Annotated in this window: 60 protein-coding genes, 3 tRNA genes and 1 pseudogene (2 of these 64 cut by a window edge); 18 read left to right on the top strand and 46 right to left on the bottom strand. The window is 52.4% G+C overall.

Features of this window, described 5'->3' with window-relative positions; translation table 11 throughout:
* The 6 genes from tar to L466_RS12240 all read right to left on the bottom strand — a co-directional run.
* Positions 1–277 carry the 5' end (the start) of a methyl-accepting chemotaxis protein II gene (gene tar / locus L466_RS12215; protein ID WP_020883382.1) on the bottom strand. 1,388 nt of this gene lie to the left of the window's left edge, so only the first 277 of its 1,665 coding nucleotides appear in the window; the start codon lies at positions 275–277; its stop codon lies off the left edge, out of view.
* An 84-nt stretch (positions 278–361) separates the two neighbouring features.
* Positions 362–1,324, bottom strand: coding sequence for a Csu type fimbrial protein (locus L466_RS12220; RefSeq protein ID WP_032680768.1), 963 nt, complete (start codon positions 1,322–1,324; stop codon positions 362–364).
* Positions 1,321–3,705 carry a fimbria/pilus outer membrane usher protein gene (locus tag L466_RS12225; RefSeq protein ID WP_032680767.1) on the bottom strand — a complete coding sequence of 795 codons (2,385 nt, stop codon included), beginning with the start codon at positions 3,703–3,705 and terminating at the stop codon, positions 1,321–1,323. The genes L466_RS12220 and L466_RS12225 overlap by 4 nt, the downstream gene beginning before the upstream one ends.
* Positions 3,681–4,442, bottom strand: a complete 762-nt coding sequence (locus L466_RS12230; protein ID WP_032680765.1) for a fimbrial biogenesis chaperone — start codon at positions 4,440–4,442, stop codon at positions 3,681–3,683. Before L466_RS12230 ends, L466_RS12225 begins: the two co-directional genes overlap by 25 nt.
* A gap of 16 nt (positions 4,443–4,458) precedes the next feature.
* Positions 4,459–5,007, bottom strand: a complete 549-nt coding sequence (locus L466_RS12235) for a Csu type fimbrial protein (RefSeq protein ID WP_032680764.1) — start codon at positions 5,005–5,007, stop codon at positions 4,459–4,461.
* A gap of 12 nt (positions 5,008–5,019) precedes the next feature.
* Positions 5,020–5,592: a Csu type fimbrial protein gene (locus L466_RS12240; protein ID WP_020883378.1), complete on the bottom strand. Its 573-nt coding sequence runs from the start codon at positions 5,590–5,592 to the stop codon at positions 5,020–5,022.
* Positions 5,593–6,022: 430 nt separating this feature from the next.
* On the opposite strand from L466_RS12240, the gene L466_RS12245 reads away from it, so the two are divergent.
* Positions 6,023–7,282: a dicarboxylate/amino acid:cation symporter gene (locus tag L466_RS12245; protein ID WP_025203835.1), complete on the top strand. Its 1,260-nt coding sequence runs from the start codon at positions 6,023–6,025 to the stop codon at positions 7,280–7,282.
* Between the two features lie 189 nt (positions 7,283–7,471).
* On the opposite strand, the gene cheW is transcribed toward L466_RS12245, so the two are convergent.
* From cheW to flhD, 6 genes are all read right to left on the bottom strand, one after another.
* Positions 7,472–7,975, bottom strand: a complete 504-nt coding sequence (gene cheW, locus L466_RS12250; protein ID WP_014170674.1) for a chemotaxis protein CheW — start codon at positions 7,973–7,975, stop codon at positions 7,472–7,474.
* Between the two features lie 19 nt (positions 7,976–7,994).
* Entirely contained in the window at positions 7,995–10,028 is a 2,034-nt protein-coding gene (gene cheA, locus L466_RS12255) for a chemotaxis protein CheA (protein WP_032680762.1), read from the bottom strand.
* A gap of 4 nt (positions 10,029–10,032) precedes the next feature.
* Entirely contained in the window at positions 10,033–10,962 is a 930-nt protein-coding gene (gene motB / locus L466_RS12260) for a flagellar motor protein MotB (RefSeq protein ID WP_014170676.1), read from the bottom strand.
* The gene (gene motA / locus L466_RS12265; protein ID WP_008500417.1) at positions 10,959–11,846 is read right to left on the bottom strand and encodes a flagellar motor stator protein MotA; all 888 of its coding nucleotides are present in this window, start codon (positions 11,844–11,846) and stop codon (positions 10,959–10,961) included. The genes motB and motA overlap by 4 nt, the downstream gene beginning before the upstream one ends.
* 123 nt (positions 11,847–11,969) lie before the next feature.
* Entirely contained in the window at positions 11,970–12,548 is a 579-nt protein-coding gene (gene flhC / locus L466_RS12270; protein ID WP_014170677.1) for a flagellar transcriptional regulator FlhC, read from the bottom strand.
* Positions 12,549–12,550: 2 nt separating this feature from the next.
* Positions 12,551–12,901 carry a flagellar transcriptional regulator FlhD gene (gene flhD / locus L466_RS12275; protein WP_020883374.1) on the bottom strand — a complete coding sequence of 117 codons (351 nt, stop codon included), beginning with the start codon at positions 12,899–12,901 and terminating at the stop codon, positions 12,551–12,553.
* Between the two features lie 796 nt (positions 12,902–13,697).
* Between flhD and uspC the strand changes: the two genes are divergently transcribed.
* Positions 13,698–14,126 (top strand): universal stress protein UspC, encoded by a 429-nt coding sequence (gene uspC, locus L466_RS12280; RefSeq protein WP_032680761.1) that lies wholly within the window; start codon positions 13,698–13,700, stop codon positions 14,124–14,126.
* Positions 14,127–14,141: 15 nt separating this feature from the next.
* On the opposite strand, the gene otsA is transcribed toward uspC, so the two are convergent.
* From otsA to L466_RS12310, 6 genes are all read right to left on the bottom strand, one after another.
* The gene (gene otsA, locus L466_RS12285; protein ID WP_014170680.1) at positions 14,142–15,566 is read right to left on the bottom strand and encodes an alpha,alpha-trehalose-phosphate synthase; all 1,425 of its coding nucleotides are present in this window, start codon (positions 15,564–15,566) and stop codon (positions 14,142–14,144) included.
* Entirely contained in the window at positions 15,541–16,344 is an 804-nt protein-coding gene (gene otsB, locus L466_RS12290) for a trehalose-phosphatase (RefSeq protein WP_014170681.1), read from the bottom strand. The genes otsA and otsB overlap by 26 nt, the downstream gene beginning before the upstream one ends.
* A 176-nt stretch (positions 16,345–16,520) precedes the next feature.
* On the bottom strand, positions 16,521–17,501 hold the full coding sequence (gene araH / locus L466_RS12295; protein WP_014884358.1) for an arabinose ABC transporter permease AraH: 981 nt from the start codon (positions 17,499–17,501) through the stop codon (positions 16,521–16,523).
* A gap of 14 nt (positions 17,502–17,515) precedes the next feature.
* Complete coding sequence (araG, locus tag L466_RS12300; protein ID WP_020883372.1) at positions 17,516–19,030, bottom strand: L-arabinose ABC transporter ATP-binding protein AraG; 1,515 nt, start codon at positions 19,028–19,030, stop codon at positions 17,516–17,518.
* Between the two features lie 71 nt (positions 19,031–19,101).
* Positions 19,102–20,091 carry an arabinose ABC transporter substrate-binding protein AraF gene (gene araF / locus L466_RS12305; RefSeq protein ID WP_020883371.1) on the bottom strand — a complete coding sequence of 330 codons (990 nt, stop codon included), beginning with the start codon at positions 20,089–20,091 and terminating at the stop codon, positions 19,102–19,104.
* A gap of 316 nt (positions 20,092–20,407) precedes the next feature.
* Positions 20,408–20,965 (bottom strand): DJ-1 family glyoxalase III, encoded by a 558-nt coding sequence (locus L466_RS12310; protein WP_020883370.1) that lies wholly within the window; start codon positions 20,963–20,965, stop codon positions 20,408–20,410.
* Positions 20,966–21,471: 506 nt separating this feature from the next.
* Between L466_RS12310 and L466_RS12315 the strand changes: the two genes are divergently transcribed.
* Complete coding sequence (locus tag L466_RS12315) at positions 21,472–21,975, top strand: non-heme ferritin-like protein (protein ID WP_020883369.1); 504 nt, start codon at positions 21,472–21,474, stop codon at positions 21,973–21,975.
* Positions 21,976–22,150: 175 nt separating this feature from the next.
* The gene (locus L466_RS12320; protein WP_020883368.1) at positions 22,151–23,494 is read left to right on the top strand and encodes an anaerobic C4-dicarboxylate transporter; all 1,344 of its coding nucleotides are present in this window, start codon (positions 22,151–22,153) and stop codon (positions 23,492–23,494) included.
* 49 nt (positions 23,495–23,543) lie between these two features.
* Here L466_RS12320 and L466_RS12325 read toward each other — a convergent pair whose 3' ends face one another.
* From L466_RS12325 to L466_RS12330, 3 genes are all read right to left on the bottom strand, one after another.
* Entirely contained in the window at positions 23,544–23,795 is a 252-nt protein-coding gene (locus tag L466_RS12325) for a DUF2766 family protein (RefSeq protein WP_014170688.1), read from the bottom strand.
* A gap of 109 nt (positions 23,796–23,904) precedes the next feature.
* The gene (gene azuC, locus L466_RS23645; protein ID WP_014832437.1) at positions 23,905–23,988 is read right to left on the bottom strand and encodes a stress response protein AzuC; all 84 of its coding nucleotides are present in this window, start codon (positions 23,986–23,988) and stop codon (positions 23,905–23,907) included.
* Between the two features lie 150 nt (positions 23,989–24,138).
* On the bottom strand, positions 24,139–24,777 hold the full coding sequence (locus L466_RS12330; protein ID WP_020883367.1) for an RpiB/LacA/LacB family sugar-phosphate isomerase: 639 nt from the start codon (positions 24,775–24,777) through the stop codon (positions 24,139–24,141).
* A gap of 247 nt (positions 24,778–25,024) precedes the next feature.
* On the opposite strand from L466_RS12330, the gene L466_RS12335 reads away from it, so the two are divergent.
* The 3 genes from L466_RS12335 (at position 25,025) to ftnA (ending at position 28,320) form a co-directional block, all read left to right on the top strand.
* Positions 25,025–27,178 carry an HD domain-containing phosphohydrolase gene (locus L466_RS12335; RefSeq protein WP_255344412.1) on the top strand — a complete coding sequence of 718 codons (2,154 nt, stop codon included), beginning with the start codon at positions 25,025–25,027 and terminating at the stop codon, positions 27,176–27,178.
* A 103-nt stretch (positions 27,179–27,281) separates the two neighbouring features.
* A complete protein-coding gene (yecR, locus tag L466_RS12340; protein WP_020883365.1) occupies positions 27,282–27,620 on the top strand; it encodes a YecR family lipoprotein in 339 nt (112 codons plus the stop codon).
* Between the two features lie 202 nt (positions 27,621–27,822).
* Positions 27,823–28,320, top strand: coding sequence for a non-heme ferritin (gene ftnA, locus L466_RS12345; RefSeq protein ID WP_014170693.1), 498 nt, complete (start codon positions 27,823–27,825; stop codon positions 28,318–28,320).
* A 53-nt stretch (positions 28,321–28,373) separates the two neighbouring features.
* Here ftnA and L466_RS12350 read toward each other — a convergent pair whose 3' ends face one another.
* The gene (locus L466_RS12350) at positions 28,374–28,715 is read right to left on the bottom strand and encodes a hypothetical protein (RefSeq protein ID WP_025203830.1); all 342 of its coding nucleotides are present in this window, start codon (positions 28,713–28,715) and stop codon (positions 28,374–28,376) included.
* 247 nt (positions 28,716–28,962) lie between these two features.
* On the opposite strand from L466_RS12350, the gene tyrP reads away from it, so the two are divergent.
* Positions 28,963–30,174, top strand: coding sequence for a tyrosine transporter TyrP (gene tyrP, locus L466_RS12355; RefSeq protein ID WP_032680759.1), 1,212 nt, complete (start codon positions 28,963–28,965; stop codon positions 30,172–30,174).
* Between the two features lie 31 nt (positions 30,175–30,205).
* Here the strand turns inward: tyrP and L466_RS12360 are convergent, their stop codons facing one another.
* Entirely contained in the window at positions 30,206–30,874 is a 669-nt protein-coding gene (locus L466_RS12360; protein WP_020883362.1) for a YecA/YgfB family protein, read from the bottom strand.
* Between the two features lie 425 nt (positions 30,875–31,299).
* Here L466_RS12360 and L466_RS12365 point away from each other — a divergent pair, with 425 nt between their 5' ends.
* From L466_RS12365 to L466_RS12385, 5 genes are all read left to right on the top strand, one after another.
* Complete coding sequence (locus L466_RS12365) at positions 31,300–32,421, top strand: branched-chain amino acid ABC transporter substrate-binding protein (RefSeq protein ID WP_020883361.1); 1,122 nt, start codon at positions 31,300–31,302, stop codon at positions 32,419–32,421.
* Between the two features lie 100 nt (positions 32,422–32,521).
* Positions 32,522–33,436 carry an ABC transporter permease subunit gene (locus L466_RS12370; RefSeq protein ID WP_025203827.1) on the top strand — a complete coding sequence of 305 codons (915 nt, stop codon included), beginning with the start codon at positions 32,522–32,524 and terminating at the stop codon, positions 33,434–33,436.
* Between the two features lie 11 nt (positions 33,437–33,447).
* Positions 33,448–34,722: a high-affinity branched-chain amino acid ABC transporter permease LivM gene (gene livM / locus L466_RS12375; protein WP_032680758.1), complete on the top strand. Its 1,275-nt coding sequence runs from the start codon at positions 33,448–33,450 to the stop codon at positions 34,720–34,722.
* The gene (locus tag L466_RS12380; RefSeq protein WP_014170700.1) at positions 34,719–35,594 is read left to right on the top strand and encodes an ABC transporter ATP-binding protein; all 876 of its coding nucleotides are present in this window, start codon (positions 34,719–34,721) and stop codon (positions 35,592–35,594) included. The genes livM and L466_RS12380 overlap by 4 nt, the downstream gene beginning before the upstream one ends.
* Complete coding sequence (locus tag L466_RS12385; protein ID WP_014170701.1) at positions 35,591–36,307, top strand: ABC transporter ATP-binding protein; 717 nt, start codon at positions 35,591–35,593, stop codon at positions 36,305–36,307. Before L466_RS12380 ends, L466_RS12385 begins: the two co-directional genes overlap by 4 nt.
* 103 nt (positions 36,308–36,410) lie before the next feature.
* On the opposite strand, the gene cspF is transcribed toward L466_RS12385, so the two are convergent.
* The gene (gene cspF / locus L466_RS0122420) at positions 36,411–36,623 is read right to left on the bottom strand and encodes a cold shock-like protein CspF (RefSeq protein ID WP_025203826.1); all 213 of its coding nucleotides are present in this window, start codon (positions 36,621–36,623) and stop codon (positions 36,411–36,413) included.
* Positions 36,624–36,908: 285 nt separating this feature from the next.
* On the opposite strand from cspF, the gene L466_RS12390 reads away from it, so the two are divergent.
* The gene (locus L466_RS12390) at positions 36,909–37,127 is read left to right on the top strand and encodes a cold shock domain-containing protein (protein ID WP_014170702.1); all 219 of its coding nucleotides are present in this window, start codon (positions 36,909–36,911) and stop codon (positions 37,125–37,127) included.
* A 297-nt stretch (positions 37,128–37,424) separates the two neighbouring features.
* Here the strand turns inward: L466_RS12390 and L466_RS23865 are convergent, their stop codons facing one another.
* Positions 37,425–37,589, bottom strand: coding sequence for a YnfU family zinc-binding protein (locus L466_RS23865; RefSeq protein ID WP_214579409.1), 165 nt, complete (start codon positions 37,587–37,589; stop codon positions 37,425–37,427).
* A 131-nt stretch (positions 37,590–37,720) separates the two neighbouring features.
* On the opposite strand from L466_RS23865, the gene L466_RS23955 reads away from it, so the two are divergent.
* Both L466_RS23955 and L466_RS12395 read left to right on the top strand, forming a co-directional pair.
* The gene (locus L466_RS23955) at positions 37,721–37,915 is read left to right on the top strand and encodes a cold shock small protein YmcF (protein ID WP_032669962.1); all 195 of its coding nucleotides are present in this window, start codon (positions 37,721–37,723) and stop codon (positions 37,913–37,915) included.
* A gap of 57 nt (positions 37,916–37,972) precedes the next feature.
* The gene (locus tag L466_RS12395) at positions 37,973–38,200 is read left to right on the top strand and encodes a hypothetical protein (protein WP_014170703.1); all 228 of its coding nucleotides are present in this window, start codon (positions 37,973–37,975) and stop codon (positions 38,198–38,200) included.
* Between the two features lie 191 nt (positions 38,201–38,391).
* Here L466_RS12395 and fucR read toward each other — a convergent pair whose 3' ends face one another.
* Positions 38,392–39,117, bottom strand: coding sequence for an L-fucose operon activator (fucR, locus tag L466_RS12400; protein ID WP_032680757.1), 726 nt, complete (start codon positions 39,115–39,117; stop codon positions 38,392–38,394).
* Between fucR and L466_RS12405 the strand changes: the two are divergent.
* Positions 39,075–39,317, top strand: a pseudogene (locus tag L466_RS12405) (iron-containing alcohol dehydrogenase); the annotation flags it as partial. The gene fucR and the pseudogene L466_RS12405 overlap by 43 nt on opposite strands.
* Positions 39,318–39,586: 269 nt before the next feature.
* On the opposite strand, the gene L466_RS12410 reads toward L466_RS12405, so the two are convergent.
* The 6 genes from L466_RS12410 to uvrY all read right to left on the bottom strand — a co-directional run bounded on the left by L466_RS12410 (position 39,587) and on the right by uvrY (position 43,123).
* Positions 39,587–39,673 (bottom strand) — tRNA-Leu (locus L466_RS12410).
* A gap of 11 nt (positions 39,674–39,684) precedes the next feature.
* Positions 39,685–39,758, bottom strand: a tRNA-Cys gene (locus tag L466_RS12415).
* 46 nt (positions 39,759–39,804) lie between these two features.
* A tRNA-Gly gene (locus tag L466_RS12420) sits at positions 39,805–39,880 on the bottom strand.
* A 152-nt stretch (positions 39,881–40,032) separates the two neighbouring features.
* Positions 40,033–40,581 carry a CDP-diacylglycerol--glycerol-3-phosphate 3-phosphatidyltransferase gene (pgsA, locus tag L466_RS12425; RefSeq protein ID WP_014170706.1) on the bottom strand — a complete coding sequence of 183 codons (549 nt, stop codon included), beginning with the start codon at positions 40,579–40,581 and terminating at the stop codon, positions 40,033–40,035.
* A gap of 56 nt (positions 40,582–40,637) precedes the next feature.
* Positions 40,638–42,470: an excinuclease ABC subunit UvrC gene (gene uvrC, locus L466_RS12430; protein WP_032680754.1), complete on the bottom strand. Its 1,833-nt coding sequence runs from the start codon at positions 42,468–42,470 to the stop codon at positions 40,638–40,640.
* A complete protein-coding gene (uvrY, locus tag L466_RS12435) occupies positions 42,467–43,123 on the bottom strand; it encodes a UvrY/SirA/GacA family response regulator transcription factor (protein ID WP_013096026.1) in 657 nt (218 codons plus the stop codon). Before uvrY ends, uvrC begins: the two co-directional genes overlap by 4 nt.
* A 466-nt stretch (positions 43,124–43,589) precedes the next feature.
* Between uvrY and L466_RS12440 the strand changes: the two genes are divergently transcribed.
* Positions 43,590–43,814 (top strand): DUF2594 family protein, encoded by a 225-nt coding sequence (locus L466_RS12440; protein ID WP_003859644.1) that lies wholly within the window; start codon positions 43,590–43,592, stop codon positions 43,812–43,814.
* A gap of 66 nt (positions 43,815–43,880) precedes the next feature.
* On the opposite strand, the gene sdiA is transcribed toward L466_RS12440, so the two are convergent.
* The 14 genes from sdiA to L466_RS12510 all read right to left on the bottom strand — a co-directional run.
* The gene (gene sdiA / locus L466_RS12445) at positions 43,881–44,603 is read right to left on the bottom strand and encodes a transcriptional regulator SdiA (RefSeq protein WP_014170708.1); all 723 of its coding nucleotides are present in this window, start codon (positions 44,601–44,603) and stop codon (positions 43,881–43,883) included.
* A gap of 221 nt (positions 44,604–44,824) precedes the next feature.
* On the bottom strand, positions 44,825–45,577 hold the full coding sequence (gene tcyN, locus L466_RS12450) for an L-cystine ABC transporter ATP-binding protein TcyN (protein ID WP_014170709.1): 753 nt from the start codon (positions 45,575–45,577) through the stop codon (positions 44,825–44,827).
* A complete protein-coding gene (tcyL, locus tag L466_RS12455) occupies positions 45,574–46,242 on the bottom strand; it encodes a cystine ABC transporter permease (protein ID WP_014170710.1) in 669 nt (222 codons plus the stop codon). The genes tcyN and tcyL overlap by 4 nt, the downstream gene beginning before the upstream one ends.
* A 20-nt stretch (positions 46,243–46,262) precedes the next feature.
* On the bottom strand, positions 46,263–47,249 hold the full coding sequence (gene dcyD / locus L466_RS12460; RefSeq protein ID WP_014170711.1) for a D-cysteine desulfhydrase: 987 nt from the start codon (positions 47,247–47,249) through the stop codon (positions 46,263–46,265).
* A gap of 107 nt (positions 47,250–47,356) precedes the next feature.
* Complete coding sequence (tcyJ, locus tag L466_RS12465) at positions 47,357–48,157, bottom strand: cystine ABC transporter substrate-binding protein (protein ID WP_020883350.1); 801 nt, start codon at positions 48,155–48,157, stop codon at positions 47,357–47,359.
* A gap of 86 nt (positions 48,158–48,243) precedes the next feature.
* Positions 48,244–48,795 carry a flagella biosynthesis regulatory protein FliZ gene (fliZ, locus tag L466_RS12470; RefSeq protein WP_014170713.1) on the bottom strand — a complete coding sequence of 184 codons (552 nt, stop codon included), beginning with the start codon at positions 48,793–48,795 and terminating at the stop codon, positions 48,244–48,246.
* A gap of 54 nt (positions 48,796–48,849) precedes the next feature.
* Positions 48,850–49,569 carry an RNA polymerase sigma factor FliA gene (locus L466_RS12475; RefSeq protein WP_014170714.1) on the bottom strand — a complete coding sequence of 240 codons (720 nt, stop codon included), beginning with the start codon at positions 49,567–49,569 and terminating at the stop codon, positions 48,850–48,852.
* 148 nt (positions 49,570–49,717) lie between these two features.
* Positions 49,718–50,455 carry a class I SAM-dependent methyltransferase gene (locus L466_RS12480; protein ID WP_032680753.1) on the bottom strand — a complete coding sequence of 246 codons (738 nt, stop codon included), beginning with the start codon at positions 50,453–50,455 and terminating at the stop codon, positions 49,718–49,720.
* Positions 50,452–50,904: a GNAT family N-acetyltransferase gene (locus tag L466_RS12485; protein ID WP_032680752.1), complete on the bottom strand. Its 453-nt coding sequence runs from the start codon at positions 50,902–50,904 to the stop codon at positions 50,452–50,454. Before L466_RS12485 ends, L466_RS12480 begins: the two co-directional genes overlap by 4 nt.
* The gene (locus L466_RS12490; protein ID WP_032680751.1) at positions 50,901–51,866 is read right to left on the bottom strand and encodes a glycoside hydrolase family protein; all 966 of its coding nucleotides are present in this window, start codon (positions 51,864–51,866) and stop codon (positions 50,901–50,903) included. Before L466_RS12490 ends, L466_RS12485 begins: the two co-directional genes overlap by 4 nt.
* A complete protein-coding gene (locus L466_RS12495; protein WP_032680750.1) occupies positions 51,860–52,822 on the bottom strand; it encodes a glycoside hydrolase family protein in 963 nt (320 codons plus the stop codon). The genes L466_RS12490 and L466_RS12495 overlap by 7 nt, the downstream gene beginning before the upstream one ends.
* Before the next feature lies 1 nt (position 52,823).
* Positions 52,824–53,522 (bottom strand): WbqC family protein, encoded by a 699-nt coding sequence (locus L466_RS12500; RefSeq protein ID WP_032680749.1) that lies wholly within the window; start codon positions 53,520–53,522, stop codon positions 52,824–52,826.
* A 12-nt stretch (positions 53,523–53,534) separates the two neighbouring features.
* On the bottom strand, positions 53,535–54,689 hold the full coding sequence (locus L466_RS12505; RefSeq protein WP_032680748.1) for a DegT/DnrJ/EryC1/StrS family aminotransferase: 1,155 nt from the start codon (positions 54,687–54,689) through the stop codon (positions 53,535–53,537).
* 3 nt (positions 54,690–54,692) lie between these two features.
* On the bottom strand, positions 54,693–56,497 hold the 3' portion of the coding sequence (locus L466_RS12510; protein ID WP_032680747.1) for a bifunctional class I SAM-dependent methyltransferase/glycosyltransferase. The gene runs 1,531 nt beyond the window's last position; 1,805 of the gene's 3,336 nt are visible here — the last part of the coding sequence; its start codon lies beyond the right edge, outside the window; its stop codon occupies positions 54,693–54,695.

The following is a 56,497-nucleotide window of genomic DNA, read 5'->3' as shown; positions in this document are numbered from 1 at the left end:
CATTTTTCAGCAGTTCCGTTTTCGCACTGCTCTGCTGATTATTTGGATCCATCATCATGCGGGCGGAAGAGCGGCTCAGGTTGATACGCGTTTGCAGCATCAGATCCCACGTCGACGTCAGTTCACTCTGCTGTACGCGGAGATCGTTCGAGGCGGCGAAACTGTCCTGGTTTTGTTTAAGTGACGAGAAAAAAAGCCCGCCGGAGGTAAGCTGAAGAAGTGCGAAAATGACCAGCACCATCATAAGCATTGTGACAACGCGGATACGGTTCAACATACAACACCTTCTCATAGATTTATTAACGGTGTTATCGGCACTGACTACAGGAACTTTACATTTGAGAAAGGGAAAAGCGCGGGGTTAAAACGCAACGTCAACGATCAGCGTATCGGTGTAGGTGCCGGCAGGCGGCGTAGACTGGCTGGTAAGGACTTTGGCAGTGTAGTTGTAGGTTCGCAATAAACCGTCGGTACTGACCTGCGAGGAGGTTGCGCTGGTCCAGCGCTCGGTACCGCTGCCACCCCAGCGGTTGGTCGTGGCTTCTTTATAAATGTCGTAACTCATGTAGTTACTGCCGCTCACCATGCGGCGAACGTTATTCAGCGCGTTGGCTCCATTATTAATTCCGATAGTGTAAGTGCTTCCTTTAGTACAGGTGACGGCAATCGCCTGCGAGACAGTGGGGAAACTTTGCACCAGCGGCGCACTGTTGAAGTTGACGTCCGGCGTGGTCATGGCGCTGCAGTCGTTGGTAACGGTCATGTTGAGAAGAATACTGGTGGTCGCCGTGCCTGTCTGGGGAACGGTGCAAAGGCCCAGCACGCCCACGGAACAGACGCTGTAGTTGATGCTGAAGGTGAGCAGCACCTGATAAGGCCCGGCCGTGACGTTTTGTCCGGCAACGGTGCGGAAATAAAGCGGAATGCTGTACTGTTTTGACCCCAGTAATCCCAGCAGGGTGTTGCCGCTCCAGGTATAAGCTTTGCTGATTTGCACTTCGCTGTTCCCCGAACACCCCGTTAACCCGCACAACCGGGTGGGGATCACATCCGTGATGGCCGCATTATCGGTGCGTTTCATCGTGGCACGGCTGTTGCCTGAAACCGACGCAGCGGTGTAGTTCAGCGTCACCGAGTCGTTGGTCAGAAGATTGAGCACGGCGTCGCATGCCACGATCAGCCTGCCGGTGGTTTCGACCTCCCCGGTTCCGCTGAGCGCGAACGAGGTGACGCTACCAAATGACGCATTTACCGTACTGACGGTACACGCCGCCCAGCCGCCGCCGGAAAACAGCAGCAGCATCAACAGCAGTAAGCGCTTCACCGTTCCTCCCGGCAAATCAGCGGTCCGTATGTCTGCAGTTTATGTTCCGGATTGGCCCCCACGGTCAGCGTGGCCGAGCAGTGTTTTCCGTCTGGCGTAATCACCTCAAGCGGGTTCACATCGTTGAGATTTTCCAGCCAGGCGATGCCGTCATACCCCACCACCGCATTGTTGCGCGAGGCGCGTCGAACCTGGCTTCCCACCGGGATAGCCTGCCCCTGCTTGTCATGCAGAATGACGCTTGCCACCCGCTCCTGCTCCATCGGGAAATCGACCAGATAACCGCTGTGGCGGCGAATAGCGAGCCGCCGCTCTGTCTCTTTCAGCCGGGTATCCGCGGGCAGATTCAGGGTGTCAATGCGATAACTGGCCGGGTAATAAGCCGATACACCGCTGACCAGCAGGTAGCCGTTATTGTTCGTTTTGCCGACCGGCTGGTTCTCATAGCTGACGGGAACGTCCGGGTGACCGTCGGTGCTGATCACCACAAACGCATCGTTGATTTTGTTTGCCGCAAACAGCTCGCCGTCCATCAGCACAATCGCGCCCATCGCCTCTCCCCACCAGGTCATCATGCCCCTTTCGCCATAACCACCGCCCTGAAGTTCGATGTTGTTATTGCGCCAGCCCAGCGTTCCCTGCTGATAATCATTGGCTTTCGACTGGTTGGCCCATGCCATGTTCCAGCTAAAGCCACCGTCGGAAGGCATGGAGTGGTTGTAGTTGATACGCTGCGTGCTGCCGGCATCTGGCGTGTTTTCATAGGTTACGGCGGCACTGTCACGCTCTCCCAGCGGCACCTGAAGCGACATGGCCACCGTCCAGTCTCCCCGCTGCTGATCGCGGCTTGCAGCCAGATAAATACTGCTCGCCCCCCACAAATTGCGGCTCCAGGAGAGATTCAGCAGTTCGGTTTTTTGGTTGTCAAAGCTCTCCACGCCGATCCACGCAGCACCGAGACTGCCATACTCGCCCAGGTTAAAGGTGAGAGAGTACTGGTCGGTGTTGCGACTAAAACTGGCGATGGGCCGGTCATTTTCGTCATAGACCGTCGGTTGGTCGTAGAGGGCGAGGTTGCCAAAGTCGCGATCGCGCCGCGTATGCTGTGTCGCTACACTAAATTCACTGGTACTGTACTGATAGCCCCAGTTGATTTGCCCGCCATTATCTCCGCGCATGCGGCTTTGAGAATACGCGGTATTCACGACGCCAAACCGACCCAATTTAACCACCGTCCCCATCCCACCCAGGGCCAGCGTTTCTGCCCCTTCGGCATGGCCCTCCAGCGTCAGCCAGTCCGTAACGCCATAGCGATACGACCCACTACCCGCCGCCGGGCCGTAGTCAAAATTCTTGATGCCGTAATTACGCCGCAGGCTGCCGAGCGTCACCGCCCCGTCGCTCAGGCCTTGTTTCAGCAATTCGCTGGTGACGTAAAACGGCAGCGTGGTACTCACCTGGCGCCCCAGCGCATCGGTGGTGACCAGTACCGCGTCCCCTGCTCCGTTGATATAGGGCAGATTGGTCAGGGTGAACGGTCCCGGCTGAAGCTGGGTCGAGCCGGAACGATAGCCATTGATAAAGAGATCCACCGAGGTGGGAACCGCCGCTTCGCCCGAGAACTCTGGGAGTGGCCAGGTCACGAGGTCAGGACGCAGGGAGAAATCCCGCCCGTAGCTGATCCCGCCCATGCGCACGCTGGTGCTCCAGCTCAGGGCATCGCTGATCACATCCCCGGCGGTCCAGGTCGTTGCCTCGTCCTCGTTCGTCATCAGAAGCGTCGTGTCATAGCGCACATACCCTTCCTGCTGACCGTCGTTTCCGGTGAAATTTTCCCGGGCATAGCCGGTTGAAGAAAAGGAGCCGTTCTCATTGAAGTAGCGGAATTCATGCCAGAGCGAGGCCTGTCCGCCGACATGTTCCGTATGGTTGGTGTAGAGATCGTAATTGAGCAGCGCTCCACGCCCGAAGTGTGGTTTGCTTTGCGACATTTGTCCGCTGAAAGGGGTCACGCGTGAGGCGACCCAGTCGGCCGGAACGCCCAGCAGCAGACGCTGCGCGGCGCTGTCGTACTCTACGCGCACCTGCGGCAGGGTAGAAAGGTTCACGTCTCCGGCAGGCACATGCTCCGGCGGAAGCCCTGCCCGCAGCAGGTCGGCGCTGGAAATAAAGAATGCCCCCTCGCGTTGCGTCACGGGCACCACCATACCGGTGTCGTAGTGATTCAACACAATCGAGAGCTGAAAGACCGCTTCGCCGTTCAACGCCTGAGCCTGCGGCGGCGGCGGTAAACTGTCATCGCCGGGCTCAGCCCAGGTGCTGGTACTGACGCAGAGCAGGATCATCATCGCCGGTTTCAGTTGACGGGCGTCGACTGCCATTGCGTATCCCTGGCATTAATCTGCGCGCTCAGCCGGTCTGGCTGACCTATTCCGGCCGGGATTGACCAGGTGCGGGTGCTGCCCGCAAGAACATACCCGAGTAATCCGTCTGCAACCGTCCGCTTCTGCCCGCCCTGCTCCAGCGCCACCTGGCTGAGTTTGACGTGCACATCCCCCTGATTACGGACCTCCAGGGCAGGATGTCCCTTCTCCTGCGTCACCCGCCAGCTCAGATTTTTGGTCTCCACCAGCGCATGATGCGCCCCCTCTTTGAGGGTCGGGATCCCCTGCCCATAAACGAACAAAGGAATGGAGTAGCGCATTTGCAATTTCAGGCCAATGGCCGGCTCGGCTTTGGCATCCGGCTGGGGGATTTCATCCACAATAATGCGGTAGGCCTGTTCAACGCCGAGCGGCACCGAACCCTGCTTAATCAGACGAATAAGCTGCTTACTGCCTTTGCCAATGGTGACGATGGGCGGGCTGGCCACCACATCCTGCTGTGCGGAGTAGCGTTCATAACCGCCCTCCTGCTTCCAGCGCACAATGCGGACCTGCATTGTCGTTGCGCTGTTCCCCTGATTCTGGATCCATAATTCAGTGGCTTTGGCATCCGCTGACAGCCACGGATCGATGGGCCACAACAGAATGGTTGCCGCCGCCTGCGCCTGGCCTGTCGCCGCAGCCATTCCCCCCAACAAACTCACCAGACAAAGGTGTCTGAAAAATGGCTTCATCGACTGTCTCCCTTTATCACCATGACAAGGTCACGGTGAGCTGATCAGAATACGTTCCTGCCGGGCTAAACCCGGTCAGCAGCGCCACGCCAAAAAGCGGCAGCGCAATGTTATTACTGTTGGTATAGGTCACCGGTATTGCCTGATTGACGCCAATTTCACTGTTCGCCGCCAGCGAACTGCTGCTGTAAAGGCGATATCCCACCACTTCCGTTCCCCCTGAGCGCTTCATACGCCGAACGGAGGAGTAATTCTGTCCGCCGTTAATGCTCATACTCAGCGCTACGCCGGGCGTGCAGGAGATGGACAAGGCCCCGTTAGGCACAAAACTGGTGCTCACCGGGGCACTCTCCACCCCGTTATGGGTACCGAAATCGAGCGTTCCGAAAACTCCTCCGCTGCCCGTGGATACCGCGCACCCGGGCACAATGGTCGCGCTGACCTTAAATGACTGTGACGTCACAGCACCCGCCGCAGGCACCAGCATCAGGCAGACGATCAGCGCGTACAAAGGGTGCACGATCCCCTCCGCGCTGTTGCGCAGACGCAAAATGGATGCCTTCATGGCTGCGTGAAACTAGTAGGTGACGCTGACGTTAATCGTGTCGGTGTAGGTGCCCGGAACGACCGTAACGCTGTTACCGCCCCCGGTAATGCGCCCGTAAAGTGTGTAACTGTCGATGCCCCCGGCGGTTGACGCTATTGGCAGTGCCGCGTTGTTGGCAACGACGTTGTTAAATCCACTGTCGCTATACAGGCTGTAAGCCACACCCTGTGCAGCATTGGTGGTGTTGACCAGATAGCGCGCAGGCGTGCCTGGCGTTCCCACGACGGTACCCGGCGCGGTGGAGTTGGTATTCCCGGTGATCGCCACCGTATAGCTGGCGGTCGTACATTGAATGGTGAACGTGTTACCGCCGCTGGCACCGGTCAACTGCGTCGTCAGGGTGGAAAACGTTGCGGGATGGGTGCCGAAATCCAGGGTCCCGAAATTAATGCCATTTTGCGTGGGCGAGCCGTTTATCAGACAACCGTTCGTCAGGGTTAACGTCGCGCCAATAGTACCGCTGCTGGTCACCGCCAGCGCCTGTTGGGCTGTTGTCGCCGTCAGCAACGTGCCTGCACAGATCAAAAGGAGTTTTCTTTTCATTTACCACCCTCCAGAAGACATTTCCGTTCGCTTGCCACATTTTATTTTTGCTGTTCAAGATGTTAGCCCCACTTAACGTTCCTCTTCCGGGGGTTATTGAGAATTTAGTTTATGGATACCGCTTCGACCACCCGCGCCGTGGAGGGCAAGACTAATGGCTTATTGACTGAATATTTATTTATAAAACAGGATGTTAATACTTTGTAAATGCCTTATTTCTCGTATACGCAGAGGATATATCCATTGAAATGTGATCTGCATCACAATATATCGTCGAGGCGTTAACAACAAAATTAATAAAAATTAAAAACTAGTTGTATCTCCCTCCGCTTTACTTCAATTTATGTGCCGAATAATTTCCTGCGTCGTAATAAAAAATCTATATACATCGGCGCAGACGGCAACCAAAGCGCATAGAGGGTCTTTTTTCGTGGCAAGTGCAAACAAACTCACACTCTTCATCGTGATATTCATGCTGGCGGGTATTCTTTCAGGGGCGGCGATTCATGAGTATGCCTCTGCGGATGCCATCAAAGCATGGTCGGATAACATCACGCTGCTGACCGATATTTTCCTGCGTCTGATTAAAATGGTTATTGCACCACTGGTCTTCAGCACGCTGACCGTGGGCATTATGAAACTGGGTGAAACCTCCACCATTGGTCGCGTGGGCGGCAAAGCGATGGTGTGGTTTATTAGCTCATCCGTGCTTTCCATTCTGGTGGGACTGTTTATCGTCACGCTGGAGCGTCCGGGCAGCGGCCTGAACCTGGCTATCCCGAAAGAGGCGGTAGACACCGGCCTTGCGGTGGGAGGGATGACGCTGAAAGCGTTCTTGTCCCATACCATTCCGACCAGTATCGCCGGTGCGATGGCGAACAATGAAATCCTGCAGATTGTGGTCTTCTCTATGTTCTTCGGCATCGCCGGCGCGTCGCTGGGGCAAAAATTCAATGCCCCGCTGGTGGCCGCGCTGGATGTGGTCTCCCATATCATGCTGAAGGTGACGGGTTACGTGATGTACGTCGCCCCGCTGGCCATTTTCGCCGCCATCTCATCTGTGATTGCCACTCAGGGTCTGGGCATTCTGCTGAACTATGCCTCCTTTATTGGCGGCTACTACGTGGCAATCCTTCTCACCTGCATGGTGCTGCTGGCCGTCGGCTATATGGTGCTGAAGAAAGAGGTGTTCCGCCTGGTCAGCATGCTGAAGGACCCGGTGCTGGTGGCGTTTACCACCAGCAGTTCAGAAGCGGCGTATCCAAAAACGCTGGAGCAGCTTGAGCGTTTTGGTTGCTCGCGCAATATCGCCTCTTTCGTTCTGCCGATCGGTTACTCCTTTAACCTGGTGGGCTCTATGGTGTATTGCTCTTTCGCCTCGATGTTTATCGCCCAGGCGTACAATATTCACCTGAGCTTCACCGAAGTGACCGTGCTGATGCTGACGCTGATGCTGGCTTCAAAAGGGATTGCGGGGGTGCCTCGTTCGTCGCTGGTGGTGCTGGCGGCAACCATCCCGAGTTTCAATATTCCGGTGGCGGGTATTTTGCTGCTGATGGGGATCGATCATTTCCTGGATATGGGACGTTCAGCGATTAACGTGCTGGGTAACGGTATTGCGACTGCGATGCTGTCGCAAAATGAAGGGGCGCGTGAAGCGGAGACTGAGCTGGTAGAGCAGGAAGCGTAACGGGTTGGCGGAATGGTTTCGTTCACCTTAAGACCAGCAGAAAATACCATGTCTGCAGTAGTCGAATAAGATAAGGGGGCTGCAATAGCCCCCTTAATACGTTCACCGCAGCGGGCGAATCAGATAACCGAAATGCCCGACTGAACGAAACGGTTCCACGAAAGCCTCACAGAACCGTTTAGAGAAACATTACGCCACGTGATTCGCCGCGATATCCAGCAGCGCCATCTCATCACTGTTCAGCAGCTTCTCAATATTCACCAGAATCAGCATACGCTCACCCAGCGCTCCCAGCCCGGTCAGATACTCGGTAGACAGCGTGACCGCAAACTCCGGCGCCGGACGGATTTGATCGGACGTCAGAGACAGCACATCAGATACGCCATCCACCACGATCCCAACCACGCGCTGCCCCAGATTCAGGACAATCACCACGGTGTTCTCGTTATAGTCTACGTCGCCCTGGCTGAACTTCACGCGCAGGTCAACGATAGGCACAATCACGCCGCGCAGGTTGGTGACACCTTTAATAAAGGCAGGCGTATTCGCGATGCGGGTAACCTGGTCGTAACCACGAATTTCCTGCACTTTCAGGATATCGATGCCGTACTCCTCATCGCCTAAAGTGAATACCAGGAATTCCTGCCCTGATGGCTCGCCCGCCAGTTTCGTTACATTACTCATACCGGTCATGTTATTACCTTCTACTTAATCAGGCGGCTGTGTACGCCACACGTTGTTCACGATTTAATCCCTGAAGCGCCGACACATCAACGATCAGCGCCACGCTACCGTCACCCAGAATAGTGGCGGCAGAAATACCTGGCACTTTGCGGTAGTTGCTTTCGAGGTTCTTCACGACCACCTGGTGCTGGCCAATCAGCTGATCAACCAGCAGCGCGTAGCGGCGACCCGCACTTTGCAGGATCACCACGATCCCCTGCGTGGCCTCGGTTTTCGCGCCATCCACTTCGAACACTTTCCACAATTCGACCAGCGGCAGGTACTCACCGCGCACTTCAAGAACGCGCTCGCCACCCGCCAGCGGATGCAGATCTTCTTCACGCGGCTGCAGCGATTCCATCACTGCGTTCAGCGGCAGAATAAAGACTTCGTCCGCCACTTTCACCGACATGCCGTCGAGGATTGCCAGCGTCAGCGGCAGCAGGATACGAATGGTGGTGCCGGAACCTTGCTTAGACTTGATCTCAACGTGGCCGCCCATCTCCTGAATGTTACGCTTCACCACGTCCATTCCCACGCCGCGTCCGGAAACGTCCGTCACCTGCTCTGCGGTCGAGAAGCCTGGCGCGAAGATCAGCATGCCCACTTCTTCGTCAGTCATGTTTTCGTTGGCCGCCATTCCCTGCGAAATGGCTTTCGCCAGAATGCGCTCACGGTTCAGGCCCGCACCGTCATCGGTCACTTCGATGCAGATGTTCCCGCCCTGGTGTTCGGCGGAGAGGATCAGATTCCCGACCGGGGATTTTCCGGCGGCAATGCGGTTTTCCGGCAGTTCGATACCGTGGTCGAGGCTGTTACGCACCAGGTGCGTTAACGGGTCGATAATGCGTTCGATCAGGCTTTTATCCAGTTCGGTGGAGCTGCCCATCAGCGTCAGTTCAATCTGTTTATTCAGTTTGCTGGCCAGGTCACGCACCAGACGCGGGAAGCGGCTGAAGACATATTCCATCGGCATCATACGAATGGACATCACCGATTCCTGCAGGTCGCGGGCATTACGTTGCAACTGCCCCATGCTGGTAATCAGATCGCCGTGGGTCACCGGATCCAGTTCGTTAGACCGCTGTGCCAGCATCGACTGGGTAATCACCAGTTCACCCACCAGGTTAATCAGCTGGTCAACTTTCTCGACGGCGACACGGATGCTGGTGGATTCACTGGAACGCGCGGCCGGTTTGTCACCACGGCCTGGCGCGGCAGCATCTTTTGGCACCGCTTTCAATACCGGCGCCGCAGGCACAACGGCAGGCGCGGCCGCCTGAGGAACAACCGCCACCTCTTCCACTGCCGCTGGCACGTCAACCGCCGCCGTTTCGGTTTCAAACGCGATCTGGTCGGCTTCGATAACAAAGCACAGGACCGCCACGATATCGTCCTGGCTGATCCCCTCTTCCAGCGTCGCACTCAGGCTGTCTTTGCCTTTCACCACGTTGCTTAATTTCGCCAGGTTACTCAGCTCTTCTTCAAGCAGGTCAACTTCGTTCTCTTTGAGGCGAGACAGCACCACGCGCACTTTACTCGCAGCGGCGGCCGGGGCCGCCTCTTGTGCGGTAACGGCATCGACAACGCTCAGTTTGGCTGCCGGAACAACGGCTGCGGCTGCGTCACCTTTGGCTTCCAGCGCGAGCTGGCGCAGCGCATTGCAGATGTATTCAAAGCTGGCGGCATCAGGCTCTGCCGAGCTTTTATAGGCGTCGAGCTGTTCCTGCATAATATCTTTGGTTTCCAAAAACAGGTTGATAATGTCGGTATTGAGCTGCATCTCACCGCGTCGTGCTTCATCCAGCAGGTTTTCCATTAAATGGGTCGTTTCCTGCAGGATGGTAAATCCAAACGTTCCGGCTCCGCCTTTAATCGAGTGCGCCGCACGGAAGATGGCATTGAGCTGCTCGGAGTCCGGTGCTTCAGGCACCAAATCCAGCAAGTGTTGCTCCATATCGGCCAACAATTCGTCGGCTTCATCAAAGAATGTCTGGTAAAAATCGCTAATATCCATGCTCACGCTATCACCTCGGATTGGCTGGTGGCGATGTTGGAACGGCAGCCGAAGGAACGGCCCCAGGCTGTTTTAAATCGTCCAGTGACTCATTCTGACTTTCGGCGTTTTCGTGCAGGATGGCCTGCTCCGCCTGCTGGTTCAGCACTAAAAGACTGATACGACGGTTGATGGCGTCATCCGGCCCGCGGTCAGTGACTCGCATGGTTGATGCCATGCCGACCACGCGCAGTACCTTGCCATCATCAAGCCCACCTGCCACCAGCTCGCGACGCGAGGCGTTGGCACGATCGGCAGAAAGCTCCCAGTTGCTGTATCCCTTCTCACCCGTGGCGTACGGGAAGTCATCCGTGTGTCCAGACAGGCTGATACGGTTAGGAATACCGTTCAGCACTGGCGCAATGCCGCGCAAAATGTCGCGCATGTATGGCTCAACTTCCGCGCTGCCCGTTTTGAACATCGGGCGGTTCTGGCTATCAATAATCTGTATACGTAAACCTTCCTGCACCAGATCGATCTTCAGGTGTGGTCGCAGGGCACGCAGTTTAGGATCCGCCTCAATCAGCTGATCGAGATCGCCGCGCAGTTTCTTCAGGCGCGCTTGCTCCATACGTTTTTTCAGCTCGTCGATGTTCGGCTCTTTCTTCACCTCACCCTTCTGCTGGGTGTAATCATCGCCGCCGCCAGGGATCGGGCTGTCGCTGTTAGAGATTCGCTGCCCACCGGTCACGGCGGTCGCCAGCGGCGTTCGGAAATACTCGGCAATCTGGATCAACTCTTTCGGGCTGGAGATGGAGATGAGCCACATCACCAGAAAGAATGCCATCATTGCGGTCATAAAATCGGCGTACGCGATTTTCCAGGAGCCATGCGCGCCGTGCCCATGCCCCTTGTGCTTGCGTTTTTTTACGATGACGATCGGATGGGACTGATTTTTCATGCGTCCTCAGTTGTCGTCTGTTGGTTTGGGTTTTTCACCGCACGCACGTGTTCTTCAAGCTCGATAAACGACGGGCGCTCGCTGGAATAAAGCGTTTTACGGCCGAATTCAACTGCGATAGGTGGCGCATAACCGTTGAGGTTAGAGAGCAGCGTGATCTTCACGCACTGCATCATTTTGGTCGTTTCCGCGCTCTTCTGACGCAGAACGCTGGCCAGCGGAGAGATAAAACCATACGCCAGCAAAATACCGAGGAAGGTGCCCACCATCGCATGCGCAATCAGCGCGCCGAGCTCTGCCGCAGGACGATCCGCCGAGGCCAGCGCGTGTACCACGCCCATCACCGCCGCGACGATACCGAACGCAGGGAGGGAATCACCCACCAGCGCCAGGCTGTTTGCCGGCACTTCGGATTCGCTTTCGTGCGTTTCAATCTCTTCGTCCATCAGCGCTTCGATTTCGAAGGTGTTCATGTTGCCGCTGATGATCAGTCGCAGGTAATCGACGATGAAATCCAGCATCATTGCGTCAGCGAGAATACGCGGGTAGCTGGCAAAAATTTCGCTCTCTTTCGGGTTTTCAATATCCCGCTCAAGCGAGAACATGCCCTGCTGACGCGACTTCGCCATCAGACGATAGAGCAGCGCAAGCAGATCCATATACATGCTTTTGGTGTATTTAGAGCGACGGAACAGCAGTGGAATAGCTTTCAGCGTGCCCTTGATCGATTTACCGTTATTACCAACGATAAAAGCCCCTACCCCTGCGCCGCCGATGATAATAAGTTCAGCCGGTTGATAGAGTGCTCCAAGGTGCCCGCCGGTCATCATGTAACCGCCGAAAACTGTACCGAGAACTACCAGGTAACCTAATAAGATAAGCACGACATCATCCTTCCGCTAGTGACTATGGCAAGGATGTTCAGCTCGCAGCGTTTACCGTTTGCGGGGTAAAAAAAAGCAGCGGTAATTGCTTACCGCTGCTGGAATCTTGCCCACACGTTCGGGTTAAACAGCTTGTTCGATCTGTTCATCCAGCAGTTGTGGAATAATATCGGCAGCTTCCCGGGAAAGTTTACGTCTTTTTACTGCTCGGGATGGAGGCTGGCATAAACTACAGGCGAAGCTGCCTGCAGGCTGATGCGCATGGGTAATAAAATTGCCATCGCAGCAGTTACAGCGCGACAGCTCAAGCATTCCGCTTTCAACAAAACGCACCAGCGTCCATGCGCGGGTGAGCGCCAGCAAAGGACCCTCGTCCTGCTGCGGGCATTGTTCAAGGTAAAGTTTATACGCTTTGATCACGGCATCAACGCCGCTACACAAACCGGTTTTGAGAAGATACTGCCAGGCATTACAGAACATGGAGGCATGAATGTTCTGTTCCCAGGTCATAAACCAGTCCGTTGAAAACGGCAGCATTCCTTTCGGCGGGGGACTACCACGTAACTCTTTATACAATTTGATGAGGCGACCACGACTCAGCTGAGTCTCGCTTTCCAGCATTTGTAAACGAGCACCGAGCGTAATCAGCTCCATTGCTAACTGTATGTCACGCGCTTCCTGAACAATGCTTTTCTCGCTCATTGCTAGGCCCTTTTCTTACGGGCTGCGTCATCAGGCTGGCTGATTTCGGTAAGCAAGCGAGTGGAAAGAAGAATACCGGTATGGATCTGTTGAAGATCGTCAACACGGGAATCCTGCGTCAGACGCGTGATAGTCTGAGGATTGTCAAAACGGAACTGGCAAACCAGTTGGTTTGTTTCCGCCAGTTTAACCATTTGAGGAAGGGTTAACCCACCCAGCATGGTTGCCATTTCTTCATTAATACCCAGACGAAACATCGCGGACGCCTTGTCCTGACTAATCAAACGCTGCGCGAGCAGTAAATACGACAAATTGATGTCATAGATATGTTTTAGCAACTCGGATGTATGCATTGTTCCCATCCCGAATAACCAACTATTATTTTTATGCGGAAAGACCGCACCCCGTGATGTCGCCGGGAAATCACCCGGTATAAAAAAGAAAAGGCTAAATGCATAGTCGAATTTAGGTTTGTATTCATTGAAACGCGCAACAGCTGAAACGCGGTTACGTCTCTTACACGTTTTATCATTTCTTACAAATAACTAAGATTTTTCCTAATTCGACGCAAACTCTACTCGTCAGTTTTGACACATACAATGCAGCCACCCCCAAATTTAAAAAAAATGTGATCTACGTCACACAATTTAAGTGAATATCTCCCATAAATCCATCAGTATGACTTGTAAATTGGTTATTTTTTGAACGATCGACACTGTTTTCTATTCTTTATGGGCGAATACTCATGCAGGAGTATGAGCAGAAGTGGCATGACATGTGCTGTTCGAAACGTGTCAGCGACCGAATGCGCGTTACACCGAATCCATCGTAAGGTCACATTTTCATTACCTATAAAAAACATGTAGTTATGCAAAACGCCCATAACAATTGTTTCACATGGTAATCATTAGAAATGTGTTTATAACGCGTTAAAACGATTTAACACCGGAAACGTAAAAAAGTGTGATTCAGGTTAAGTTGTTAATTTTTTTCATTTAGGCACGTTTTCCCGTTATTCTTCTTATAAGAATAATTAATGAATAATTATGATTAGCTTCACACTTATGTCGTATTCACCTCTTGCAGATCCGGTGAAATCGCGGTAATGGTGACTAAGACGCTGTCTTTCAGACACCTAAGGAGTGCGTTATGAGTTACTCCCATCTTCTTGTTTCTGTTGCGGTTTCGCCAGAAAGCTATGAACTCATCGCCCGGGCAGTTTCCATTGCCAGACCGCATAATGCCCGTATCAGCCTGATCACCCTCGCGGCCGAGCCTGAGATGTATAATCAACTGGCTGCCCCCATGCTGGAAGATATTCGTGAGGTATTACAGGAAGAAACGCAGCAATTTATGCGAGAGCTGGTAGAAAAGGCGCAATATCCTATTTATGACACCATTATTGCGACAGGGGAGCTTAATGCGCATATTCTCAGCATATGCAGTAAGCAGAATATTGATTTAGTAATATGCGGGAATCATAACCACAGCTTTTTTTCTCGCGCAGCCTGTGCGGCGAAATCGATTGTGGCGTCAAGCCAGGTGGATGTGTTGTTAGTGCCTCTTGGGGGTCGTTAAACCCCCAGAGGAAAATCAGGCGAGTTTAGGGAATGTCGCGATCTTTTTTTGCAGGTGGCCTTCATTACTCTGCGGGGCAATATCACGAAGATCGCGAATAAAACGCGCCTGCCAGTGGTTAATATCGTTCTTACGGATCGTTTCCATCATCTCGGCATGGCGGGAAATACGCTCCGTGAGCGGCATCGTCAGCGCACGGTTGAGGGCATTCGCCACGTCGTCACGATCGTAAGGGTTGACGATAAGCGCAGACGTCAATTCATTGGCGGCCCCGGCAAACTGGGAAAGCACCAGCACACCCGGATCGGCGGGGTCCTGGGCGGCGACGTACTCTTTCGCGACCAGGTTCATCCCGTCCCGCAATGGCGTAACCAGCCCGACATCCGCATAGCGGAACACTTTCATCAGGATCTTACGGTCAAAGTGTTGATTGAGATAAAAGAGCGGCGTCCAGCCCAACTGACCGTAGCGGCCATTAATGCGCCCTGCTTCCGTCTCCAGCTGGTGACGAATATCCTGATAAGCCTGCACTTCACCGCGCGAGGTGGGCGCTATCTGCGTATAGCGGATTTTACCGTGATGCTGCGGGTACTTCTCCAGCAACGTTTCATACGCCAGGAAACGTTCCGGCAGCCCTTTGGAATAATCAAGACGTTCCACCGAGAAGATATTCTTCACGTGCTTGAGTTCATTCTTAAGCTGCGCCAGTTTGGGCGGCAGCGGACCGGAAGCCTGCTCGGCAATCTCTTCAGGTTCAATACCGATGGGATACACTTCTGTGTGGAATGTCTTGCCCCAGGCCGTATGGGTTTTCCCCCCTTTGGTCACCACTCGCGTTTTGCCGGACACAGAATCAAGGAACGCAAGTCGGTCATTCTCGGTCTGGAAGCCCAGCAGATCGTAGTCACACAGCGCATCCAGCAACTCTTCATGCGGCGGCAGCGCGGTAAAGATTTCCGGCGTCGGGAACGGAATATGCAGGAAAAAACCAATCCGGTTATTCACTCCCCTTTTACGCAACTCTCTGGCGAAGGGCAGCAGGTGATAATCGTGGATCCATAAAATATCGTCTTCCTCGATTAAAGGCAGCAGTTTATCCGCCAGCAGCGAATTCACCCGCGTGTAGCCTTCAAAGGACTCGCGCTGGAATTTAACCAGATCCAGACGATAGTGAAACGCTGGCCACAGCACAGCATTGGAGAACTGCGAGTAATACTCGTCATAATCTTTTTCGTTTAACGCAAACGACGCCCACGTAATATTTCCGCGCGTCACTTTCTTGAGCGGTTTCTGTTCTTCACTGATTTCACCATTCCAGCCAAACCACAGCCCACCGGCGGCTTTTAAGGCACCTAATACCCCAACCGCCAGGCCACCTGCACTGGATTTTTTATCATCAGGCGGTGCAATTCGGTTAGAGACGACGACTAAGCGACCCATAATGGTTTCCCCCTTTGTTTTGCGCTATTTGTTGTTGTTGCTGGTTAGCGATGTCAGATATCCACTGCCAGACGCTGGCGACATCCGCCAGACGCCATTCGGCGACAGTCTCACCAGGCCCGACCTTGATGGCGATCCCTCCGGCCTGATTCACCACACGAAACCCTGCCTCATCGGTCAGGTCATCCCCAATAAAAACGGGCGTCCTGCCGTTAAAAGGCGGTGTCGCCATAAACGCAGCAATCGCCGCGCCTTTATTGATCCCTTTAGGTTTAAGCTCCACCACGCATTTACCCGGCTGCAGCGCCAGCTCCGGATGTGCATTTGCTATAGCGGTCGCAAGCGCAAGCACAGCCGCTTCGTGCTGCGGCGCCTGGCGATAATGCAGGGCAAAGGCCATCCCTTTGGCTTCAAGCTCCGTACCGGGCAGTTCTGCCAGCGCAGACGAGAGTTGTACCTGTAGCGCCTGGATTAATGCGTCGGGGAGTGAAACGATATGCGTTTGATCATGGATGTCGCGGCGCTCCGCTCCGTGTACACCGGCCAGCGGAAAGCGATAAGGCCTGGCAAGCTGGTCCAGTTCGGCCATCGAGCGCCCTGATATCAATGCCACTGCTCCCTCAGTCATCTGCGAGAGCTGATGCAACTTCTGAAGAACCGTGGCGGGGATCGCCACCAGGTCAGGATGCGGCTTTATCTCGGCGAGCGTACCGTCGAGATCAAAAAAGAAAGCATAGTGTCCGGGCAGTACAGGCGGTGCAGTTAACAAGTCAGCCACCCTATTCCTCCTTACGGTTTACGAGAGGTAAACGCCTTTACCTCTTTCATAGCCATGTAAGTATAGACAGTGTGACGTCGCTCGCCATTTGACAACCGCCCCGCCAGCAAAACTGGCGAGGCGGTTCGGGGGTCAGCTAAGGTTATTAGTTGAGCAATATAAAGATAGGAAAAACCTCAGACGGTACGCTTCGCTTTTTGCTTGTAACGGTCGAATATCACCGCTGCCAGCAGGATCAGGCCACGAACGACGTACTGAGAGAACGGCGAAATATTGAGCAGGTTCATGGCGTTCTCTACCGTCCCCAGGATCAGGATACCGGCCACCACATATGAGATTTTTCCGATGCCGCCTTTCAGGGAAACGCCCCCCAAAACACAGGCTGAAATGACGATCAGCTCATAACCGATAGAGGTCATTGGCTGGCCACTGGTCATTCGCGACGCCAGAATAATCCCTGCGGCTGCAGAGACCAGCCCGGAAAGAACAAAGATAATAATCTTGGTACGCACCACCGGCACACCGGCCAGACGTGCGGCTTCTTCATTGCCCCCGATAGCCAGGGTATTACGGCCAAACGTGGTCCGGTTGAGCAGGAACCCGAACAGGATAAGACAGGCCACGGTCAGCCAGATTGGCGCTGGCAGCCCCAGCCAGTTAGCGTAACCGAGGGTAAAGAAGCGCTCGTCTTCAATCCCCACCGCTTTACCGTCAGAGATGATATAGGCAAGACCTCGCACAATTTGCATGGTCGCAAGCGTTGTGATCAGGGCGTTAATCTTCAGGCGAGCAATGACAAAGCCGTTCACCAGCCCGCTGAGCACGCCCAGTAACAGACCCGCCAGCACGCCAATCCACAGGCTCTCCGTCATGTTGATTACCACAGCCGTGGTAACGCCGGCACAGGCAATAACCGAGGCCACCGACAGGTCAAAATCGCCCGAGGCCAGACAGAACAGCATACCGCAGGCCACCATGCCGGACATGGAAATGGCCAGCCCCAGCCCTTTCATATTAATAAAGGTGGCAAAATTAGGAACGAAGATCGCACAGGCGACAAACAGGGCGGCAAAGACCACCAGCATGCCGTACTGATCCCAGATTCGGCCAAAACTGAACGCCGACTTTGGCGCTCCGGATGTAGTAACAGAGGACATCATTAACTCCTTACTCAGGCGACAGCCTGGCTGACTTTAGGCATGGCGAGATTCAACGCCTGTTGTTCATTCGCCTGTTCATGAAGCAATTCACCGGCAATTTCACCTTCACGCATGACGACAATGCGATCGGCGACGCCAAGCACTTCAGGCAGATCGCTGGAGGCGAAAAGCACCGCCACGCCGCGTTTTGCCAGTTCATAGATCACGTTATAAATCTCGTGTTTTGCCCCCACATCGATACCGCGCGTTGGTTCGTCCAGTAAAATGACCTTCATATCCTCCGACAGCCAGCGGCCCAGAATGGCCTTCTGCTGGTTGCCCCCGGAAAGATTCATGATCAGCTGTTCCGGTCCCGGCGTTTTGATATTCAGTGAACGAATGTGGTGATCGGCATTGCTCGATTCCCAGCTATCGTTGATCAGGCATCCTGCGCGGATAAATTTGCGACGGGCGGAGATATTGATGTTGTCACGCACCGAATGCACCGGAATAATCCCCTCCGCTTTGCGATCTTCCGGGCAGAGCATCATGCCTGCCTTAATCGCGTGGGCGGGCTTCTGAATATCCACCGCTGCGCCGTCAATAGACACCACGCCTTCGGTAATGCGCGTGCCGCCGAACAGCCCTTTCATTAATTCGCTACGCCCAGCGCCCACCAGGCCGAACAGCCCGACGATTTCACCGCTGCGTACCGATAACGAAACCGGCATGCGTACTCCCGGCGCTTTTACATTATCCAGTCGCAGGCGTTCAGGGCCGTACTCACGCGGTTTCCAGTGGTAAATGTCCCCCAGATCGCGTCCGACCATCGCCTGGACAAGCTGGTCATGGTTCACCTGCGCCATATCGCTAAAGGTGCGCACATAGCGGCCATCTTTAAACACGGTGATGGCGTCGCTCAGGGCAAATATCTCTTCCATACGGTGCGAAACATACAAAATCGTGCGGCCTTCCTGGCGTAACTCCCGGATCACGCGGAACAGGTTTTCGATTTCACGTGCGGATAGCGAACTGGTGGGTTCATCAAAGGCAATAATTCTGGCGTTACGCGCCAGGGCCTTGGCAATTTCAACCATCTGCCACTGGCCGATGGAGAGGTATTTCAGCGGCGTCTGAGGATCGACGTCCAGCCCAAGATGTTTAAGCTGCAGCCCTGCTTCATAATTAAGTAGCGAACGATTAACCACGCCGCTTTTGTGCGGGAGCTGTCCTAAATAGATGTTCTCAGCCACGGTCATCTCTGGGATCAGGTGCAGTTCCTGATAGATAATGGCCACCCCGGCATTAAGCGCCGCCGTGGTATCAGCAAAAGCCACCTCTTCGCCACGAATGGCCAGTGTGCCGGTCGTAGGGGAATAGTTGCCGCTGAGGATTTTCAACAGCGTGGATTTCCCCGCGCCGTTTTCACCCATCAGGGCATGAACCTGGCCGGCATAGCAGTCGAAACTGATATCGGTCAGCGCGTTAACACCGGGGAACGTTTTCCCGATGCCGCGAAATGAGAGATACGGATCAGACTGTCGCATAACGTCTCCGTGATTCCTGTAGTGTGTACGTCTGGCCCCTCATGGTGAATGAGGGGCGCAATCACAGCGTATTACTTACCGCCCAGTCCTTTTTTCGCCAGTTCCTCTTTGAAGTTGTCGCGGGTAATCAGCACCACGTCGGTCACTTCAGTAAATTTCGGCGGTTCAGCCCCTTTGGTCACCCAGTTGTAGAGCATTTCACTGGATTTGTAGCCGTGTACGTCCGGGCTTGGCAGCAGAGAGCCATAGAAGCCGGTCGCCTGCGCTTTGGACAGTTCGCTGACGGCGTCAACGCCGTTGATGCCGATACCGATAACATCGGGAGCTTTGAAGCCCTGACCTTCTGTCGCACGCACGCCACCCAGCACGGTGTTGTCGTTCATACCGACCACCAGCCAGTGTTTAACTTCCGGGTGTTGAACCAGCATTGAGTTCGCGGCGTCGAACGCGCCGGGGATATCGTTGGATTTGGTAGGAACTTTATAGATCTGTTTTTCCGGGAAGCCGGCGGCTTTCAGAGCGTCCATGGAACCGGTAGTACGACGACGTGCAGTATCCAGCTCATCAGCCGTGATGGCCATGACGCCCGTCTCTTTTACATCCCAGCCGCGCTTTTGCATCTCTTTATAGAGTTCCTGACCCTGGCGCTCACCAATTTTGGTCGCGGCCATCATTACCAGCGGCACGGTGTCCATTGGCTTGCCTTTGGCATTGACGAACTGATCGTCAACGGCAATAACCTTCATGTCGTAACCGCGCGCTTTAGCCGCAATTGCCGACCCCAGTTTTGGATCGGGTGTACAGATAACGAAACCTTTCGCACCGCTGGCCGCCAGGCTGTCGATGGCGTTCAGGGTTTTTTCACCGTCAGGCACGGCGATTTTAATGACGTCAAAACCTAAATCTTTTCCGGCTTTATCGGCGAATTTCCACTCAGTCTGGAACCACGGCTCTTCTGGCTGTTTTACCAAAAAACCGAGTTTTAAATTCTCTGCGATAGCGGATTGTGACATAACAGCAGCCAGACCAACGGCCGCCAGCGCTTTAGTAAATTTGTGCATGGTAAACTCCAGCTTTAGCATTCTTTTCTGTAGGGAATATTTGCGTGCTTCTTATTTAATCGGACTTAAAACAAGGCATTAGCGCTTACCTCGTCATAAGCGTTATTGCTGGTGATAGTTTTAGCGGGAAATTAATCATCCATAAGAGAGCGCCATCACACCGCAGAATTACAGTAATTGCGTACATAAATTCAGCGGAAAATGACATAAAAATGGCAGGAATTGTCGGACAAATGAAACGGGGTTAAGCAGAATTATCCATAAGATCAGCTAAGAAGTCCCTGAGCGCCGGACGCTCTAGCATCCGGCGGGAAATTTACCAGGCGTAATAGATGTGGTCAGCGTGATCGCGAACGGGCGTTTCGTCACCCAACAGTCGAGCAGCAAGGGCCAGCGCAAAGTCAAACGCATGACCAAGACCTTTGCCGCTGAGCAGGTTTTTATCCTGGACGACCGGTGCATCCACATATTCACCGTCTTTTACCGTCTCCCATAAATCCCCGGAGCAGACGTAGCGACGCCCCCGAAGCAGCCCATTTCCCCCCAGCACGCGCGCCGCTGCTGAACAAATAGGGCAAATCAGCTTTCCGCGCGCGTCATGTGCAGAAATAAAACGGATAACCTGCGGATCCGCGGCCAGATTTGCGCTGCCCTGGGGTCCCCCAGGTAGAACAATCGCATCGTAAAGCGAATCACGGCGTTCTGATAAGGTGCTGTCTGCCACCATGGAAATGTTATGGTAACTGACCACTGCACGCGACTGCGCGCAGGCCAGAGTTTCCACGTCGATGTTCAGCCGGCGCAAAATATCAATGGTGATAATCGCCTCTGCTTCCTCAAAACCGGGTGCCAACAGCACCGCAACCTTTGCCATCATAGACCTCAATGATTGAAACAAGATAAAACAGTGTTTCATTTTTACACAATCATTAAGAACAATCTTGCACGGCGATCACACACTCGCCTTTTTGCGATAAATTGATTTAGCGCAATTTTATTCCTCAAAATATATCCTGATTGATTGATCTGTTTTTCACATCGTCACAGAAGATTCTGTTGCCTTAATATTTTCACTCTTGAAAAAACGAGACAAACAATACACAAACACATAAAAATCAATTAGTTATTAATGTGTTAATTTATATCCACCTGTTTTCATTTCTGTACTATATTAAATTTTGTAATGTATGGTAAACACAGCCTAATTAAGAGTTTTCTTAGACAGAATACAAGGGTATGCTTATTTATATCGAACACAGGAAGTGAATATTCGATCGACTTTTGTCGCCGCAGAAATGCCATTTCTGCATTCCATTAGATGTGCCTGCCGGGTCAGGTTAGCCGCGGACATCACGTCCCACAGTCAATAAGGATATGAGTATGACTACCCAAACGATGATGCAAAAACTCAATGCCCAGTTGAACCTCGAGTTCTATGCCTCGAATCTGCACCTGCATATCAGCTCGTGGTGTTCCGAAAACAGTCTCAATGGCTCTGCCACTTTTTTTCGCAGCCAGGCGCAAAGCAACGTCACCCATATGATGCGTGTTTTTAACTTCATGAAAGCCGCAGGGGCGAACCCAACCGTAAAAGCGCTTGATACGATCGACGATAACTACTCTTCTCTGGAAGAATTGTTTGAGAAAACGCTGGAACAGTACGAACAGCGTTGCAGCACGCTTAACAAGCTGGCCGATGAAGCCAGAGCACAACACGACACCAAAACCCTTAAATTCTTACGCGATATGGATAAAGCGCAACAGCAGGACGGCATGCTGCTCAAAACGCTGGCGGACGAAATCCATAACGCGCAGCAGGCGGGTTTATGTCCGGAACAAACCGACCGTCATCTGCTTGACCTTGTGACGGTACAGCACCACTGATCATTTTCCTGCTCCCTGACAGGCGCGCTTTTCGGCCTACCGGGAGCAGGTTCCCCCTCTCGTCGCCAACCTTCTGCTTTTGCTAAGATTTAACAAATCAGATCTCGCTCTCAATGATTAACCACACAACATGTAATGATTTATTTAATTACATTATCATTGACGAGGGAGCATCATGATCACCATTGAGTTTATTGTCATCCTCCTCTGCCTGCTGACAGGTACGCGTTTCGGCGGCATGGGGCTTGGGTTGATAAGCGGTATTGGCCTTTTTATTTTATGTTTTGTCTTTGGTCTGCAACCCGGCAAACCGCCGGTTGACGTGATGCTGACCATTCTCGCCGTCATTGGATGTGCCGCAACGCTTCAGACCGCAGGCGGCCTGAACGTCATGATGCAATTTGCTGAGCGCCTGCTGCGCAAACATCCTCAACACATCACGCTTCTCGCCCCTTTTACCACCTGGATGCTGACCTTTCTCTGCGGGACCGGACACGTGGTGTACACCATGTTTCCCATCATTGCGGATATCGCCCTGAAAAAAGGGATCCGCCCGGAACGCCCAATGGCCGTGGCATCAGTGGCATCGCAGATGGCAATTACGGCCTCGCCGGTCTCCGTGGCCGTTGTGTCACTGGTCTCCATTCTGGGCGCGCAGCATGGGCTCGGCCACGCGTGGGGAATACTGGAAATTCTCGCCGTCTCGGTTCCTGCCTCACTGTTCGGTGTGGCGATTGCTGCGCTGTGGAGTTTGCGTCGTGGGAAAGCGTTAGCGGACGATAAGGAGTTTCAGGAAAAGCTCAAAGATCCGAAGCAGCGTGAATTCATCTACGGCGGGACGGAAACGTTAATGAATCAACGTTTTCCAAAACAGGCCTACTGGTCCACGTGGATTTTCTTCGCCGGCATTGCCGTGGTTGTCCTGCTGGGGGCATTCCCTGACCTGCGCCCTGCATTTGAGATAAAAGGAAAAATGACGGCGTTGTCGATGAACCTTGTCATCCAGATGATGATGTTAATTGCCGGTGCCGTAATGCTGATGGCCTGCAAGGTCAATGCGTCTGCCATTTCTAACGGCGCGGTGTTTAAGGCGGGTATGGTCGCGATCTTCTCGGTGTTCGGGGTGGCGTGGATGAGCGATACCTTTTTCCAGGCGCATCTTGATGAGTTAAAGCTGGCGCTGGAAGGCGTGGTGAAAAGTCATCCGTGGACCTACGCGATTGTGCTGTTCCTGGTATCAAAGCTGGTAAACAGCCAGGCGGCAGCCCTGACGGCCGTTGCGCCTATGGGACTGATGCTGGGAATCGACCCGAAAATGCTGATCGCCTTTTTCCCGGCCTCTTACGGCTATTTTGTCCTGCCGACCTACCCAAGCGATTTAGCCTGCATCGGCTTTGACCGTTCGGGCACAACCCGCATCGGCAAATTTATCATTAACCACAGCTTTATTCTGCCGGGATTAATTGGCGTAAGCTGCGCATGTGCGGCGAGCTATCTGCTGGTACAGACGTTCTTTTAAGGTGAGCGAAGGGCGACAAACGGTCGCCCTTTTTAGCGTCAGGCGGGCTTTAGTGAGACTCGCCCTGCGGCGTGAATCGCAGTTCAATCAGCGCGATGGCTTTCTGAATAGCGCGAAGCGTGACCGGGTCAGCCGCTGCTGGATGGCTGTTGAAATCGATATTTTTCAGCTGCGTGGACATCTTCTCGCGCACTTCAACCGGCGCAATAACGTCCAGGACATCAAGGATTTGTTTGATAACTAACTGACAGGCGACAACGTCAGACACCAGCTCCTGATCGGCGCTCAGGTTTTGTGACATGGGGCTTTCTCCTTATTTAAAGGCCGCCATAGTAACAAAACGCAGGCACATTCATCTCCCTCTTGTCGCTTACGGGCACAAAAAAACCCGCCGAAGCAGGTTTTTTTCATCAGAACATTGCGCCCGGTGGCACGTCTTTAAAAGTGTTGCAGTAGTTAGCCCACATACTTTTCAGGATTTTGCGAAGTTTCATCAGGTAGCTCCATTAACTTGTTATACAACTTTATCGTCAATGTGCTTATAATATGACCATCGTCACAAAAATCAATATTTTTGTGACGCGCATCACAATTTTATTCTTCGTGCCAAACCTGAAAAGTGGGGCTCACGGCACCTGAAAGCGTCAGCCTACGATCCCGCGAACAAAAGCTTCAATCTCTTTGTCCTGGCAATTCTCAAAGAAGCACTGCTGGAAACGTTGACCCGAAACGGCCGTCTTCACCAGCTCGGGATCGATTGCGCGCAGCGTATCCAGATAGTTTTCTTTCACGACCGCCGCTTTAACCTGGTTCAGAATACCGGCGTTACGCACCTGCGGCTCTTTGCGCTCGGGCGGATAACCTTCACCGTTTCGACCAGTGAACGCTTTTTCAAAGATAAACCGAACGTTCAGTTCAGCCCCCCAACCGAAGCCTTTGGCAAACGGCAGGGAGAGCGCGTTACCGTTGTTGATCTGAGCAAACAGGAACGCATCCGCAGGATCAATGCAATAGCCGCAGATGACGCCCGGGTGGATGTTCAGCGACATCAATGCCCCCTGCCCCGTACCGCAGCCGGTCACAACAAAATCAACGGCTTTCGCATTCAGTAAAATGCTCGCCATAATCCCCAGATGGATATAGGTCAGGTGATGGTCATTCTCGTCGCTCATGCCCACGTTATAAACCGGGAACCCTTTTTCATCGGCTACCGTTTTCAACTCTTTCAGTATCACTGGGTTTTTCGCGGCCTGGCTGTTTTCCATCATCAGTGCAATTTTCATTTCATCTCTCCTGAATGCGTGGCGGGAGATCCCGCTATGGATACCTTTACCTGTTCACCCTACTATCAAACAAACAACCTTTCAAATTAAATGAAAGGTTGTTTTAAAAAACAAAGACGGGTTCACAATTTAGCGAGAATGAGACCGTACGCCAAACGTTCATTAAAAAGTTAAAGCAAACCTGTTGCCGCTTCTGCCCGTTAGCTAGACTGCAAAAGTACACGCTAAAACCGTATGGGGTTGACCTGTGAATCAGCGCTGCCGGATGCTTCGCTCCCTCTTTCTACTCGCGTTGACGGGTCTGTTGCTTGTTTGCCCCCCTGCCCGGGCAGAAGAGCCTGTACCGGTCTGGATCTTTGATGCTAACAACTTCGAATTCTGGCGCACACCGCAAGGAGAGTGGCAGGGTTTTTATCCTGAACTGATTAAGGCCATCAATAAACAGGCGGGTACGCAGCTGCAGCTGCGGCCGCTCTCCGGAGCCGATATTAGCCAGCGTTTTGTACAAAATGAGTATGGCGTGTATGCCGGGGTATTGCGCACGGAGAAGCGAGCCAGAACCAAAATTCTCTCAGCACGATTGTTTGATAACGACGTGGTGGCCGCCAGTCCATCGATGACGGTGACAACCGCCGGACAGCTCAGCCATGCCCGGGTGCTGTTCCGTAAAGACGACGCGACGCTCGACAGCGTGCAACAACGTTATCCCGACCTTAAATTTCGTTCTCTGCGCCTCGTCGCCACCAGCGACGAGGCTTTTCGCTTACTGAGCGACAACCAGGCTGATTTCTATATTAATGACGCTCCGGAGATGGAGAATACCCAGCGCTATTATCTGGTCTCCCGGCCCTTTCCTGAGCTACGCATTCCTGTCGTCCTCGCCTTCAGTCCTGACCTGCTTCCCCTGCGGGATAAAATCAATGCGCTGATTGGCACCTGGTATCGCAACGGCGAAATCAACACGATGCTGGAGGAGAGCAAGCGCAATTACCTGCTAAGCCGTATCACCCTGTCAGAGGAGGAGCGAACCTGGATCGCGCATAATCGCCTGCAGATCAACCTGCCCAAAAACGAGAATTTTGCCCCGCTTATCTGGCGGGACAGCAAGGGCTACCACGGCACAGCCATTGATATGATTAACGATATGCGCGATTTACTGGGCATGAAGGTTGATGTCAATTTTATCGATCACTATTCGAGTCTTCCGCGACAGCAGTGGGCGGTTCGATTGATTGATATCGTTGATCGAAGCGACAGTGCGCATGCACAGGGTCGTATCGGCCCCGACATCGCCTGGCACAACGCCTATTACAATCGCAGCAGTCAGCCCTTCTTGTGGAACGAAGAGAGTATTCGCAGCCAGCGCGTCGGCGTACTCGACGGTTCGTTTGCCGCAGCCTATTTACGCCAGCGTTTTGGCAGCGATGTGATCATCGTGACCCGGCCAACCATTGACGGTCTTATCGACGCGATTGAGAACGATGAGATTGACTATATTCTGGGCGACCTCAGTTCGCTGGAGTCCACGCTTCGCGGCAACGAGTTGTTTCGCGGGGTGCTGAAAGTCGCGGGGGTCACCCGCTCTGAATTTATTATTGGCCCGTGGGTGGATCCGCAGCATCCGCTCTTTCATCTGCTGACTCAGGTTCATCGCCTGTCAGAATACCGCACGCAAATAGAACGTCAGGATGAGCAGAGTTACTTACCCGATTTTTCTAAAAACACGCTGAAGATTATCAGCGTAATTTTGCTGATCGTGGCCCTGTTCAGCATCGGTATGCTGATCATGATGCGTCGCCATTTACGCCAGAACCGGATGGTTAACCGCAATATGGTGCAGGCGCTGGAGAAGGTAAACCGCGCGCACGATGACGAGACCGGCAGCCATATTCAGCGCGTCGCCCGATATTGCGGCTTAATGGCGCGTGAGCTTGGGCTTTCGCGCAAAATGACCCGTGAGATAGAACATTTTGCCTCACTTCACGATGTCGGAAAAATTGCCGTGCCGGAGCGTATTCTGCGTAAGCAAGGCCCGCTGACCCAGGACGAGTTTGCCGAGATGAAACTTCATACCGTGAAAGGGTGGCGGATTATTCAGGGCTTAGAGCTGGGCGCAGTTGCGGAGAATATTATCCATTTCCATCATGAAAAATGGGATGGCAGCGGATATCCGCAGGGGCTACGGGGAGAACAGATCCCGCTGGAAGCCCGCATTCTGGCGCTGGCCGATGTGTATGATGCCCTGAGGCAAAAGCGGGTCTATAAGCCGGGATTCACTCACGAGCAAGCCTGCAAAATCATTCTGGAGGGTGACGGCTGCCATTTTGACCCGCAGCTTATTGCGCTGTTTCGCCTGCATCATCTTAAGTTTAAAACCATTTTTGACAGCCTGGCCGACTAAACGGCCCGTCGCAAAGAGAAAGCGCAGATTGCCCGGCTATTCCTCGCATTGCGACTCACATCTGCAGGTACGATAACGTATTTCCATTCACTCAGAGCGAACCATGAAAAGAGTCTTCGTCGCCGGTACGATCCTGCTGCTGGCGGGCTGTAACATTAATCGCCAGGCTGAGGTCAGCACCCTGGACGCGCCAAACGGCATCGTCCGCCTCGACTACGGGCAAGCAATGCTGCAAAACGCCTATTCCGATGAGTATGTTAATAACGGCACCGCAGCTAAAGCGTGTCAGAGCATGGGGTATGCCACCGCCTCTGCCTATGGCCAGCCCATTAAAACCTGCACCCTGACCAGCGGCTCTCTGTGTCTCAATGAGAGCGTGACGATCCAGTATAAATGCATGGGCTTTGCCGTAAACCCTAAGGCAAATAACCCGTGGTATTAATCTGTGCTGCCAGTATTGACTGGCAGTGTATTTCATTACGAACAAAAACAATTCTCATTAATAAAAATATAAATCGGCAATGCGTTTTATTCCCATTCGTATTTTAAATAAAGAAATAATTATTTTACGTTTTGCAAATAATTAAATAACAAATTATAGTGTCGCTCATTGTGAACCAGAATTAATAACCCGGAGCGTCACCATGCTGAAAACTGAAATGATCGACAAGCTCAATGCACAAATGAACCTTGAGCTTTTTTCATCCCTTCTCTACCAGCAGATGAGCGCCTGGTGCAGCTACCACAGTTTTGAAGGCGCTGCCGCCTTCCTGCGCCGCCACGCGCAGGAAGAGATGACCCATATGCAGCGTCTGTTTGATTATCTGACTGACACGGGCAGCCTGCCGCGCATCGATAACGTTGCGTCCCCGTTTGCCGAGTATAATTCGCTTGATGAGCTCTTCCGTGCGACCTATGAGCACGAGCAGCTGATTACGCAAAAAATTAACGAACTGGTTCATGCGGCAATGATCGGCCAGGATTATCCGACCTTTAATTTCCTGCAGTGGTACGTGGCAGAGCAACACGAAGAAGAGAAACTGTTTAAATCCGTGCTGGATAAATTGTCTCTGGTGGGGAAAACAGGCGAAGGTCTTTACTTTATCGATAAAGAACTTTCTACCCTCGATACACAGAAATAATATTGCTGCGGTGCTGTTTTCAGCGCCGCACTTTTTATTCTCCGCGCACAGATTTACATACACCCCGCACAGCTTGTACACCGCCAGTCCTGCGTATTGACCGCCTGGTAAAAATACCGGTAGTTAGCCGTCTCCAGCGGAATACCGGCATCAAAAAAAACATCTGTCAGCCAGTCTACGTTTTCGATGATCCACTCATCTTCTTTTAGCCCCTGCGCAAAGGTGTCGTCCTCAGGATCGATGATCGAATAAATAGCCCAGGTGCCCATATCCTTTTCACGACGCGATTCAGGAAGCTGCAGGGCCTGGTTCTGCCAGCTGATTATCCAGTGACCATGGCACAGTAAATTACCGCCCCGGCTCCACGCCGCGGTAAAGGGATTATTTCCCGCCATCTGCCCTCATTTTATTTGAAAACTTATAGTTATTGTTTAAGTTACGCCTGATTTTTCGGCAAAAATAGTGCCCTTACGAAGTAGGTATCCCCTCCCAAAGGGGCAGGTCCGGGTAAATTACCTAAAGTCGAAAAATATCGTAAATAATTCATTACACCTACTGTAACGGTCATTTGACGAAGCGGGGCTTTTCCCTTACTCTGCGCCGCAGAATTTGTCGCGATTACGAATCGTTGTAGAGGAATGCGTGAAAAACAGAACCCTGGGAAGTATTTTTATCGTCGCCGGAACGACGATTGGCGCAGGAATGCTGGCGATGCCTCTGGCTGCCGCAGGCGTTGGATTTGGAATGACACTGCTGCTGCTTGGCACACTCTGGGCGTTGATGTGCTACACCGCCCTGCTGTTGCTTGAGGTTTATCAGCATGTGCCCGCGGATACCGGCCTGGGTTCTCTTGCGGCACGCTACCTGGGACGCTATGGCCAGTGGATAACCGGCTTTAGCATGATGTTCCTGATGTACGCCCTGACCGCGGCCTATATCAGCGGCGCCGGAGAGTTAATCGCCTCCAGCGTTAACGACTGGTTCGACGCTGATATCACGCCTTCAACGGGCGTTATCTTCTTTGCGCTTATTGGCGGGGGTGTGGTCTGCGTGGGGACTTCGCTGGTCGATCTGTTTAACCGTTTTCTGTTCAGCGCCAAAATACTGTTCCTGATTGTGATGCTGGTTCTGCTGGCACCGCATGTTCACAAGGTTAATCTGCTGACGCTGCCGCTGGAAAAAGGGCTGGCGCTGTCCGCGATCCCGGTTATTTTCACCTCGTTTGGCTTCCACGGTAGCGTGCCCAGCATCGTGAGCTATATGAACGGAGACATCCGTAAGCTACGCCGCGTCTTTATGGTGGGGAGCGCCATCCCGCTGATTGCCTATATTTTCTGGCAACTGGTGACGCTGGGAAGCATTGACGCGTCGACCTTTACCGGGCTGATGGCGGAACACGCTGGCCTGAACGGCTTTCTGCTGGCACTGCGCGAGGTAGTCACCTCCCCGCACGTTGAGCTGGCGGTCCATCTGTTTGCCGACCTGGCGCTGGCCACCTCATTCCTGGGCGTGGCGCTCGGCCTGTTTGATTACCTGGCCGATCTGTTCCAGCGTCGTAACACTGCTGCAGGACGCTTACAGACAGGGGCAGTCACCTTCCTGCCTCCTCTGGCGTTCGCACTGTTTTACCCGCGTGGGTTCGTGATGGCGCTGGGGTATGCAGGTGTGGCGTTATCCGTGCTGGCCCTGCTGCTCCCTTCCCTGCTGGCCTGGAAGAGCCGCCAGCAGCATCCTCAGCAAGGGTACCGCGTCATGGGCGGTAAACCGCTGCTGTGCATTGTGTTTGCCTGCGGAGTGATGATTATTCTGGTGCAGTGCTTGATAGCCGCAGGGATGCTACCGGAAGTGGGTTAACAAAAAAGGGGCTGAAATCAGCCCCTTTTTATTAGTGCAAACAGCAGCTCTTAAACTTCTTACCGCTGCCGCACGGACACGGATCGTTACGCCCGACCTTTGTGCCGTTAACAATCGGTTTTTTTGCTTCCGGCTGCTGTGGGTTGTCCACCCAGTAATTGTACAAACGCAGAGCCGCAGGCTGAATGCTCTCAATGCTGGCTTTATATTCGTCTTCGCTCAGCTCATCCAGCTTCTCGCTGTTCTCGTCTGTACCGTGCAGCGCAATCGCATCAAGATCGGCCTTCAGCGCTTCCGGTAAGGCTGACCAGTCCGTCAGCGCCACACCGCGCATATAGCCATAACACCACTCTTCAACAACGGTATAGCTCTCGCCGTCGACATCGTTGTAACCAAACATCGGCTCAAACTGATCCGGGTATTCGCTCAGGCGCTCAGCAATATCGTTCATATGCTTAAAGCAGAGATCGATAAAACGGTGCATTTCACGATCGTTTTTCCAGCGCGGAATGTATTTCTCGCCACCCCACACGGCCACCAGCCAGGTATCTGGCTCAACGACAACAGGGCCGGAAAGGACTGCGGTAAGCATGCCGTCCAGTTCGGACACGTCAATCACGGACGCATCGTCATGACCGTAAGACATTAATGTCTCTTCCAGCCACGCCATTTCGCTTTCATTCAATGGGCCTTCAGTCATCGCTGACACTCCTGATAAAAAAGGAAAAGATCCTGACACATATCTCACGGCTTTCCTATCTGAAGTTTAGGTCTTTATTGCTGCAAAAACGTGCAAATCGTGACCATTGCACAACTTATGGGCTTTGTTGTTAACGATATGTGATCTCCGCTGTAATTTCATCGCGTCCCACAAGGTGCCATATCACCGCACTCTATACTCAAACATGTCACAACCCGCTCAATGGGTTAACCATTCTGGCAACGATTTTGCTTAATGTTCTTCGCGCGAACCTGCGCAGGGAAACCTCGCCGTATTACGCAGGCGTTGTCTGGATCTTGTTCGTTTAGTGCATTTTGTTCTTGCTCGTGTTTTTGGATTGGCTGCGCCGCCGGCGTCCGGGTTTACGCCGTGGTGCAAAAACCTCTTTGCTAAGGAACATAATAATGTCGCTGAAATTTATCAGAACTCCCCTTTCTCTCGTGCTGGCCGGTTGTCTGGTGACGGCATTTTCTGCGCATGCAGATATTGTCATTGGTGTGGCCGGGCCGTTTACCGGCCCAAACGCCACCTATGGCGATCAGTACTGGCACGGTGCAACGCAGGCCGCTGAAGACATTAACGCCGCAGGCGGCATTAACGGCGAGAAGATTAAGCTGGTTCAGGGGGATGATGCCTGCGAGCCGAAACAAGCCGTGGCCGTCGCCAACCGCCTGGTCGACCAGGATAAAGTCAACGCGGTGGTCGGCCATTTCTGCTCCTCTTCCACAATGCCCGCCTCCGAGGTGTACAGCGACGCGGGGATCCTTGCCATTACCCCCGGCTCGACCAACCCGCTCATTACCGAACGAGGCATGACCGATATGTTCCGCATGTGTGGTCGCGATGACCAGCAGGGCCAGGTCGCCAGCGATTTCATTATCGATAAGCTGAAAGCCAAACGTGTGGTCATCATCCATGACAAAGACACCTACGGTCAGGGGCTGGCAGACGCCACCAAAGCTGCGCTGGCGAAGCGCGGGGTTCAGGATGTGATGTATGAGGGCTTATCCCGTGGTGAGAAAGACTTTAACGCGCTGGTGACAAAAATCGGCGCGCAAAAGCCGGATGTGGTGTTCTTCGGCGGTTGTCACCCTGAAGCCGGCCCGCTGGTTCGCCAGATGCGTGAACAGGGCGTGCAGGCGAAATTCTTCTCCGGCGACTGTATCGTCAACGAAGAGATGGTGACCGCGGCGGGTGGGCCGCAATATACCAAGGGGATTTATATGACCTTCGGTAAAGACCCGCGTCTGATCCCGGATGGGAAAGCGGTCATTGAGAAATTCCGCGCCGGTAAATTCGAGCCTGAAGGTTACACCCTTTACTCTTATGCCTCCGTTCAGGCCATTGCCGCGGCCTTCAAGGCCACGGGCGGTAAAGACTCGGCCAAAGCCAGCGAATGGCTGAAAGCCAATGCCGTCGACACGGTTATGGGCAAAAAAGCCTGGGACAGCAAAGGCGATCTGAAAGTGTCTGACTACGTGGTATATCAGTGGGACGATAACGGAAAATATAAGGAAGTTCAGTAACGGGACGGAGTCACGCTCAACGCCGGCAGGTTCGCCTGTCGGCGCGTAATAAACATCAGGCTGCGCGTGCCGCGCAGCTTAAAATAACGAGCGCGCTATGATGAGTACATTCTTCCTGCAACAGTTAATAAATGGCTTAACGCTGGGCTCCGTGTATGGATTAATCGCCATCGGCTACACCATGGTGTATGGCATCATTGGTATGATTAATTTCGCCCACGGCGAAGTGTATATGATCTCCGCCTACCTCTGCGCCATTGGCCTGGCGCTGCTCTCCTTCTTCGGCCTGCAGTCGTTCCCGTTGCTTATCCTCGGTACGCTGATCTTCACGATTGTGGTGACCGGTGTTTACGGCTGGACTATCGAGCGCATTGCCTATAAGCCGCTACGCAACTCTACCCGTCTGGCACCGCTTATCTCCGCCATCGGGATGTCTCTGATTTTGCAAAACTACGCACAGCTGAGCCAGGGGCCACGTCAGCAAGGGGTGCCCACGATGCTGGATGGCGTACTTCGCCTGCATATCGGTGAGGGGTTCGTTCAGATAACCTACACCAAAGTGTTTATTCTGGTTGCCTCGTTCGCCGGCATGCTGTTGCTGACATGGATAATCAACAATACCCGGCTTGGGCGGATGTGCCGCGCGGTGCAGCAGGACCGCAAAATGGCCTCCATTCTGGGCATTAACACCGACAGAATCATTTCGCTGGTCTTTGTGATTGGCGCGGCGATGGCCGGTCTGGCGGGTGTGCTCATCACCATGAATTACGGCACCTTCGATTTCTACGTCGGATTTGTCATTGGCATCAAGGCGTTTACCGCAGCGGTGCTCGGCGGGATTGGCTCCCTGCCCGGTGCGATGCTCGGCGGGTTGATTCTGGGCGTCGCCGAGGCGCAATTTTCCGGCATGGTGAACTCAGATTATAAAGATGTGTTCTCGTTTGGCTTGCTGGTCTTGATCCTGATTTTTCGTCCTCAGGGTCTGCTTGGCCGCCCGATTGTCGCCAAAGTGTGAAGGAGAATACGATGACCTCTCACGGCTTTTCGCTTAAGCGCTGCATTCTGGACGCCATTTTTTCCGGGCTGATTGCGTTAATAATTTTTGGCCCGATTGCCGGCGTGGTGCTGGACGGATACAGCTTTAATTTCGCCGGACAGCGGCTCGCATGGATAGTCGGCATCGTAATGCTGGGCCGTTTTCTGCTGAGCGCTTTTTTAGGCACCGCTCCGGGTGCACGTTTCCAGGCACGTTTTGAAGCCGACAGCGCGGGGGTTTATGTTCGGCCGCCGGAATACAAAAGCCGCATGCGCTGGATAATCCCGCTGATTATCGCCCTTGCGATCTGCTTTCCCTTTGTTGCCACCAAGTACGTTCTCACCGTCGCCATTCTTGGTCTTATCTACGTGCTCCTCGGTCTCGGGCTGAATATTGTGGTCGGTCTGGCCGGGCTTCTGGATCTCGGTTATGTCGCTTTTTATGCCATCGGCGCTTACGGGCTGGCGCTGGGGTATCAGTATCTGGGATTAGGATTCTGGAGCATGCTGCCGCTGGCGGCAATTATGGCTGCTGCGGCCGGCGCCCTGCTCGGCTTTCCGGTGCTGCGCATGCACGGTGATTACCTGGCGATCGTCACGCTTGGCTTTGGGGAGATTATTCGCCTGATCCTCAACAACTGGCTGACCTTCACCGGCGGCCCGAACGGCGTTTCTGCCCCGCCTCCCACCTTTTTCGGACTGGAGTTTGGCCGCCGTGCCAAAGAAGGAGGCGTACCCTTTCACGAATTTTTCCATCTGACCTACAACCCGAACATTAAGTTTATCTTTATCTACACGGTGCTGTTCCTGGTGGTGATGTTGGTGCTGTATATCAAGCATCGTCTGACGCGGATGCCGATTGGTCGGGCGTGGGAAGCCCTGCGGGAAGATGAAATCGCCTGTCGCTCAATGGGTTTAAATCATGTGCTGGTCAAGCTCTCGGCCTTTACGCTGGGTGCGTCGACTGCTGGCATCGCCGGGGTGTTTTTTGCCACTTATCAGGGCTTTGTCAACCCGACATCGTTTACCTTTTTTGAATCGGCGCTGATCCTGGCGATTGTGGTGCTCGGCGGTATGGGCTCAACGCTTGGCGTGGTGCTGGCGGCGTTTGTGCTCACGGTGACGCCGGAGCTGCTGCGCAGTTTTGCCGAGTACCGGGTTTTACTGTTTGGCATGCTGATGGTGGTGATGATGATCTGGCGTCCACGCGGGTTGATTCGCATTAACCGCAGCGGGTTTGCCGTGCGTAAGGGCGTAGCGCCATGAACGGAACGATATTAAGCGTTGAACATCTTATGATGCATTTCGGCGGGATCAAGGCGTTAAACGACGTCAACCTGGACGTGCAGCGCGGTTCAATTACTGCACTTATTGGCCCAAACGGCGCGGGAAAAACCACCGTCTTCAACTGCCTGACCGGTTTCTATAAGGCTTCTGGCGGCAATATTTTCTTTAATACGCGCAATAAGACGACCAACGTCATTCAGATCCTCGGGCAAAAATTCCAGCCAGGAGACTGGATCCACCCTGCGCAGTTTGGGCAACGCCTGTTCTACAAAATGTTCGGCGGCACTCACCTGGTGAACCGCGCCGGACTTGCGCGCACCTTTCAAAATATTCGTCTTTTTCGCGAGATGTCGGTCGTGGAAAACCTGCTCGTGGCCCAGCACATGCGCGTCAATCGCAACCTGCTGGCTGGCGTATTCAATACGCCAGCGTACCGACGGGCGGAAAACGACGCGCTGGACAGGGCCTTTTACTGGCTGGAGGTGGTCGATCTTGTGGAGTGCGCCAACCGCCTGGCGGGCGAGATGTCGTACGGCCAACAGCGGCGTCTGGAGATCGCGCGGGCCATGTGCACCGGCCCGGAAATGATCTGTCTGGATGAACCCGCCGCCGGGCTGAACCCGGTAGAGACACATAAGCTGAGTAACATTATTCGTTTTCTGCGCGACAACCACGGCATAACGGTATTACTGATTGAGCACGACATGGGGATGGTGATGGAAATATCGGACGACATTATTGTGCTCGACCATGGCGATGTGATTGCCCGGGGGAAACCTGAGCAGATCCAGCATGACGAAAAGGTGATTGCCGCCTATCTGGGCACCGATGAAAGCGAGGTCACTCTATGAATGAGCCGCTGCTGGCATTTCGCGAGGTGGATGTGTTCTATGGCGTGATTCAGGCGCTGAAGCAGGTATCCCTCGAAGTGCATAAAGGGGAAACGGTGGCGCTTATCGGCGCGAATGGCGCGGGTAAATCGACATTGCTGATGTCTATTTTTGGCCAGCCGCGTATTCGTAACGGGCAAATCCTGTTTTGCGGCGAAGACATCAGCCATAAATCTACCCACTATGTGGCCTCCGGCGGCATAGCGCAGGCACCCGAGGGGCGGCGTATTTTTCCGGATATGACGGTTGAAGAGAACCTGCTGATGGGGACCATTCCTGTCGGCAATCAATTTGCCGCCGACGATATGCAGAGCATGTTTGAGCTGTTCCCGCGCCTCAAAGAACGCCGTAAACAGCGAGCCATGACCATGTCCGGCGGAGAACAGCAAATGCTTGCCATCGCCCGCGCGCTAATGAGCCGCCCTAAACTGCTACTGCTGGATGAACCCAGCCTGGGTCTGGCGCCCATAGTGGTTAAGCAGATCTTCCAGACGCTGCGCGAGCTGGCTCGCAACGGCATGACCATTTTTCTGGTAGAGCAAAATGCGCATCATGCTCTGAAGCTTTCTGACCGTGGCTACGTCATGGTCAACGGGCAAATTCGCCTCAGCGGCAGCGGCGAGGAGTTGCTGGGAAACCAGGAGGTAAGAAAAGCCTATTTAGGCGGAGTGTAATTCATACGCGTGTCATACTCATGTCGCGCATAAATGTAAATATATGTCAGGCGATGCGACGCGGATGTTTCAATATACCGCTATTAACATCTTCGCTGATTATTTATGAAAGATAGACATTTGCGGCCATCGGTCCGCTGAGTCCGTTGATACGACAGAACTCAACGCGAATCCCGGGAAGGAGCGTTTCTTTTTCGTTGTTATTAAAGGCTGAAATGTGGAGAAAAACGTCCTTTCGACCATCTGAAGGGATGATTAGGCCTTTACCACTGTGCATATCAAAACTTTTGACAATTCCTGTCATTTTACGAGACAAATAAGATCCTCTTAGAAAACATGCATTAACTATACACATAAATTAATTTTAAGCTAATGCAGTGTGACACTTTTTATGTGAGCCTTCCGGAAGGCTAAAATAAAAATTGCTAATTCTCCCGCCTCATGCATTAATGAAGTCGTTGGTTTAATCCACACACGAGCGTAAAAAATTTTACCCGGCAGTCCTCATAACCAGGCGCTATCGCTGATATCCCCTCCTTTTGAGTCCATACGTTTAATATTATACGTTTCTTAGCATTTCAAATACTCACAAGGAGTCTGCATGTCTTCAAGAATTATAGGTTTGGTTAAGTGGTTTAACGAAGATAAAGGTTTCGGTTTTATCTCTCCTGTCGATGGCAGCAAAGATGTGTTTGTGCACTTTTCTGCTCTGCAGGGCGATGATTTTAAAACTCTCTTTGAAGGCCAGAAGGTCGAATTTGCTATCCAGAGTGGCGAAAAAGGCCCTGCTGCTGCAAGCGTAATACTTTGCGATAGATAAAGTTATCACGGACCCGCGATCACGATGATGGATTTTTCCTGAGTAGACGGGTCCTGGATTAGAAGGCTTTTTCTGAGCAACAGGTCAGCATATTTTTCTCGTAGAAAGAGTGTGCTGACCGATGTGATGAAGTGCAGGTCTGCTGCACGAAGAGTCTTAAAGCAGAAGCGAGCTGCTTGTAAAATATCAAAGTGCGTAAGAGGTCAGGCAACCTCCAAAAGCATCACTTCTTCAATGTTGCTTTGCCAAATGAGATCGTCTGTAAAGACGCAAATTCATCATCTGGCAAATGCATTTTTAGAATTTTTGAGCGGTTTTGAAAAGAGTGCTGCAGTGTGGGCAGACAAGTTGAGCCCCTTTTTGTACACGGCTGAAACTATGCTCAGAGTCTTTTGAACAGTTTGGACATGGACATTTAACTAAGTAATTGCGACGGAATTGTGTATTTTTACGTCCTGACATAGGCATCTCCTGATTTAAACGACTGTCACCATACACGTTCACGAAGATGATTGCTTGCTTTTATTTCCGAATGATTGCAAAAACCAAAGAAAGTACAAATGCAACGTTTTTTCGAAAATTAAATACCGCTAATGTTAAAAAAGGTAAATGATATCAACTTAAATATTCACTTCAGATGCCCATGTTGTCATGGCTCCCAATACAGAACGTCGATTTTTGATGTGTCTGAAAAAAATCCGTATGGCGCTAAATGCATTTTCTGCAAATCGACGATGACATTCGCAGACAGACCTGACAGCCAGACAAAAATTTTCGCGCCGTCCTGATCCCCCTCGCCTTCACAGAGAAGGTGCTTAAGCAGATAACGACCAACAAGGTGAGATATGAAGAAAGTCATCGTCTTTTTCAATGGTAAACCGAGCAATGTTGTCACCGTGCTTAAGGGTATTACATCCATACGGCAGGAATATCCGAATGGTGAAGCGATAAACCTGCAGATAATGTCCGCAGGTTTTCCTTCTCTGACCGGCGATCATGAAGTGGTTTATGTGGCGTCGGACAGGGAGCTGACTTCTCAGGAAATTCTGGATGCGGCTAAGAAATATTTATAATTACTCTGAATGTATTGCTGTTCTTGTAGATGCCCTTGTTTAAGGGTAATCCCCTTCTTATTTGTGCTGCTAACATCTTTTGTTTACCCTCCCCGCGTTAAAAATCTTATACGGAATGAATAATACGTTAACGCTATCGCGAACAAACACATCCCTAATAGACTTAATTGCGTCATAATATGTCAGGTGGCTTATTGTCTCAGCCCTGATTCATTCAGTTGTGTGTCAGACACAATATGCGTTACCTCATCCAGGTGCCCAATTCTGGCCTCCCCTGAACGATTAAACTTACTCTTATCTATCAACAATAAAGACTGAGAAGCGCGCTTGAGTAGCAGCGATTTGAAGCCAGCGTTGACCCTGTTGGAATCCCACAACCCTCCATGACTGTCTATCCCTTCGCAGGAGAAGATAAACAGGTCGATGTCCAGCAGTTTGAGTTGTGAAATCAACGAGGGGTTAACGTAGCAGCCATACTTACGCTCGAGTTTACCGCCGGAGCTAATAAGTTGAATCTGTTCACGTTTGCCCAGTTCCAGGCAGATAGGGTGACTGTTAGTAAAGACCTGAATATCGATGTCAGGCAGTTGCCGCGCAAGATACCAGCAGGTTGAGCTGGCATCCAGGGCAATGACCATCCCGGCTTCAATCCACTCCAGCGCCTCTCTGGCGATATCCGCTTTATGCGTGAAGTGGCTCTTAAGGCGAATATGAAATGGATCGCCGCTGTCCTGGTTTTCCCGGTGAATATATTTCGCCCGACCGTGGTTGCGCAGCACTTTTCCCTGCGCCTGCAGTTCGCTGAGATCGCGGCGAATGGTCTCTTTACTGACGTTAAGCTGGGTGGATAAAACGTCCGTCGTCAGACTATGATGCTGAATCGATGGGCGTGAAAGTGGAAGGACTGAGCCTTGCAGACGCGCGCAATGCTGCCGTGGATGCCGTCTTCAGGCTTAATCACGATGTGGGCATCCCGCTCCATCTGCGTGAGGCTGGAGTACAAAAAGAAGATATCCCGATGCTGGCCCAGGCGGCATATGATGATGTCTGTACTGCCGGCAACCCACGGGAAGCGAGCCTGGCAGATATTAGCGAGCTGTACCATACCGCCTGGTAGTGCGACTGCGTTACCCGGTTTAGAGGACCCTTCTGGGCCGGGTGACGCAGAGAGACAGTGCCATCAGTATTTAAAACCGTGATTTCGCAGCTGACGACCGACGCCAACAGATCCTATCGGTAATGGCCATTGTTGGGCATGATTGCCCTCTTATTGTGGCGAAGTTGAAGGGTGAAACTAGGGTATACGGCGAAAAACAGGCACAAAAAAACCACCTTTCGGTGGTTTCACGACACTGCTTATTGCTTTGATTATTCTGCTTTTTCCCATGGTAGCCGGAGTGGGACTTGAACCCACACAGCGCGAACGCCGAGGGATTTTAAATCCCTTGTGTCTACCGATTCCACCATCCGGCCAGGGAAGAAAGTGGAGGCGCGTTCCGGAGTCGAACCGGACTAGACGGATTTGCAATCCGCTACATAACCGCTTTGCTAACGCGCCGTAAAACTTTTTTACGCGACACCCGCTATTGCGCATGTCTTTAATCTGGAGCGGGAAACGAGACTCGAACTCGCGACCCCGACCTTGGCAAGGTCGTGCTCTACCAACTGAGCTATTCCCGCATGTCATCAAGTTAACTTCTAACCACTTGATTTCATTATCGTCCGGCTAGCTGTGCCGCCGTTCGATGCGTTGCATTCTACTGATATGACGGTATGAGTCAACGTTATTTTTTGCATCCCCGGATCGTTTGCTGAAAATTACGTCGAAACGATCACTGATCAAGCAAATCGCCACGGGCAGCGTTTAAATATTGCAGCATAGACCACAGCGTCAGTACCGCAGCAACCCACAGCAGCCCAATCCCCGCCCACTCAACCCAGGCGTTTGGACGCCAGAGCATCCAGACCAGCGAGGCCATTTGCGCGGTGGTTTTCACTTTACCAATCCACGATACCGCGACACTGCTGCGCTTACCCAGCTCCGCCATCCACTCACGCAGCGCAGAGATGATGATCTCACGACCAATCATGGTTGCTGCAGGCAGCGTTACCCACCACGTGTGGTAGTGCTCAGCCACCAGCACCATCGCGATAGCGACCATGACCTTATCGGCGACCGGGTCGAGGAAGGCACCGAAGCGGGTGCTTTGGTTCCAGCGGCGTGCCAGATAACCGTCAAACCAGTCCGTAACCGCAGCCACCAGGAAAATCAGTGCACAGGCAAAAGGGGCCCAGACGACTGGCAGGTAAAACGCCAGTACAAAGAACGGGATAAGCACAACGCGAAAAAGAGTGAGCAACGTAGGGATATTAAATTGCATAATGACGGTAACTGTTTGTTGTCAGTAAAATTTAGCTCTATGTTGCTACAGAGCCCTCAATGTTTCAACGAGTAGTAGATCTTTTCTGCCAGCGCTTGCGAAATACCCGGCACTTTTGCAATTTCCTCCATGCTGGCATTGAGTAATCCTTGCAATCCGCCCATATATTTAAGCAACATCTGCCTGCGTTTTGGCCCGACGCCTTCGATGGTCTCAAGCGTACTGGTGTTTTTTACCTTCGCCCGTTTTTTCCGGTGCCCGCTGATGGCGTGATCGTGTGACTCATCGCGGATATGCTGGATAACATGCAGTGCCGGAGAATCCGGCGGCAGACTGAAGCCCTCCCCCTCCGGTTCAAAGAAGAGCGTCTCCAGACCGGCTTTACGATCGGCCCCTTTTGCCACGCCCAGCAGCAACGGATGGTTTTTATCCCAGCTCACATCAAGTGAGTCAAAGACCGCTTTCGCCTGCCCGAGCTGCCCTTTCCCGCCGTCAATCAGTATCACATCCGGGATTTTGCTCTCTTCGATGGCTTTACCGTAGCGACGGCGCAGCACCTGGTTCATGGCGGCATAGTCATCGCCCGGCGTGATCCCCGTGATGTTATAGCGACGATATTCCGCGCGCAGCGGGCCGTTAGCATCAAACACCACGCAGGAGGCCACGGTCTGCTCGCCCATCGTGTGGCTGATGTCGAAACACTCCATCCGTTTAACCTCCCGCAGCTTCAGGAGCGTAGCCAGTGCCGTTAAACGCTGGTGGACCGTCGATTGCTGGGACAGTTTTGTGGTAAGCGCCGTCGCCGCGTTGGTCCGGGCAAGCTTCAGGTAACGCGCGCGGTCACCGCGCGGTTTGGTCTGCACGTTAACCCGACGACCAGCCAGTTCTGACAGCGAATCCGCCAGAAGCGTTTTATCATCGAGATTGAAATCAAGCAGGATCTCCGATGGCAGCGTGCGCATCTGACTCCCCTGCAGATAGAACTGCCCGACGAAGGTTTCAACCACCTCACCCAGCTCCGTCCCTCCCGGCACTTTCGGGAAATAGCTGCGGCTCCCGAGCACTTTACCCTGACGAATAAACAGCACATGCACGCAGGCCATGCCGGCGTCAAAGGCAACGCCGATCACGTCGAGATCGTCACCGGTGTTCGAGACAAACTGTTTCTCAGTGACTCTGCGCACCGCCTGGATTTGGTCGCGGATCCGCGCGGCCTCTTCGAACTCCAGCGCTGCACTGGCTTTCTCCATCCGGGCGATCAGCTGCGTTAATACCTGATCGTCTTTCCCGGCTAAAAACAGGCGCACATACTCGACCTGCTGCGCATACTCGTCTTCACTCACCAGCCCGGCAACGCATGGCCCCAGACAGCGGCCAATCTGGTACTGCAGACACGGGCGTGAGCGATTGCGATAGACACTGTTTTCACACTGGCGAACAGGGAAGATTTTTTGCAGCAGCGCCAGCGTCTCACGGACGGCATAGCCGTTGGGAAACGGGCCGAAATATTCACCCTTGGCATGTTTTGCACCGCGGTGCATAGCAAGCCGGGGGTGCGTATCGCCACTCAGGAAGATAAACGGATAGGATTTATCATCGCGTAACAGCACGTTGTAGCGCGGCTGATAGAGCTTAATATAGTTATGCTCAAGCAGCAGCGCCTCCGTCTCGGTATGCGTGACGGTAACATCAATATTCTGTATGAGTGCGACCAGTGCTTCGGTCTTGCGGGAGGCAAGGTTACTGCGAAAATAGCTGGAGAGGCGCTTTTTGAGATCTTTCGCTTTCCCCACGTAGATAACCGTACCGCCAGCGTCATACATACGATAGACGCCAGGCTGGCTGGTTACGGTTTTCAGAAATGCTTTTGAATCGAACACATCACTCACTGACTTAACAACGTCTCCGCATTACATAAACCATGCCGGATGGCCAGATGAGTCAGTTCAACATCACCATGAATGTTCAGTTTGCTGAACATGCGATAACGATAGCTGTTCACCGTTTTCGGGCTAAGATTCAGCTGTTCCGAGATCTCATTTACCTTCTGACCTTTGGTGATCATCAGCATAATCTGCAATTCACGCTCGGACAAACTGGCAAACGGCGATTCCGTTTTCTCGGGTTCGATCTGACTCAGGGCCATCTGCTGAGCAATGTCGGAAGCAATGTAACGCTGTCCGGCAAACACGGAACGGATAGCATTGACAACCTCCTGCGGCGCGGCACCTTTACTCAGGTAACCGGCAGCGCCCGCCTGCATCACTTTCGCGGGCAGCGGGTTTTCAGTATGCACGGTCAGCATGATGACTTTTGTATCAACAAAGGTACGCGCGATTTTGCGGGTTGCTTCAAGACCACCGATACCGGGCATGTTCATATCCATCAACACCACATCGGCTGAATTAGTGCGGCACCATTTTACGGCATCTTCGCCGCAACAAGCCTCACCAGCAACTTTAATACCTTTTATATCTTCAAGAATGCGTCGTATCCCTGCGCGCACCAGTTCGTGGTCATCAACAAGAAGGACGTTGATCAAAGGAAATGTCTCCAGAATAGGGATAACGCTACTGAGTGATAATTTGGTTTATATTAACGGTTTTCCTCACAAGATTAAAACGTTAAAAAATCGGCTATTCGATTTCGCTCTCGTTTTTGGAAATTAGGCTGTACAGAACGTGGAAAGAGAGCCCGCGCCACCAGGGCTTGTGCAGCTTTTTTTAAGCATCTGTATTCAAAAAGTTACAAAAAACCTGTCGCCTGAGTCCGTAAAAAAACAGTTCTTAAATTTTTGTAACAATAATTAACGGCAAGCGAACCGGGTATAAACAATTCGTCGCTATTAACGCCGCACAGTTTAGCGGCACGCGTTGTTTACGCAAATAAACATCCAGTGTAAAAGTACGAAAAACAACCGCTGCATTTTTTGCTGCGCCTTGTGGTATACTCCGCCGCCTTGACTTTCATCGTCGCGCACGAGCGCCGTTTTATAATGAGGAAAATAAATGAGCACACCTGAATTTGCCACTGCGGAGAATAACCAGGAACTGGCACAGGAAGTAAACTGCCTGAAATCGCTGCTAACGCTGATGCTACAGGCGATGGGCCAGGCTGACGCCGGTCGTGTGATCATTAAAATGGAAAAACAAATCGCGCAGATGGAAGACCAGGCGGAATCCGCGGTATTTGCCAACACCGTTAAGCAAATTAAACAAGCCTACCGCCAGTAATAAAAAACGGCTGGATGCGGTGCATTCAGCCGTTGCCTCGTCTGACACGCAGAACGTACTCTCTACTCAAATAAGCCCGGTCGCCGCCGCGTAACACGCGATCTGCGTCTTGTTAGGCGCATTGAATTTCTTCTGCATATTCTTCTGATGAAAGTTAACCGTATTCTCTGAGATGGAGAGAATGATCGCAATTTCCGCCGACGTCTTCCCTTCCGCGGTCCATTTAAGAATTTCCCGTTCACGTTTGCTGAATTTCATCTCAGGCGGCATCACCATCTCATCTTCAAATCGAATCAACGATGTTAAGGCCACTTGCACCAGCAGTTGTAACCGCAGCTCTATTTCCTCGTGGTCTAGCGGGCTCTCCAGCATGCTAGTACGAGAAACCGACAGAAAACCGAGAGCATGATTCGGCAGCATCAGACACTGCGTTATTCCTGTACGTAAGCCGTGTTCCCGTGCGCTATGCCATAATTCCTCAGCATCCGCGAATAATTCGTCAGTCCAGGGTAAATGCCCCTGGATGAAATTCTCCGGTTTTAACACCGGGTCAATGGCGAAATAATTCTTCGACTGATATTGCGCCTGCCACTGTGGCGGATAAGTGGTATGCACAGAAATCTTAGGCCGCGTAAAAGGCACGGGATGGCGTACGCAGAGTGCGTAATAATCGAATTCTAGCGCCTGAGTTTGTCGCTGAAGTTCCTGATATACCTCGTCGGCACAGGTCAATTTCTGAAACCGGAGGGAGCATTCCCGTCGCCAGGTGAAAAAGTCTGAATCCTTCATACTTACTAAATGAAGCCTCTGAAATGATATTCATTATTATGGTGAATATAACCTAACACATAAAACTTATTTCTAACTACAAAATATCGGCAACAGCACAATTAACTTTACATTTGATAAGGTTTATTGGGCCTGAGCGGAATAAAAAAACACGGTGTCGGGCGCAGGGGGAGAATAATTTGCCCCAGATGAATTTTCTGGAGCAAATTAGTGCAAAAATTCTACTGCATAAGGAATTTTTCAAGGAACTGACGGGTTCGCGGCTGCTGTGGGTTGGCAAATAAGTGTTTTGCCGGCCCCTGCTCCACGATCCTTCCCTGATCCATGAAAATGGCGCGGTCCGCCACGTCACGAGCGAAGCTCATCTCGTGGGTAACGATAACCATTGTGCGTTTCTCCTGTGCCAGCTGGCGGATGGTGTTCAGCACCTCGCCCACCAGCTCAGGGTCGAGCGCAGAGGTCGGTTCATCAAAGAGGATCACATCCGGACGCATCGCCAGCGCGCGGGCAATCGCCACACGCTGCTGCTGACCACCTGACAGGCGGCGCGGGTAGCTGGTTTCTTTACCGGCCAGCCCGACTTTTGCAAGCAACTCGCGCGCGCGAACCGTCGCGTCCTCTTTGGCTTCCCCTTTTACAATGACCGGGCCTTCAATGATGTTCTCCAGCACCGTCCGGTGTGGGAAGAGATTGAAGTTCTGGAAAACAAAGCCCACATGCTGGCGCAACTGGCGAATCAGACCTTTTTGCTGGCTGATGGATTTGCCGGTATCAATCGTAATGTTCCCCACCCGAATCGTGCCTTCTTCAGGCTGTTCAAGCAGGTTGATGCTGCGCAGCAGCGTTGTTTTCCCGGAACCACTCGGGCCAATAATGGCGACCACTTCGCCCTGCTCTACCTCCAGATCAATCCCGTGGAGCACCGTTTGACCGTGGAATTTTTTCACCAGGTTTTTAACGTCGATAGCACTCATTTTGGATCACGCTCCTGGCGGTTAAGCTGGTTTTCGAAATAGTTTTGCAAGGCGGATAACACCGTCGCCATTACCCAGTAAATCAGCGAGGCCGCCAGATACATGGTGAACACTTCCAGGGTGCGCGAGGTAATAAGCTGCGCCTGACGGAACAGTTCCGGTACCTGAATGGTGGCCGCCAGCGACGTGTCTTTCACCAGGCTGATAAAGCTGTTGCTGAGCGGCGGAAGCGCCACACGCGCCGCCTGAGGCAGAATGGCTCTGCGCAGCGTTTGCCAGGGCGTCATACCGATACTGGCCGCCGCTTCCCACTGCCCTTTATCAATGGACGAGATTGCCGCACGCAGCGTTTCAGAGGTGTATGCCGCCGTATTGAGCGACAAACCAATCATCGCCGCCGGGATCGGATCCAGCTCAATACCAAACTGCGGTAAACCGTAGTAGATCATAAAGAGCTGCGCGATAAGCGGCGTGCCGCGAAACACAGAGATATAAAAACGCGCCACCCAGCGTACTGGTAAGACGGGTGACATACGCATTAAGGCCAGCACAAACCCGAGTACCAGACCGAAGAACATCCCGCCAATACTGAGCTGTAACGTAAATACCGCACCTTTAAGCAGGTACGGCAGGGAATCAATAACCAGTTGAATACTTTCTTGCATTATTATTTTTCGACCTGATTTTAGACATGAGGATGGTAGGCAAACAGCGCAGGTGCCCCGCCGGTGTGAACAAACAAAATCGGCCCTTCATCCTTAAAGCGCTTCTGTTCAATGCCATCGATAAGACCGGCCATCGCTTTGCCCGTATACACGGGATCAAGCAGTATACCCTCGAGGCGCGCCAGCAATTTCACCGCATCCATCCCCTCTTCATTAGGCGTGCCGTAGCCTGGTGCAAAATAGTCGTCCCAGAGCTGGATATCAGCCGTTGCCTTCAACGCCAGTTGCTCTGCCACCGCCTGCTGTAAGGTGACCACTTTCGGCTTCTGGTCCGCGACGCTACGCGATACCGTCACGCCAATAAGCTCGACATCGGGTAATAATTGCTCCAGACCTACGGCCAGCCCTGCGTGGGTACCTGCACTGCCGGAAGCAACAACGACAGAAGAGAGGCTGACCGCCCCCTCGCATTGCTGGGCAATCTCCAGCGCACTTTCTACATACCCCAGCGCGCCCAGCGCATTCGAGCCGCCGACAGGAATAATGTAGGGACGAAAACCCTGCGCTTCCAGACGCGTCGCCAGTTCATCAAGTTGTGCGGTCGGGTCGGTTAATGCCTCGACCATTTCGACTTGTACGTTAAACAGATCCAGCAGCAGACGGTTGCCGTTAGTCAGATAGTTTTCTGCGTGCGTTCCAATTGGGTTTTCCAGCAATGCCACACAGTGGAGACCCAGCTTTGCGGCCACCGCGGCAGTCTGACGGACATGGTTAGACTGAATGGCACCTGCGGTAATGAGCGTATCCGCGCCTTCACGCAGGGCGTCAGCGGCCAGAAACTCCAGCTTACGCAGCTTATTGCCTCCCATCGCCATCGGCGTTACGTCATCGCGCTTAATAAAAATATCGCGTCCTAAATAGTCAGAAAATCGCGGCAGATACTCCAGCGGAGTCGGCGCGCCGATAAACTCCAGGCGGGGAAAGCGCGTTAAATTCTGTAGTGACATGGGTTCTCCGGTAACACAGACTCAAGGTGATATTTTTCATTATGCACGCAGACGCGTAAGAAATAAAAAAGGCGCTTTTAAAAGCGCCTTTTTTTAACGTCAAAGACTTATTTCGTGACGTCTGCCCCGAACCACTTCTCAGAAAGGGCTTTCAGGCTGCCGTCTTTTTGCATGTCAGCAATCGCGGAGTCAATCGCTTTAACCAGGTCGTCGTTGCCTTTACGAACGGCTACACCGGATTCCTGACGAGAGAACGCATCACCGGCTACCGCCAGGGTATTGTTGGTTTTCTTCACCAGATCCAGCGCGGCCAGACGGTCAACCAGAATCGCATCAATACGACCTACGCGGAGATCCTGGTATTTTGTCGGGTCATCATCGTAAGTGCGGATATCCACACCCTGAACGTTCTGGCGCAGCCACTCTTCATAGTTGGTTCCCAGACCGACACCGACTTTTTTGCCTTTCAGGTCAGCGGCCGTTTTGATGGTGCCTTCGTTACCTTTCTTCACCAGCGCCTGGATACCAGACACGGTGTACGGCGTGGAGAAGTCATACTTCTTCTTACGCTCGTCAGAAATGGTCACCTGGTTAATCACCACATCAATACGTTTGGAATCCAGCGATGCCAGCATACCGTCCCATTTGGTCGGTTTGATGGAGGCTTTCACGCCAAGGTGTTTCGCCAGTTCCTGTGCAAATTCCACTTCAAAACCGGTGAGTTTACCGTCATCGCCCTGGAAGCTGAACGGAGGATAGGTTCCTTCCAGCCCGACCAGCAGCGTACCGCGCTCTTTCACTTTATTCAGCAGATTTTCTGCGGCGAACGTTTTCACGCTCATACCCGCGACCAGCGCGACTGCCATTACACCCATCAGCGCCTGACGACCCAGAAGTGCTAATTTCATAAATACCCCGATATAGTGGAATTTTTGAGTAGTGTAGAGAAATCACCTGCAAGGTCAAAGGCGACTGCGCTACATCTTATTCTTTTTTAATATATATCAGAAGTTGTTCCAGCGTGGGCTTTCTGCTTTATCACACCCGGCATTTGTACCTTATATTGTGCATACTTGCGCAGCGCAATGCGGTAGTTGTTGGTGCTGGTCGCAGGCAGCCACGGCTCAAGATTCTCATCCAGATAGCCGGTCTTCAGCAGATCGCGGGAGATGTTGTTCACGGTGAGATGTTGTCCGAGACGGCGCAGGCGGACGACATATTCGCGTACGGTTCCGTGGCTCATCTCCGTTTGTTCAAACAGGAATTGTTTGAAGCCGATAATGTCGAAGAAGTCGCTTTGCTCTTTGCAGTGGAGATCACCGCAGAAACGGCAAAGCGCCACCCACTCTTTTTGTTCTTCGAGCCATGCTGCTTCATCCATCAACGTGTCGAGACGTGAAATCGCGATCTTATTAACGATTTCGCCTCGACGAACCAGCGTGATACGATCGAGTAACTTGTTACAGTGGGCGCAATGCGTCTGGCTGTGTTTAAAGTCTTTCAGGTAGCGGCTTAAAGGCCGTCTTTTAGATTGCTGCACCGTCATGATAACTCCTGGTTGTCAATACGTTGTGCGGCATTTTTCAGGTGAATCAATCACCTATAACTTACCCAGCTTTGTGCGTAAACGTTTAATGGCCTGGCTGTGCAACTGGCTCACCCGAGACTCCCCCACTTCCAGAACAGCGCCAATCTCTTTGAGATTAAGCTCTTCCTGATAATAGAGGGTCAACACCAGCTGTTCGCGCTCAGGTAAAGCCTCAATCGCTTCCATTACGCGCTGGCGTAAATTACCTTCCATTAAATGGTGTAACGGGTTTTCTTGCTGATGCTCATCCGTCACCAGCTCGATGCTATCGCCATGCTCTTCTCGCCACTCGTCATAAGAGAAGAGTTGGCTATTATTGGTATCGAGCAACATCTGACGATACTCTTCAACAGCAATGCCAAGACGTTCCGCCACTTCTGTTTCCGTTGCGTTACGTCCCAGTTCCTGTTCCAGCTGCCCCATCGCATGCGCCACTTCGCGCGCGTTGCGGCGAACACTGCGCGGCACCCAGTCGCGGCTGCGCAGCTCATCCAGCATCGCACCACGAATACGCTGAACTGCGTAAGTCGTAAATGCCGTTCCTTGCAGAGCGTCGTATCGGTCAACTGCATTCAATAACCCGATACCGCCCGCCTGTAGCAGATCGTCAAGTTCCACGCTCGCCGGCAAACGCACCTGGAGGCGCAATGCTTCGTGACGCACCAGTGGGACATAACGCTGCCACAGCGAGTGTTTATCCATTACACCTTCAGCGGTATAGAGTGAATTCACGATAAACAGCCCTGCGTTAGTTGAGTTATCGGCATGATTATCCGATTCTGCAGGGCGTTCAATTGGATGAATAGTGGGTAAAATAAGGGGTTATTTGGGGGTTACCGATGCATGCAGGGATAACATGCATCCTGTGGTAAGGATAACGTCAGCCTTTTTTACATAGCAAGAATATACTTGAACATAAATCAGGGTATTGATGGCCTAACTCGTAGCACCCCTCAAGATATTGCTTTGAGATGATATCTGTCTGTAAAAGTTTGTCCCACTGGAAATTAGCGAGCGCCTTGAAAAAAATACCCGTGCGATAAACAACGTTAAGTCCCGCAAGACGGGCATCTCTTTCAAGAGTATCCAGAGAATAAGTACAACGATGGCCATGCTGAAACTCAGCCTCCGTCACCGCACTGTTATGCGAGATTAAGTTCATTTTTACGGCAATCTGTCGGGAGGCGGCATGCGCATTTGGACAAACCAGAAAAAAGTGGCCTTCATCCGTTAACCATTCATTATTAATGCGTTTTAAGAGGTTAACGGGATCGTCAATATGCTCCAGCACATGGGTGAGAATTATATTGTCATAACGCTCCGGCAGTTCAACATCCTCAAAGCGGGAATGCACAAACGAGACATTTTCCCCCAGGCGCTTACTGGCGATATTCATCGCCTCTGCCGAGGCTTCCACGCAGGTGATGTCGCTGAATTTTTCGGTCAATCGTGCGGTAAAATCACCTTTAAAACTACCAAGTTCAAGTAAATTACCCGGCTTAAAAAATGGTGTGAACGCACGGATCATAAAAGGGTGCATCACATCAAAATCAAAGTTATAGGCATACTGATGATCGGCAGTATCTTTGATTTCCAGATTGTAATCACGAAGGGTCATGTTGTTATCTCACTGTGCAAAGTCATGGTTATCTTTGAAGCGTTTGATCTGCCGAAGATAAATCCATGCTTTAGATATAAATGTTGTGCCGACACGTTATTCTTATCGACTTCAAGATTAATTTCCGTTACACCCAGGGACTGTAGATGTTCAATGCTTTGAATTAATAGCTTGCTACCCACACCGCAATGCTGGGCGTCAGGCAAAACGGAAACATGAGTAATATATCCCTGCTGACGCTGCGCGTTATAATAGGCTGCAACCAGTCCGGTGAGCGTGTTGTTATGCCAGGCTTCGGTTCGCCATGCCCGCTCCGCTATTTTTTTGGCATAGTCCTGCAACGCGATTATTTCGGTAATAGACGCGACAAAAAGCGGGTCACACTGATTAAAGTGTTCGACGATCTCCTCCGGTGAGGCGCGATTCTGGCAAAACGCCCAGCAATTCATAACACCAGTTCCGCCAGGCCAAATCCTGCTTTGCCAAACGCGTTACCGTTATAAAGCAAATAAACTTTCTCATCGCAGCGGAACAGATGGGGATAGCACTGCATTTCGCTGTCCCAGTCATTCACGGACGCGAGCGACGCCATCTGGCTGTCGTCACGATGCCAGTGGTGTAAATCATCAGACCAGGCATAGCCCAGACGATAGCCGCGCCCCTGCTCTGTGCGGAAATCGAAACACTCACGGAAGCAAAAGACCATATGATAACGGCCATTGATTTCAATCACCGTCGGCAGTGCCTGGCATTCATCGTCCCCCAGTACGGAAGGGATAATTTGCTGGCTGTCACGCTGCCAGTGGATGCCATCGTGTGATTCCGCATGGGCAATTTTATAGATGCGATCCGGAACCGAATCCGATGTGCGCTTCTTCCAGCCCGTTCCAAAGATGTACCACATGTGGAAACGTTCACGGGTATGTATAACAAAGGCATCCCCCACTAAGTGTGGCTCGTGCAATGAGGGGCCCATCACGGGCCCAGTACCGAAACGGGTGAAGTGTTCGCCATTGTCTGTGCTTACCGCAAAACCAATGGCTGTATCAACCGAGACCGAAACGCGACGATTCCAGCCCGTTGTCCATGCCATGATTTTTCCTTCATGACGCAGAACGTTACAAGGGAAAATACCGTGCTCATCGAATGTGCCCAACTCAGCAGATGCTATCACCGGCTCGGGACTGATACGAAGCACCTCCCGCAAAGATTTATCCATATCCACATAGCAGACACGGCTAATAAACTTTGCTGAATTCGCCTCCCGCTCACGCGTGGAAAAGTAGATTCGGACAAAGTCATCAAACACCAGCGCTTGCGGAGACTGGGCAAAACCCACCCCATTTGCCAGAGGAGGAACCTGTGACGGCGAATAGATAAGCCCGTGCTTACGCCATTTCAGGGTCAGCATAATTTGCCCTCAAGTTGTGCCAGGCCAAAGCCATAGCGGCCCACCTGATCCCCCAGATAAGCCATGTAAATATTGCCATCGAGTTCAAAAACGTGTGGGTAGCTGATCATCTCTGCATCCCATCCGGAAGCAGAAACGTCAATGCCAGCTTTGCTATCATCCCGGTGCCACGACATCATATCCAGACTCCACGCGTAGCCGATGCGGTAACCGTTCTGCTTTCCGCGGTAATGGGCGCTGTAGCGGTAGCAAAAAAACATATGGTATTTGCCGTTGGCGTAAAAGACATCCGGGCTGGCCTGTGCCTCGTCCTCTTCGATACGGCTGGGGATCAGATCTTTATTCAGCTTCGTCCAGTTGATGCCATCTTCAGATGTCGCCATGCGAATCTTGTAGACCGGCTCTGCGCGGCCATCCACCCATTTCCATTTGCGACCAGCAATATAAAAAAGCTGCCATTGGTTATTGAATCTTCGAATTTTCGGCCCACTCATTACAAACGGCTCATCCGGAGAGTAACCGATTGCTGGCCCCGGACCCGCTTTAACAAAGGTCTCCCCCTGGTCATGGCTTACTGCCATGCCAATTGCCACGTTGAACGGCACCGATTCGCAGCGAGTCCAGCCTGCATACCAGGCTTTTACCACATCCTTATCGCGCATCACGGAGACGGGATAGGTACCAAATTCGTCAAATTCTCCGTATCCACCCAGCGGGAGAATCGGTTCACGGGCAAAGCGCAATACCTGGAAGAGATCGTCACGAGCCAAATCCACCCAAGCGGAATAGCTGACATATTTCCCCTGTTCATCAGCAGGCGGGCGGCAGGAGAAATAGACGCGCACGAAATCATCAAAGATCAGCGTCGCAGGGGCCTGAGCAAACTCTTTAAGCCAAGGGAGATGAGTCACCTCCTGCGGGGTAAAGACCTTACCCAATTTTTTCCATGTAAACATATTAAATTAACTCATAACCAAGTTGCAGGCGACGAACCACCTCATCGCGAGAGTTAAACATCATGACGTCAATAATGGACAGCCAGGGAATAAACGCCGCGTCAGAATGCGGGTAGTGCCACGGTTGCGGCTGGATAAATTGCAGCTGAAGCCCGCGTTCGACAAAATCCTGCCGGGAATAGAGCGCCATGCCCCCCGGGGGGTTAATATACGTACGGACGTTCATCACCTGACAAATATCGATGACGCGATCCTGAGACTTTAACGCGTGATTCGCCGGTAACGAAGACGAGACAATTAGCTCACACGAGAAGCCAAAATAGTCCCGCAACCGGTTCAGGCCCAGCCACAGATAATTAAAAAGATTATCCTCCGGGTTCTGAATAATCTCCTCAACGATCGGCATTACCGCGGAAAATGAGGGTGCGTGGCGATACGCACCGACAATTTGATTGCACAGCTTATTGCGGTCAAATGCTGCTGAGAGCTGCCGCTCCCTGATATCCAGAAAGTCCGAGTCTTTTTTTAGTGGCAGCGAGATTAATGACTCCGCACCGCGAACCTGAATACGGTTACGGTTAATCCACCCTTTTTTCGTGTACTTGATGTTGTCATACACCACGAAAGCATCCACTGCCGCCATCAGTTGGAAATAGCCGCAATACGGGAAAAAATAGGGTTGCATGATCGCCAGCTTCATCGGTTTTCTTTCCTATCCATTGACCACAAGCGCAGGCTCTGCCGCACGGGCGGCATTGATAAAGAGTTCCTGGATAATCTCAATAATACGACGTTGATCGGCCACCAGTAGTCCGGGATAGATGGGCAGGCAGAGCACCGCATGAGAAATTTCATCGGCAACCGGGAGATGTTGTGCATTCGCCGTCGGGAAGTGGCGATACATCGGGAACGCGCTGATAAGCGGATAGAAATAACGGCGGGCATAGATATTATGCTTGCGTAATTCCGAATAGATAGCATCCCGGCTGACCGCCGAATCTTCGCGAATAAGTACCGGGAAGTAGGAGTAATTCCATTCAATATTACTGGCAGGTTTAATGTACTCCAGCGCCGGAAGAGCGGAATCGAGCAGTTCAACGTAACGTTGATAAATAACCGCGCGTTCCTGCAGCGCACTGTCAATATACTTTAACTGCAGCAGCCCCATGGCCGCCTGCACTTCATTCATTTTGGCGTTAATACCCGGCGCCATCACAATGGTTTCATCGGCAAAACCAAAGTTTTTAAGATAATCGATGCGCTGCTTGGTTTTGGCATCATGGCAAATAATGGCCCCCCCTTCGAAGGTATTAAACACCTTTGTGGCATGGAAGCTCAGTACGGACAGATCGCCATAATTGAGAATGCTGGCGTTATCTTGTTTGACGCCGAAACAGTGGGCCGCATCGTAAATCACCTTCAGTCCATAGGTATCGGCAATCTTCTGGATGCGTTCCATATCGCACGGAATACCATAGCAGTGGACTGGCATGATCGCCGTCGTTTTAGGCGTAATCAGTTCTTCAATGCGATCCGGATCGATATTAAAAGTGGCGGGGTCAATATCAGCAAACACCGGTGTTAAATCATTCCACAGCAGGCTGTGAGACGTGGCGACAAAAGAGTATGGCGTGGTGATCACTTCACCGGTTATACGCAATGTCTGAAGCGCCGTCAGCAACGCGAGCGTGCCGTTGGAGAACAGGCAGACATGTTTTACCCCAAGATACGCCGCCAGCGCCTCTTCCAGTTGCTGATGGAATTGCCCGCTGTTGGTCAAAATTTTACTTTCCCACAAGGTCTCCAGGTAAGGGATGAACTCCTCAAGGGGCGGAAGAAGTGGACTGGTAACGTAGACATTTTTCATAAGTTAATCCTCAGTACCTGATACCTGGAAACTGCGGGGTGCTTCATCAGCACACCATTTTCGCCAGGCCCCGCGCAGGGCCTGCTGGAAAGGAATCGCCACATTGCTCTGGCTCTGGAGTGGGATTGTGCTCCGCATGCTCTGACGCAAAGCGCTGAGGGTTTCCAGTCGGGTTTGCCAGCTAACGGCCTTGTCGAAATAGTCTTGCTGACTTTCCGCCACAAACTCATCCAGCCCGTAGATATGCAAGATCTCCAGCCCCTGCCGCGCGGGATAGGTTGCGCCTGCCAGGGTAAGCGTCGGGACGCCCATCCATATGCCATGACTGGTGGTGGTTCCCCCGTTGTACGGGAAGGAATCAAGCAACATGTCTACCTCATGATGCATATGAAGATACGATTCCAGTCCCGTCGTTTTACGGAAGATAAGCTGCTCATCCGATACGCCCAGCGCATTGAGCTTTTTGCGGTAGCGGGCGATCATCGCATCGTCATCCATAAAACCAATCAGCAAACGTGACGTGGCGTTATGCAGCAGAATGCGCGCCCACAACGCAAAGACCTGGTCATTCAATTTTTTCGGGCGGTTGAAACTACCGTAGGTAAACCAGCCGTTCGTTAGGGCTGGCAAGGCATTGACGTCAGGGCTGGAAGCATCCGGCTCAAAGAAGTTATCGAGTGGAATCGCGATCAGCTTTTCAGTGAACTGAGCGTCTATCGCAGCATTCCTGACAAACCCGGTGCTGATAATGCGGTAATCCATCTGCCGCATCCCGGTCGTGCCCGGGTAACCGAGCCAGGTGAATTGCACCGGCGCAGGCTTAAAGGCAAACGCGGGTAAACGCGTCCCGGTGGTATGACCCGAGAGATCAAAAAGAATATCAATCCCGTCGCTGTGGATCTGTTTTGCCAGCTCAACGTTATTGAGATGGGTAACAGATAACCACTTCGTCGAGGTGTTACGGAAGTGCTCCGTGACGGCATCATCTTTATCCAGCGTACTATATCCGTAGAGGGAAAACCGCTCCCGATCCATGCCGTCCCAGAACGGGCGCAGGAAGCGGCTTACGGGATGGTTACGGAAGTCTCCGGAGACAAAGCCGACGCGCAACGGCCGCTCAGGATCCTTACTACCCTGCCACGGCAGCGCCAGGTCGAAGTTTGTCGCCCACTCGGTCACCAGTTCACCATAGGCAAGATGGCGATTGAAAAGCACTTCCGGCGAGACAGAAAAATCGTGGGTAAGAACAAACAGCAGGCTGGTGAAACAGTCAAAATCACCCGGCGCAAACTCGAGCGATTTCTCGAGGAAATAGCGTGCTTCCGTCAGTTTCTGATTATCACTGAGAATAATGCCCATCATCGCGAGATGCAGCGGATTCGTGGCGTTATAGCGCAACGATTCCCTGGCGCAGCGTTCAGCCATGGCCATATTGCGACGCGCATGATAAACCACCGCCAGCGTATTCCAGAATGACGCATTATGTTTATTCAACCGCAGCAGCGCCTGCAGGATCCGGGCGGCATAATGCAGCTCACCTTTTTTCTGCAGCACGGTTGCCAGGTCGAACCAGATATCCTGCCCGGCAGAGTAGCGGCTCATGAGCTGGCAGAGTGCCAACAGAGCCTCGTCCCAGTCGCCCATCAGCAGGCTTGCACGGGAAGAGCAGCGAAGCAGATGCAGATTATGAGGATCGTTTTCAATCTGTCCCGTAATGTAATCGCGCGCGTCTTTCGCCAGACCTGCGGCAATCAGCGCGTTTACGTTTTGGTAAATGAGATCGATGCCAGGATCCTGTTCATCCCTCT

The sequence above is a fragment of the Enterobacter sp. BIDMC 30 genome (genome assembly GCF_000534355.1).
Lineage (GTDB): Bacteria > Pseudomonadota > Gammaproteobacteria > Enterobacterales > Enterobacteriaceae > Enterobacter > Enterobacter ludwigii.
Note: the sequence above shows the minus strand (reverse complement) of the source record. Positions and strands in the feature narration are given on the sequence as shown.

Bases quoted from the DNA above. Each gene is read 5' to 3' on its own strand.
- L466_RS23865 (WP_214579409.1), bottom strand. From the start codon at position 37,589: ATGTCAGGACGTAAAAATACACAATTCCGTCGCAATTACTTAGTTAAA.
- L466_RS23955 (WP_032669962.1), top strand. From the start codon at position 37,721: ATGTTAAAAAAGGTAAATGATATCAACTTAAATATTCACTTCAGATGC.
- L466_RS12480 (WP_032680753.1), bottom strand. From the start codon at position 50,455: ATGACCCTTCGTGATTACAATCTGGAAATCAAAGATACTGCCGATCAT.
- yecR (WP_020883365.1), top strand. From the start codon at position 27,282: ATGAAAAGAGTCTTCGTCGCCGGTACGATCCTGCTGCTGGCGGGCTGT.
- L466_RS12310 (WP_020883370.1), bottom strand. From the start codon at position 20,965: ATGGCAAAGGTTGCGGTGCTGTTGGCACCCGGTTTTGAGGAAGCAGAG.
- araG (WP_020883372.1), bottom strand. From the start codon at position 19,030: ATGCGACAGTCTGATCCGTATCTCTCATTTCGCGGCATCGGGAAAACG.
- L466_RS12440 (WP_003859644.1), top strand. From the start codon at position 43,590: ATGAGCACACCTGAATTTGCCACTGCGGAGAATAACCAGGAACTGGCA.
- flhD (WP_020883374.1), bottom strand. From the start codon at position 12,901: ATGCATACATCCGAGTTGCTAAAACATATCTATGACATCAATTTGTCG.
- motB (WP_014170676.1), bottom strand. From the start codon at position 10,962: ATGAAAAATCAGTCCCATCCGATCGTCATCGTAAAAAAACGCAAGCAC.
- fliZ (WP_014170713.1), bottom strand. From the start codon at position 48,795: ATGACGGTGCAGCAATCTAAAAGACGGCCTTTAAGCCGCTACCTGAAA.
- L466_RS12320 (WP_020883368.1), top strand. From the start codon at position 22,151: ATGATCACCATTGAGTTTATTGTCATCCTCCTCTGCCTGCTGACAGGT.
- livM (WP_032680758.1), top strand. From the start codon at position 33,448: ATGACCTCTCACGGCTTTTCGCTTAAGCGCTGCATTCTGGACGCCATT.
- tcyN (WP_014170709.1), bottom strand. From the start codon at position 45,577: ATGAGTGCTATCGACGTTAAAAACCTGGTGAAAAAATTCCACGGTCAA.
- L466_RS12330 (WP_020883367.1), bottom strand. From the start codon at position 24,777: ATGAAAATTGCACTGATGATGGAAAACAGCCAGGCCGCGAAAAACCCA.
- dcyD (WP_014170711.1), bottom strand. From the start codon at position 47,249: ATGTCACTACAGAATTTAACGCGCTTTCCCCGCCTGGAGTTTATCGGC.
- L466_RS12500 (WP_032680749.1), bottom strand. From the start codon at position 53,522: ATGAAGCTGGCGATCATGCAACCCTATTTTTTCCCGTATTGCGGCTAT.
- L466_RS12485 (WP_032680752.1), bottom strand. From the start codon at position 50,904: ATGAATTGCTGGGCGTTTTGCCAGAATCGCGCCTCACCGGAGGAGATC.
- L466_RS12390 (WP_014170702.1), top strand. From the start codon at position 36,909: ATGTCTTCAAGAATTATAGGTTTGGTTAAGTGGTTTAACGAAGATAAA.
- L466_RS12360 (WP_020883362.1), bottom strand. From the start codon at position 30,874: ATGACTGAAGGCCCATTGAATGAAAGCGAAATGGCGTGGCTGGAAGAG.
- L466_RS12490 (WP_032680751.1), bottom strand. From the start codon at position 51,866: ATGCTGACCCTGAAATGGCGTAAGCACGGGCTTATCTATTCGCCGTCA.
- cheW (WP_014170674.1), bottom strand. From the start codon at position 7,975: ATGACCGGTATGAGTAATGTAACGAAACTGGCGGGCGAGCCATCAGGG.
- L466_RS12370 (WP_025203827.1), top strand. From the start codon at position 32,522: ATGAGTACATTCTTCCTGCAACAGTTAATAAATGGCTTAACGCTGGGC.
- L466_RS12380 (WP_014170700.1), top strand. From the start codon at position 34,719: ATGAACGGAACGATATTAAGCGTTGAACATCTTATGATGCATTTCGGC.
- L466_RS12325 (WP_014170688.1), bottom strand. From the start codon at position 23,795: ATGTCACAAAACCTGAGCGCCGATCAGGAGCTGGTGTCTGACGTTGTC.
- L466_RS12230 (WP_032680765.1), bottom strand. From the start codon at position 4,442: ATGAAGCCATTTTTCAGACACCTTTGTCTGGTGAGTTTGTTGGGGGGA.
- tcyL (WP_014170710.1), bottom strand. From the start codon at position 46,242: ATGCAAGAAAGTATTCAACTGGTTATTGATTCCCTGCCGTACCTGCTT.
- sdiA (WP_014170708.1), bottom strand. From the start codon at position 44,603: ATGAAGGATTCAGACTTTTTCACCTGGCGACGGGAATGCTCCCTCCGG.
- azuC (WP_014832437.1), bottom strand. From the start codon at position 23,988: ATGAAACTTCGCAAAATCCTGAAAAGTATGTGGGCTAACTACTGCAAC.
- araH (WP_014884358.1), bottom strand. From the start codon at position 17,501: ATGTCCTCTGTTACTACATCCGGAGCGCCAAAGTCGGCGTTCAGTTTT.
- araF (WP_020883371.1), bottom strand. From the start codon at position 20,091: ATGCACAAATTTACTAAAGCGCTGGCGGCCGTTGGTCTGGCTGCTGTT.
- L466_RS12505 (WP_032680748.1), bottom strand. From the start codon at position 54,689: ATGAAAAATGTCTACGTTACCAGTCCACTTCTTCCGCCCCTTGAGGAG.
- L466_RS12315 (WP_020883369.1), top strand. From the start codon at position 21,472: ATGACTACCCAAACGATGATGCAAAAACTCAATGCCCAGTTGAACCTC.
- tcyJ (WP_020883350.1), bottom strand. From the start codon at position 48,157: ATGAAATTAGCACTTCTGGGTCGTCAGGCGCTGATGGGTGTAATGGCA.
- L466_RS12395 (WP_014170703.1), top strand. From the start codon at position 37,973: ATGAAGAAAGTCATCGTCTTTTTCAATGGTAAACCGAGCAATGTTGTC.
- pgsA (WP_014170706.1), bottom strand. From the start codon at position 40,581: ATGCAATTTAATATCCCTACGTTGCTCACTCTTTTTCGCGTTGTGCTT.
- L466_RS12385 (WP_014170701.1), top strand. From the start codon at position 35,591: ATGAATGAGCCGCTGCTGGCATTTCGCGAGGTGGATGTGTTCTATGGC.
- ftnA (WP_014170693.1), top strand. From the start codon at position 27,823: ATGCTGAAAACTGAAATGATCGACAAGCTCAATGCACAAATGAACCTT.
- otsA (WP_014170680.1), bottom strand. From the start codon at position 15,566: ATGGGTCGCTTAGTCGTCGTCTCTAACCGAATTGCACCGCCTGATGAT.
- uspC (WP_032680761.1), top strand. From the start codon at position 13,698: ATGAGTTACTCCCATCTTCTTGTTTCTGTTGCGGTTTCGCCAGAAAGC.
- L466_RS12225 (WP_032680767.1), bottom strand. From the start codon at position 3,705: ATGGCAGTCGACGCCCGTCAACTGAAACCGGCGATGATGATCCTGCTC.
- L466_RS12365 (WP_020883361.1), top strand. From the start codon at position 31,300: ATGTCGCTGAAATTTATCAGAACTCCCCTTTCTCTCGTGCTGGCCGGT.
- L466_RS12240 (WP_020883378.1), bottom strand. From the start codon at position 5,592: ATGAAAAGAAAACTCCTTTTGATCTGTGCAGGCACGTTGCTGACGGCG.
- flhC (WP_014170677.1), bottom strand. From the start codon at position 12,548: ATGAGCGAGAAAAGCATTGTTCAGGAAGCGCGTGACATACAGTTAGCA.
- L466_RS12235 (WP_032680764.1), bottom strand. From the start codon at position 5,007: ATGAAGGCATCCATTTTGCGTCTGCGCAACAGCGCGGAGGGGATCGTG.
- L466_RS12495 (WP_032680750.1), bottom strand. From the start codon at position 52,822: ATGTTTACATGGAAAAAATTGGGTAAGGTCTTTACCCCGCAGGAGGTG.
- L466_RS12350 (WP_025203830.1), bottom strand. From the start codon at position 28,715: ATGGCGGGAAATAATCCCTTTACCGCGGCGTGGAGCCGGGGCGGTAAT.